The sequence below is a fragment of the Actinomadura rugatobispora genome (assembly GCF_042656285.1).
Taxonomy (GTDB): domain Bacteria; phylum Actinomycetota; class Actinomycetes; order Streptosporangiales; family Streptosporangiaceae; genus Spirillospora; species Spirillospora rugatobispora.
The window spans coordinates 1-56863 of sequence record NZ_JBHSON010000015.1; the positions used below are offsets into that span (position 1 = coordinate 1).

Annotated in this window: 50 protein-coding genes; 14 read left to right on the forward strand and 36 right to left on the reverse strand. The window is 71.2% G+C overall.

Annotation, left to right across the window (positions count from 1 at the left end):
• Window positions 1–420 precede the first annotated feature (420 nt).
• Entirely contained in the window at window positions 421–1188 is a 768-nt protein-coding gene (locus ACFPZN_RS13005; RefSeq protein ID WP_378282156.1) for an IclR family transcriptional regulator, read from the forward strand.
• Window positions 1189–1245: 57 nt separating this feature from the next.
• A complete protein-coding gene (gene glpK / locus ACFPZN_RS13010) occupies window positions 1246–2781 on the forward strand; it encodes a glycerol kinase GlpK (RefSeq protein WP_378282157.1) in 1536 nt (511 codons plus the stop codon).
• A 29-nt stretch (window positions 2782–2810) separates the two neighbouring features.
• Here glpK and ACFPZN_RS13015 read toward each other — a convergent pair whose 3' ends face one another.
• The 4 genes from ACFPZN_RS13015 to ACFPZN_RS13030 form a co-directional block, all read right to left on the reverse strand.
• Window positions 2811–4484 (reverse strand): DUF885 domain-containing protein, encoded by a 1674-nt coding sequence (locus tag ACFPZN_RS13015; RefSeq protein WP_378282158.1) that lies wholly within the window; start codon window positions 4482–4484, stop codon window positions 2811–2813.
• A 23-nt stretch (window positions 4485–4507) separates the two neighbouring features.
• Entirely contained in the window at window positions 4508–5206 is a 699-nt protein-coding gene (locus tag ACFPZN_RS13020; protein ID WP_378282159.1) for a hypothetical protein, read from the reverse strand.
• 252 nt (window positions 5207–5458) lie between these two features.
• Complete coding sequence (locus ACFPZN_RS13025) at window positions 5459–6007, reverse strand: LysE family translocator (RefSeq protein WP_378282160.1); 549 nt, start codon at window positions 6005–6007, stop codon at window positions 5459–5461.
• Window positions 6008–6073: 66 nt separating this feature from the next.
• A complete protein-coding gene (locus ACFPZN_RS13030; protein ID WP_378282161.1) occupies window positions 6074–6853 on the reverse strand; it encodes a hypothetical protein in 780 nt (259 codons plus the stop codon).
• Window positions 6854–7098: 245 nt separating this feature from the next.
• Here ACFPZN_RS13030 and ACFPZN_RS13035 point away from each other — a divergent pair, with 245 nt between their 5' ends.
• The 5 genes from ACFPZN_RS13035 to ACFPZN_RS13055 are packed head-to-tail and all read left to right on the forward strand — an operon-like array spanning window position 7099 to window position 11360.
• Window positions 7099–8109, forward strand: a complete 1011-nt coding sequence (locus ACFPZN_RS13035; RefSeq protein WP_378282162.1) for an AAA family ATPase — start codon at window positions 7099–7101, stop codon at window positions 8107–8109.
• 59 nt (window positions 8110–8168) lie between these two features.
• On the forward strand, window positions 8169–9179 hold the full coding sequence (locus tag ACFPZN_RS13040; protein WP_378282279.1) for a DUF58 domain-containing protein: 1011 nt from the start codon (window positions 8169–8171) through the stop codon (window positions 9177–9179).
• Window positions 9176–10138 carry a VWA domain-containing protein gene (locus ACFPZN_RS13045; RefSeq protein WP_378282163.1) on the forward strand — a complete coding sequence of 321 codons (963 nt, stop codon included), beginning with the start codon at window positions 9176–9178 and terminating at the stop codon, window positions 10136–10138. Before ACFPZN_RS13040 ends, ACFPZN_RS13045 begins: the two co-directional genes overlap by 4 nt.
• A 47-nt stretch (window positions 10139–10185) precedes the next feature.
• On the forward strand, window positions 10186–10815 hold the full coding sequence (locus tag ACFPZN_RS13050) for a class I SAM-dependent methyltransferase (protein WP_378282164.1): 630 nt from the start codon (window positions 10186–10188) through the stop codon (window positions 10813–10815).
• Entirely contained in the window at window positions 10812–11360 is a 549-nt protein-coding gene (locus ACFPZN_RS13055; protein WP_378282165.1) for a TrmH family RNA methyltransferase, read from the forward strand. The genes ACFPZN_RS13050 and ACFPZN_RS13055 overlap by 4 nt, the downstream gene beginning before the upstream one ends.
• 5 nt (window positions 11361–11365) lie before the next feature.
• On the opposite strand, the gene ACFPZN_RS13060 is transcribed toward ACFPZN_RS13055, so the two are convergent.
• The 8 genes from ACFPZN_RS13060 to ACFPZN_RS13095 all read right to left on the reverse strand — a co-directional run bounded on the left by ACFPZN_RS13060 (window position 11366) and on the right by ACFPZN_RS13095 (window position 22261).
• A complete protein-coding gene (locus ACFPZN_RS13060) occupies window positions 11366–11587 on the reverse strand; it encodes an EF-hand domain-containing protein (RefSeq protein WP_378282166.1) in 222 nt (73 codons plus the stop codon).
• Between the two features lie 98 nt (window positions 11588–11685).
• Entirely contained in the window at window positions 11686–14121 is a 2436-nt protein-coding gene (locus tag ACFPZN_RS13065; RefSeq protein ID WP_378282167.1) for a SpoIIE family protein phosphatase, read from the reverse strand.
• A 172-nt stretch (window positions 14122–14293) separates the two neighbouring features.
• Window positions 14294–14992: an ABC transporter ATP-binding protein gene (locus ACFPZN_RS13070; protein WP_378282280.1), complete on the reverse strand. Its 699-nt coding sequence runs from the start codon at window positions 14990–14992 to the stop codon at window positions 14294–14296.
• A gap of 5 nt (window positions 14993–14997) precedes the next feature.
• Window positions 14998–17799 (reverse strand): ABC transporter permease subunit, encoded by a 2802-nt coding sequence (locus ACFPZN_RS13075; protein ID WP_378282168.1) that lies wholly within the window; start codon window positions 17797–17799, stop codon window positions 14998–15000.
• Window positions 17800–17823: 24 nt separating this feature from the next.
• Window positions 17824–19044: an ABC transporter substrate-binding protein gene (locus ACFPZN_RS13080; protein WP_378282169.1), complete on the reverse strand. Its 1221-nt coding sequence runs from the start codon at window positions 19042–19044 to the stop codon at window positions 17824–17826.
• 15 nt (window positions 19045–19059) lie between these two features.
• On the reverse strand, window positions 19060–19332 hold the full coding sequence (locus ACFPZN_RS13085; protein WP_378282170.1) for a DUF427 domain-containing protein: 273 nt from the start codon (window positions 19330–19332) through the stop codon (window positions 19060–19062).
• Window positions 19333–19360: 28 nt separating this feature from the next.
• Window positions 19361–20995 carry an AMP-binding protein gene (locus ACFPZN_RS13090; RefSeq protein WP_378282171.1) on the reverse strand — a complete coding sequence of 545 codons (1635 nt, stop codon included), beginning with the start codon at window positions 20993–20995 and terminating at the stop codon, window positions 19361–19363.
• 630 nt (window positions 20996–21625) lie between these two features.
• Entirely contained in the window at window positions 21626–22261 is a 636-nt protein-coding gene (locus ACFPZN_RS13095) for a TetR/AcrR family transcriptional regulator (RefSeq protein WP_378282172.1), read from the reverse strand.
• Between the two features lie 445 nt (window positions 22262–22706).
• Here ACFPZN_RS13095 and ACFPZN_RS13100 point away from each other — a divergent pair, with 445 nt between their 5' ends.
• The 3 genes from ACFPZN_RS13100 to fabI all read left to right on the forward strand — a co-directional run bounded on the left by ACFPZN_RS13100 (window position 22707) and on the right by fabI (window position 25734).
• The gene (locus ACFPZN_RS13100; protein WP_378282173.1) at window positions 22707–23747 is read left to right on the forward strand and encodes an acyl-CoA dehydrogenase family protein; all 1041 of its coding nucleotides are present in this window, start codon (window positions 22707–22709) and stop codon (window positions 23745–23747) included.
• Between the two features lie 642 nt (window positions 23748–24389).
• Window positions 24390–24557 (forward strand): hypothetical protein, encoded by a 168-nt coding sequence (locus ACFPZN_RS13105; protein WP_378282174.1) that lies wholly within the window; start codon window positions 24390–24392, stop codon window positions 24555–24557.
• 388 nt (window positions 24558–24945) lie between these two features.
• Window positions 24946–25734, forward strand: a complete 789-nt coding sequence (gene fabI, locus ACFPZN_RS13110; protein WP_378282175.1) for an enoyl-ACP reductase FabI — start codon at window positions 24946–24948, stop codon at window positions 25732–25734.
• Window positions 25735–26039: 305 nt separating this feature from the next.
• Here fabI and ACFPZN_RS13115 read toward each other — a convergent pair whose 3' ends face one another.
• Entirely contained in the window at window positions 26040–26531 is a 492-nt protein-coding gene (locus tag ACFPZN_RS13115) for an Lrp/AsnC family transcriptional regulator (RefSeq protein ID WP_378282176.1), read from the reverse strand.
• Window positions 26532–26671: 140 nt separating this feature from the next.
• Here ACFPZN_RS13115 and ACFPZN_RS13120 point away from each other — a divergent pair, with 140 nt between their 5' ends.
• Entirely contained in the window at window positions 26672–28996 is a 2325-nt protein-coding gene (locus ACFPZN_RS13120) for a transketolase-like TK C-terminal-containing protein (protein WP_378282177.1), read from the forward strand.
• A 103-nt stretch (window positions 28997–29099) separates the two neighbouring features.
• Here the strand turns inward: ACFPZN_RS13120 and ACFPZN_RS13125 are convergent, their stop codons facing one another.
• The 13 genes from ACFPZN_RS13125 to ACFPZN_RS13185 all read right to left on the reverse strand — a co-directional run bounded on the left by ACFPZN_RS13125 (window position 29100) and on the right by ACFPZN_RS13185 (window position 41493).
• Window positions 29100–30599, reverse strand: coding sequence for a class I adenylate-forming enzyme family protein (locus ACFPZN_RS13125; protein ID WP_378282178.1), 1500 nt, complete (start codon window positions 30597–30599; stop codon window positions 29100–29102).
• 40 nt (window positions 30600–30639) lie between these two features.
• The gene (locus ACFPZN_RS13130) at window positions 30640–30834 is read right to left on the reverse strand and encodes a ferredoxin (RefSeq protein WP_378282179.1); all 195 of its coding nucleotides are present in this window, start codon (window positions 30832–30834) and stop codon (window positions 30640–30642) included.
• 59 nt (window positions 30835–30893) lie between these two features.
• Complete coding sequence (locus ACFPZN_RS13135) at window positions 30894–31427, reverse strand: VOC family protein (protein ID WP_378282180.1); 534 nt, start codon at window positions 31425–31427, stop codon at window positions 30894–30896.
• A 37-nt stretch (window positions 31428–31464) separates the two neighbouring features.
• Entirely contained in the window at window positions 31465–32700 is a 1236-nt protein-coding gene (locus tag ACFPZN_RS13140) for a cytochrome P450 (RefSeq protein ID WP_378282181.1), read from the reverse strand.
• Window positions 32700–33320, reverse strand: coding sequence for a chromate resistance protein ChrB domain-containing protein (locus ACFPZN_RS13145; RefSeq protein ID WP_378282182.1), 621 nt, complete (start codon window positions 33318–33320; stop codon window positions 32700–32702). Before ACFPZN_RS13145 ends, ACFPZN_RS13140 begins: the two co-directional genes overlap by 1 nt.
• A 36-nt stretch (window positions 33321–33356) precedes the next feature.
• Complete coding sequence (locus tag ACFPZN_RS13150; RefSeq protein WP_378282183.1) at window positions 33357–33845, reverse strand: nuclear transport factor 2 family protein; 489 nt, start codon at window positions 33843–33845, stop codon at window positions 33357–33359.
• On the reverse strand, window positions 33842–36172 hold the full coding sequence (locus tag ACFPZN_RS13155) for a CaiB/BaiF CoA transferase family protein (RefSeq protein WP_378282184.1): 2331 nt from the start codon (window positions 36170–36172) through the stop codon (window positions 33842–33844). The genes ACFPZN_RS13150 and ACFPZN_RS13155 overlap by 4 nt, the downstream gene beginning before the upstream one ends.
• The gene (locus ACFPZN_RS13160; protein WP_378282185.1) at window positions 36169–36798 is read right to left on the reverse strand and encodes a carboxymuconolactone decarboxylase family protein; all 630 of its coding nucleotides are present in this window, start codon (window positions 36796–36798) and stop codon (window positions 36169–36171) included. Before ACFPZN_RS13160 ends, ACFPZN_RS13155 begins: the two co-directional genes overlap by 4 nt.
• Window positions 36799–36803: 5 nt before the next feature.
• On the reverse strand, window positions 36804–37712 hold the full coding sequence (locus tag ACFPZN_RS13165) for a fumarylacetoacetate hydrolase family protein (protein ID WP_378282186.1): 909 nt from the start codon (window positions 37710–37712) through the stop codon (window positions 36804–36806).
• Window positions 37713–37736: 24 nt separating this feature from the next.
• Complete coding sequence (locus ACFPZN_RS13170; protein ID WP_378282187.1) at window positions 37737–38162, reverse strand: carboxymuconolactone decarboxylase family protein; 426 nt, start codon at window positions 38160–38162, stop codon at window positions 37737–37739.
• 166 nt (window positions 38163–38328) lie between these two features.
• Complete coding sequence (locus tag ACFPZN_RS13175) at window positions 38329–39081, reverse strand: SDR family NAD(P)-dependent oxidoreductase (protein WP_378282188.1); 753 nt, start codon at window positions 39079–39081, stop codon at window positions 38329–38331.
• A gap of 175 nt (window positions 39082–39256) precedes the next feature.
• Window positions 39257–40288 (reverse strand): phosphotransferase family protein, encoded by a 1032-nt coding sequence (locus tag ACFPZN_RS13180; protein ID WP_378282189.1) that lies wholly within the window; start codon window positions 40286–40288, stop codon window positions 39257–39259.
• 2 nt (window positions 40289–40290) lie between these two features.
• On the reverse strand, window positions 40291–41493 hold the full coding sequence (locus ACFPZN_RS13185; RefSeq protein WP_378282190.1) for an acyl-CoA dehydrogenase family protein: 1203 nt from the start codon (window positions 41491–41493) through the stop codon (window positions 40291–40293).
• A 93-nt stretch (window positions 41494–41586) separates the two neighbouring features.
• Here ACFPZN_RS13185 and ACFPZN_RS13190 point away from each other — a divergent pair, with 93 nt between their 5' ends.
• Window positions 41587–42330, forward strand: a complete 744-nt coding sequence (locus ACFPZN_RS13190) for an SDR family oxidoreductase (RefSeq protein ID WP_378282191.1) — start codon at window positions 41587–41589, stop codon at window positions 42328–42330.
• An 8-nt stretch (window positions 42331–42338) separates the two neighbouring features.
• On the opposite strand, the gene ACFPZN_RS13195 is transcribed toward ACFPZN_RS13190, so the two are convergent.
• The 5 genes from ACFPZN_RS13195 to ACFPZN_RS13215 all read right to left on the reverse strand — a co-directional run bounded on the left by ACFPZN_RS13195 (window position 42339) and on the right by ACFPZN_RS13215 (window position 46977).
• On the reverse strand, window positions 42339–42980 hold the full coding sequence (locus tag ACFPZN_RS13195) for a TetR/AcrR family transcriptional regulator (protein WP_378282192.1): 642 nt from the start codon (window positions 42978–42980) through the stop codon (window positions 42339–42341).
• A gap of 75 nt (window positions 42981–43055) precedes the next feature.
• Window positions 43056–44606, reverse strand: coding sequence for an aldehyde dehydrogenase family protein (locus tag ACFPZN_RS13200; protein WP_378282193.1), 1551 nt, complete (start codon window positions 44604–44606; stop codon window positions 43056–43058).
• 94 nt (window positions 44607–44700) lie between these two features.
• Entirely contained in the window at window positions 44701–45252 is a 552-nt protein-coding gene (locus tag ACFPZN_RS13205) for a hypothetical protein (protein ID WP_378282194.1), read from the reverse strand.
• A gap of 73 nt (window positions 45253–45325) precedes the next feature.
• Window positions 45326–45637, reverse strand: coding sequence for a hypothetical protein (locus ACFPZN_RS13210; RefSeq protein WP_378282195.1), 312 nt, complete (start codon window positions 45635–45637; stop codon window positions 45326–45328).
• Window positions 45634–46977 (reverse strand): amidohydrolase family protein, encoded by a 1344-nt coding sequence (locus tag ACFPZN_RS13215; RefSeq protein WP_378282196.1) that lies wholly within the window; start codon window positions 46975–46977, stop codon window positions 45634–45636. Before ACFPZN_RS13215 ends, ACFPZN_RS13210 begins: the two co-directional genes overlap by 4 nt.
• Window positions 46978–47151: 174 nt before the next feature.
• On the opposite strand from ACFPZN_RS13215, the gene ACFPZN_RS13220 reads away from it, so the two are divergent.
• A complete protein-coding gene (locus ACFPZN_RS13220; RefSeq protein ID WP_378282197.1) occupies window positions 47152–47754 on the forward strand; it encodes a TetR/AcrR family transcriptional regulator in 603 nt (200 codons plus the stop codon).
• Window positions 47755–47825: 71 nt separating this feature from the next.
• On the opposite strand, the gene ACFPZN_RS13225 is transcribed toward ACFPZN_RS13220, so the two are convergent.
• From ACFPZN_RS13225 to ACFPZN_RS13235, 3 genes are read right to left on the reverse strand one after another with little or no spacing between them, the layout of a single operon-like run.
• A complete protein-coding gene (locus ACFPZN_RS13225; protein ID WP_378282198.1) occupies window positions 47826–48296 on the reverse strand; it encodes a VOC family protein in 471 nt (156 codons plus the stop codon).
• A complete protein-coding gene (locus ACFPZN_RS13230; RefSeq protein WP_378282199.1) occupies window positions 48293–48796 on the reverse strand; it encodes a DoxX family protein in 504 nt (167 codons plus the stop codon). The genes ACFPZN_RS13225 and ACFPZN_RS13230 overlap by 4 nt, the downstream gene beginning before the upstream one ends.
• Window positions 48797–48830: 34 nt before the next feature.
• On the reverse strand, window positions 48831–51254 hold the full coding sequence (locus tag ACFPZN_RS13235) for a CaiB/BaiF CoA transferase family protein (protein WP_378282200.1): 2424 nt from the start codon (window positions 51252–51254) through the stop codon (window positions 48831–48833).
• A gap of 456 nt (window positions 51255–51710) precedes the next feature.
• Between ACFPZN_RS13235 and ACFPZN_RS13240 the strand changes: the two genes are divergently transcribed.
• Window positions 51711–52547, forward strand: coding sequence for a GntR family transcriptional regulator (locus tag ACFPZN_RS13240; protein WP_378282201.1), 837 nt, complete (start codon window positions 51711–51713; stop codon window positions 52545–52547).
• A 519-nt stretch (window positions 52548–53066) separates the two neighbouring features.
• On the opposite strand, the gene ACFPZN_RS13245 is transcribed toward ACFPZN_RS13240, so the two are convergent.
• Both ACFPZN_RS13245 and ACFPZN_RS13250 read right to left on the reverse strand, forming a co-directional pair.
• On the reverse strand, window positions 53067–54566 hold the full coding sequence (locus ACFPZN_RS13245; protein WP_378282202.1) for an aldehyde dehydrogenase: 1500 nt from the start codon (window positions 54564–54566) through the stop codon (window positions 53067–53069).
• Window positions 54567–54743: 177 nt separating this feature from the next.
• Complete coding sequence (locus ACFPZN_RS13250; protein ID WP_378282203.1) at window positions 54744–56492, reverse strand: N-acyl-D-amino-acid deacylase family protein; 1749 nt, start codon at window positions 56490–56492, stop codon at window positions 54744–54746.
• Between the last annotated feature and the right edge of the window lie 371 nt (window positions 56493–56863).

Sequence of the window (56863 nt, forward strand, 5' to 3'; positions counted from 1 at the left end):
GGGACGCGCCGCGCGCGCCGGCGGCATCGGCGGCGGCGCCGGCCGGGCCGGCCGGCGTGGTGTCCTTGTGCGCCCTGTCGCTCTCTGGCATGAGCCTTGCCTCCTTGGCAAGCGGGGGTGGGAGGGCGCCCGCGCCCCCGGACCGGCAGGCGGGCGCCCCGTCGGCGGGCCGCCCATCAGGGAGGAGCGAGCGGGCCGCGCGGTTGCCGAGGACGCTAGGTCGGCTTTTCAGGGCGGTCAACGTACATGTGCCGACAATGTCGAACACTTTCCCTGCCGCCATGGGCCCATTACCCTCGCCGATATGCCGCAGATCACAGCGAACGGGCACCTCGGCACGCGTGATCCAGTGATGTCGGCGGGTGTCGACATTGTCGGCGACGTTTCGGCAGATGACGGTTCGGTTCTAGGATCGGTCCCATGCCGGGACCGGTGCAGTCGATCGAGCGGGCCGCGGCCATCCTCCGGCTGCTGGCCAACAGCTCCGGCCGGCTGGGCGTGGGCGAGCTGGCGAGCTCGCTCGGGCTGGCCCGCGGCACCGTCCACGGCATCCTGCGCACCCTGGTCAGGGTCGGGTTCGTCGAGCAGGACGAGGCCAGCGGCAAGTATCAGCTGGGCGCCGCCCTCCTGCACCTGGGCACCAGCTACCTGGACGTCAACGAGCTGCGCTCGCGCGCGATCAACTGGGCGGACGCGCTGGCCGCGCGCAGCGGCGAGGCTGTGCGCATCGGCAGCCTGCTGGACGGCAAGGTCCTGGTCGTCCACCACGTCTTCCGGCCCGACGACTCCCTGCAGGCCATGGACATCGGGTCGCTGCTGCCGCTGCACGCCAGCGCGCTGGGCAAGGCGCTGCTCGCCCACGACGTCAACGCCGCCGCCTCCATCCGCGGCACCGAGCTGGAGTCGTTCTGCCGCCGCACCATCACCGACCACCGCTCCCTGGCCCGCTCGCTCACCCGCGTCCGCGAGCAGGGCTGGGCGTCGGAGATCGAGGAGTTCGCCCTCGGCGAGGCCGCCATCGCCGCGCCCATCCGCGGGTACGGGGGGCTGGTCGTGGGCTCGATCGGGGTGTCGGGCGCGGTCGAGCGGATCTGCGACGCCCGCCGGCTCCCCGACCCCGCCCTGGTCGGCTACGTCCGGGACGCCTCCCGCGCCGTCTCCCGGGACCTGGGCGCCTCCCGCTGGTAGCCCGGTACCCCCGGTGCCCATCGTCGGGGTGCGGGCGCGGCAGGCGGTGGGGAGGGCATGACCGAGCGCTACGTCATGTCCATCGACCAGGGCACCACCTCCACCCGCTGCATCCTGTTCGACCACCGGGGCCGCCTGGTCTCGGTCGCCCAGCGCGAGCACCGCCAGCACTTCCCCAAGCCCGGCTGGGTCGAGCACGACGCCCTGGAGATCTGGCGGAACCTGGAGCGCATCGCCCCCGAGGCCCTGGCCCAGGCCGGTGCCGCGCCCGCGCAGATCGCCGCCGTCGGCATCGCCAACCAGCGCGAGACCACCGTGCTGTGGGACCGGCTCACCGGCATCCCCATCGGGCGCGCCATCGTCTGGCAGGACACCCGCACCGACGCCCTGGTCGAGGAGATGGCCCGCACCCCCGGCTCCGACCTGGTGCCCGAGCGCACCGGCCTGCCGCTGGCCACCTACTTCTCCGCGCCCCGCGTCCGCTGGCTGCTCGACCACGTCCCCGGCCTCCGCGAACGCGCCGAGCGCGGCGAGGTGCTGTTCGGCACCATGGAGAGCTGGCTGATCTGGAACCTGACCGGCGGCGTCGACGGCGGCGTGCACGTCACCGACGTCACCAACGCCGGCCGCACCCTGCTCATGGACCTCAAGACGCTGGACTGGGACGACGAGCTGCTGGCCTTCTTCGGCGTCCCCCGCGCCATGCTGCCCACCGTCCGCTCCTCCACCGAGATCTACGGCGCCGCCCGCAGGGTGTTCCCCGGCGTGCGGATCGGCGCCGCGCTCGGCGACCAGCAGGCCGCCCTGTTCGGCCAGACCTGCTACGCCCCCGGCGAGACCAAGTGCACCTACGGCACCGGCGGGTTCCTGCTGATGAACACGGGAACCGAGCCGATCCGCTCCGCCAACGGCCTGCTCACCACCGTCGGCTACAAGATCGGCGACGAGCCCGCGGTGTACGCCCTGGAGGGGTCGATCGCGATCACCGGGGCGCTGGTCCAGTGGTTCCGCGACGGACTCGGGCTGATCACCACCGCGCCGGAGATCGAGACGCTGGCCCGCAGCGTCGACGACAACGGCGGCTGCTACATCGTCCCGGCCTTCTCGGGCCTGTTCGCCCCGCACTGGCGGGCCGAGGCCCGCGGCATCATCGTCGGCCTGACCTCCTACATCACCAAGGGGCACCTGGCCCGCGCCGTGCTGGAGGCCACCGCCTGGCAGACCCGCGAGGTCGCCGACGCCATGAACGCCGACTCCGGGCTGCCCCTCAGGGAGCTGAAGTCCGACGGCGGCATGACCGCCGACCACCTGCTGATGCAGTGCGTGGCCGACGTCCTCAACGTGCCCGTGGTCCGGCCCATGGTGGTGGAGACGGTCTCGCTGGGCGCCGCCTACGCCGCCGGGCTGGCCGTCGGATACTGGGCCGACCTGGAGGGGCTGCGCCGCAACTGGCACCGCGCCGCCCGCTGGGTCCCGGCGATGGACCCCGTCCGCCGCGCCGCCGAGTACCACAACTGGAAGCGCGCGGTCGAACGGTCCTTCGACTGGACGAGGCCCGGCCCCGTCCCGGCCGAGGACCACGGCCCCACCTGACGCCGTTCAAAGGGCGGTGCCCTACCGGGTCACGGGGCGGCGGCGAGCTCGGCGCGGAGCCGGTCCAGGCCCATCGGGCCCAGGTCCAGCGCCCGCCGGTGGAAGGCCTTGAGGTCGAACGCGGCGCCCTCCCGGCGGCGCGCGTCCTCGCGCGCCTCCAGCCAGACCTTCTCCCCCAGCTTGTAGGCGATCGCCTGCGCCGGGCGGCCCAGGTACCGGTCGATCTCGAAGGTCACCTGCTCGTCGGCCCACGGCCCGCAGTGCGCCCGCAGGAACTCCCACCCCAGCTCCGGCGTCCACCGCTCGCCCTCGTGGAACCCGGTCCCCGCCGGGATCGGCAGCCGCAGGTGCATCCCGATGTCCAGGACGACCCGCGCCGCCCGGATCTGCTGCCCGCCCGCAAGCATCCCCAGCCGGTGCGCCGGATCGCGGTAGTAGCCCAGCTCGCCCATCAGCCGCTCGGCGTACAGGCCCCAGCCCTCGCCGTGCCCGGGGTACAGCTCCGCCGACACCCGCTGGTAGCGGTTGAGCGTCGCAGTGTTCAGCGTGGCCGACCCCAGCTGGAGGTGGTGGCCGGGCACGCCCTCGTGGAACATCACCGCCGGGACGCTCCAGGTGACGACCTCCTCCTCCGAGGGGTGCAGCGTCCACCACACCGTTCCGGACCGGGACAGGTCCTCGGCCGGGGCCAGGTAGTACACGCCCGAGTCCGCGGGCGCCAGGCGGCACTCGACGCGCCGCAGAGGGGCGGGGATGTCGAAGTGCACGCCATCCAGGTCGGCGATGGCGCGGTCGGCCAGTTCCTGGATGTAGGGCAGGAAATCCTCCGCGCGCACCCGGTGGGCCGAATCGGCGTCCAGGGCCGCGGTCACCTCCGCCAGGGTGCCCCCGGGGCGGATCTCCTGGGCGAGGGAGGCCATCTCCGCCTCGATCCGGGCCAGTTCCTCCCAGCCCCAGGCGTAGGTCTCTTCCAGGTCCAGATCGGTTCCCAGGAAGTCGCGCACGCCCAGCCGGTAGCGGTCGGCCCCCAGCGCGTCCTCCCGGGGGGCGCGCGGCTCCAGATCCTCGCTCAGCCAGCGGGCCAAGCCGCCCAGCGCCTGCCGGGCGGCCCACGCGGGCTCCTCCAGCCCCGCCCGCCGCGCGTCCTCACGCCCGGCCAACCCCGCGAGGTAGCGGCGCAGCTCCAGGCACGCGCGCTCGCTGCGGGCCACCTGCCGTTGCGGCGACAGGCGGCCCTCGTCGTGCGCCCGCACCAGGCCGGCGCGCAGGCTCTCCAGCGCGCCGGGAAGGGCCCGGACCCGCGCGCCCATGGCCTCCCAGTCGGTGGCCGCGCCCTGGTCGAGCAGCTCGAAGGCGTACCGGAGGCGCTGCACCGGACCGTCGGTGGTGTCGAGGCAGCCCTCCCGCACGCCCGCCTCGTCCAGGGCGAGCTCGGTCTCCAGCCGCTCGCGCAGCACCGCCGCCGCCACCCGCGCCGCCTCGGCGCGGGCCGCGTCCCCATCACCGGCGGGGTCGGGGCAGGGCAGGGCGTCGAGCGCGACCAGGGTGCGGCGGGTCAGGTCGGAACGGGCGGCGAACCCCTCCGGGCCGTAGTCGGTGAGGGCCCGGTCATGGCCGGCGATCCCCATGATCGTCGCCGCGCACGGGTCCAGCGCGGCGAACTCCTCCACGTACCGGTCGGCGAGGGCGTCCAGGGCGTCCATCCCGACAGGCTAGAACCGAATGATCAACCAGAACAGACCGGAATGTCCTGCCCCTGGTTGTCCTTGGCCTCGTCGTTGCCCCACCGGCTCAGGTACAGCGCCGGCACCCACCCCCGCGAGCCGCCGCCGTACACCACGTCCAGGTCGGTCAGCAGCCACCAGTGGTTGTAGGCGTCGCCTCCACCGCGGTCCATCTTCTGCCCCCACTTCTTGCAGAAGACGTAGTGGGTGCCCTTGCGCAGCTCACCGACCGCCGCGCCGGAGGCCGACGGCTGGGCGTACCCCTCCGCGGCGGCGAAGGTGTCGACGTAGAACTTCGCGCTCCCCACCGGAATCGAGGTGACCGGCGAGGCGGAACTCTGCGGTGCCTGGGGCGTCCCCGGGCTCCCGGCCCCTCCCGCGCCCTCCTTCGCACGTCCCGACGGCCACAGCACGATCAGCACCGCCACCAGTGCGAGCGCGAACGTGCCGGCCACCGCCCAGCCCGCGTACGGCGGGACGCGCCCGCCCGCGCGGGCCGGCGGCGGCGCGTACGGGGCGTGCGGCGCCTGCGGGGCCGGAGGGATCTCGGCGAACCGGGTCTCCACCAGCGTCGGATCGTCCTGGAACGCGACCGTCTCCGCGCCCGCCTCCGCGGCGGGCGCCCCGGGGACAGGGGCCGCGCACCGCGCGCAGTTCGCCAGATCCGTCCCGGTGTCGCTACCGCACGACGGACATCGCATGCCGTTCCCTCCGCCACTCCCAGCCACGCTCGCGCGCACATTGTCGTGCCGAACCGCCCGGATCCGCGAATCCGCCCGCCCCGCAGGACTTTGCCGCGCCGGGGGGACGCCCAAAGGCGGGGCCGGTCAGCGGGGTCAGCGGGTCTCCGAGGCCAGGCGGACGCCCAGCCCGACCAGGACCACGCCCGACACCTGCTCCAGGCGGCGCCGCACTCCCGGCCGCTCGAAGACCCGCCGGGCGGCGTCCACCGTTCACACCACGACCGTGTACCAGACCAGGTCGATCAGCGCCCACAGCAGCGAGAACCCCACCAGCACCACCGGCACCGGCCAGCCCTCCGGGACGAACTGCGGCAGGAACGACACCGCGAACACCCCCGCCTTCGGATTGGCGAAGTTGGTGATCAGCCCCAGCCGGAAGTACCGCCCCAGCGGCCCGGAACCGCCCTCCACGGCCCCCGCGGCCCCCTCGGGGTCCTCCGGGTCACCAGGAACGCCGGCGGCCGTCACGGCGCCGCGGCGCGCCTGCCACAGCGCCCTGGCCCCGAAGTACACCAGCACCGCCGCGCCCGCGATCCGCAGCCCGTCATAGGCCAGCCGGGACGCCGCCAGGAGCGCCGACAGGCCCAGCGCCGCCGCCAGCCCCCACAGCAGCACGCCCGTCTCGTTCCCCAGGACCGCGGCCAGCCCGGCCCGCCGCCCCGACAGCACCGACGACCGCATGATCACGACCGTGCTCGGCCCCGGGACCATCGCGATGAGGACCGCCGCACCGGTGAAGGCGATCAGGCTCTCCAGCATGCCCCCATGCTCGCCGCGCCGCACCGACGCCGCAACGCAATACCGGCTCGCACGGCCTTGCCAGAGCTAGAGCGGGCCGCCGTCGTCGCCCTCGCCGCCCGAGGGGGACGGCGTCGGCAGGCTCGGGGACGGCGTCGGCGTGGTCGGCACCGGCGACGGGCTCTGCGACGGCCGCGGCTGCTGCGGCGGCGTGGGCGGCGGCCGCAACGGCTGCGAAGGCGGGTCCGGCGGAGGCGGAGGCGGCTCGGTCACCTTCGGCTGGCAGGCGAACAGCAGCAGCATCAGCAGCGCCAGCACCGCCAGGATCCCCGCCAGGGTCAGGATGGCCGCGACCAGGCCCCGCTCGGGACGCTCCTGGACGGGCGGCCCCACCGGCGCGAACGCGGCCGGCGGACGCTCCAGCGCCGGTTCCCCCGACCCCAGCCAGTACGGCTGGAACTGCGGGCCCCTCCGGCGGCCTCTCCACCGCCCCCGGAACGCCCCCTCCAGCACCACCGAGTCGAGGAAGCGCTCCGCGCCCGGCCGCTCCATCCGGTCGGCGTCATAGGACGTCGCCACCCACGGCGCCGGCCCGTCGGGCTGCGCCGCCACCACCGGCGCCGGTTCCTCCGGGCCCAGCCGGGGCGGCCGCCCCGGCCCCGGGATCGCCGAGTTGATCGCGGCGCGGAACCGGTCGCGCGCCGCCGCGTCCTCGGCGGCCCCGCGGTTGAGCACCGCGACGCTGGCGCGACGGCCCGCGTCGTCCTCCCCCAGGTACACGATCCCGGCCGAGGTCTCCGACAGCCTCGCGGACAGCCGGTAGGGGCCGAGCCGTACAGGATCACCGGGTGGCAACGGCCTGGACATGGCCGCCACACTACAACCGCGCCGCCGCCCCCCGGAACGCCCCGTACACCCCCTCCCCCTATCGCCGACGTGCCCTCAGAGCCGTCCCCCAGGCTCTTTACACCGCCCATACGGCCGTGGATGGCAGGCTCTCAGCCGCGCATGTCGGCTTCGCGAGTGCGGTCTTCCCGCACGAACGGGTACATGTGATCCCGTAGGGTCGGAATGCGCCCGCCAGCAGCCGGAGGACAGTGAGGATCTCCCAGATGACCGTCGCAGCGCAGGATCTGGACCAGGCCGCGGCACTGCTGCAGCACACCGTGGCCGAGGTCAAGAAGGTCATCGTCGGCCAGGAGCACATGGTCGAGCGCATGGTCGTCGCGCTGCTGGCCAAGGGCCACTGCCTGATCGAGGGCGTGCCCGGCGTCGCCAAGACCCTGGCCGTGGGCACCCTCGCCCAGGTCGTCGGCGGCACCTTCGCCCGCCTGCAGTTCACCCCGGACCTGGTCCCCTCCGACATCGTCGGCACCCGTATCTACCACCCCTCCACCGAGCAGTTCGACGTCGAGCTCGGCCCCGTCTTCGTCAACTTCGTCCTCGCCGACGAGATCAACCGGGCGCCCGCCAAGGTCCAGTCCGCCCTCCTGGAGGTCATGGCCGAGCGCCAGGTCTCCCTGGGCGGCAACACCTACCCGCTGCCCCGGCCGTTCATCGTGCTGGCCACCCAGAACCCGATCGAGTCCGAGGGCGTCTACCCGCTGCCCGAGGCCCAGCGCGACCGGTTCCTGATGAAGATCGACGTGCGCTACCCCGGCGCCCACGAGGAGCTGCAGATCCTGCAGCGCATGAGCGTCGACCCGCCCGAGGCCGAGCCCGTCCTGGACCCCGACCGCCTCATCGCCCTCCAGCGCGCCGCCGAGGAAGTGTCGGTCCACGAGCTGGTCGCCGACTACATCGTCCGGCTGGTCATGGCCACCCGCGAGCCAGAGCAGTACCGGCTGCCCGACCTGCGCCAGGTCATCGAGATCGGGGCCAGCCCCCGGGCCACCCTCGGCCTGGTTTCCTGCGCCCGCGCGCTGGCGCTGCTGTCGGGCCGCGACTACGTGCTGCCCGACGACGTGCGCGCCGTCGCCCGTGACGTCATGGCGCACCGCGTCGTCCTCACCTTCGACGCCCTCGCCGACGGCGTCGACACCGGCGAGGTCGTCGCGCAGATCCTGGCCGCCGTCCCGCCGCCGCGCGTGGTCTGGAACCACGGCACGGTGACCGCCCAGTGACCACCGACCCGACCGGAGGCCGGCGGCCGTCCCGCGGCGGGCGGGCCGGCGGCGGCAAGGTGGCCGCGCTGGCCCCCGAGCGCACCCTGCGGCGCCTGGAGCTGTCGGTCACCCGCCGCCTGGAGGGCCTGCTGAACGGCGAGCACCTGGGCCTGATCCCCGGCCCCGGCACCGAGCTGGCCGAGGCCCGCGTCTACCAGCCCGGCGAGGACGACGTCCGCCACATGGACTGGGCCGTCACCGCCCGCACCACCACCCCGCACGTGCGCGACCTGGTCGCCGACCACGAGCTGGAGGCGTGGGCCCTCATGGACCTCACCCCCAGCATGGACTTCGGCACCGGCACCATGATCAAACGCGAGCTGGCCGTCGCCGCGCTGGCCGCCGTCGGGTTCCTGACCGTCCGGCTCGGCGACCGCGTCGGCGCCTACCTGCTGCGCCCCGACGGGATGCGCCGCTGGCCCGCCCGCACCGGCAAGGCCGCCATGTACGCCCTCCTGGAGGCCGTGCTGGAGGCCGACACCGGAACCGGGACGGGCACCCTCGGCGGGGGCCCGTTCGGCAGCAGGCCCGCCGGCACCCTGGCCGAGGGCATCACCTCCCTGGACCGCGGCCAGAAGCGCCGCGGCCTCCGCGTGATCATCTCCGACTTCCTCCCGCCCGCCGACGACCCCGCGCCGGCCGCCGCCGACACCGGCCACGACGGCCACCGGCACGAGCCGCCCGCCTGGGAACGCCCGCTGCGCCGCCTGGCCGCCCGCCACCAGGTCCTGGCCATCGAGATCATCGACCCGCGCGAGCTGGACCTGCCCGACGTCGGGCTGGTGGAGATGACCGACCCCGAGACCGGGGCCGTGCACGAGATCGTCCTGAACCGCAAGGTCCGCGAGCGCTACGCCGCCGCGGCCGCCGCCCAGCGCGAGCGCACCCGCGCCGCGCTGCGCCGCTGCGGCAGCCACCACCTGGTCCTGCGCACCGACCGCGACTGGATCGCCGACGTCGCCCGCTTCGCCCTGCGGCAGCGCCGCGCCGCCGGGCGCGCCATCGCCACCGGGGGAGTGCGCCCATGACCTTCCTGTCGCCCGAGCGGCTGTGGCTGCTGGCCCTGCTGCCGGTCCTGGCCACCGCCTACATCGTCCTGCAGATGCGCCGCGGCCGGTACGCGGTGCGCTTCACCAACCTGGCCCTGCTCGCCCAGGTCGCGCCGAAGCGGCCGGGCTGGCGCCGGCACGTGGCCGCCGGGCTGTTCCTGGCCATGCTGCTGGTCATGATGATCGGGTTCGCCCGTCCCGCCACCGGCGTCAAGGTCCCCCGCGACCGCGCCACGATCATGGTCGCGGTGGACGTCTCGCTGTCGATGATGGCCAAGGACGTGGCGCCCAACCGGTTCGAGGCCGCCAAGGACGCCGCCAAGAAGTTCATCCGCGACCTGCCCGGCCGCTTCAACGTCGGCGTGGTCTCCTTCGCCGGCAACGCCAACCTGGTCGCCGCGCCGTCCGCCGACCGGCAGGCCGCGATCGCCTCCATCGACCAGCTGGTCCTGGCCAAGCGCACCGCCATCGGCGAGGCCGTGTTCACCTCCCTGCAGGCCGTGCGGTCCTTCGACGCCCAGAGCCGGGGGCCGGACACACCGCAGGATCCGCCGCCCGCCCACATCGTGCTGCTGTCGGACGGCGACAACACCACCGGCCGCTCGGTCAGCGAGGCCATCGACGCCAGCCGCGGCGCGCACGTCCCGGTCTCCACGATCGCCTTCGGCACCCCCTTCGGCACCGTCGACATCGAGGGCGAGACCACCAGCGTGTCGGTCAACAAGGAGACGCTGCGGACCCTGGCCGAGGGCGCCGGCGGCAAGGCCTACGAGGCTGCCGACGGCGGCCAGCTGTCGGAGGTGTACTCCAGCATCGGCAGCTCGCTCGGCTTCAAGATCGAGCACCGGGACATCGCGGCCCGCTTCACCGGCATCGCGCTGCTGCTGGCGCTGGCCGCGGGCGGGGCCTCGCTGGCCTGGTTCGCCCGGCTGCCCTGACCGGTCCGGAACGCCGATTCGGCCGGACGCTGGTACGGTCTGCCGACGTGGGGGAACACTACTTCGCGTCCCGGCCCGGGGCGGCCAGCCGGCTCCGCACCGTCGACCTGGTGCTGCCGGACCTGCATCTGCGGCTGGAGACCGACCGCGGCGTCTTCTCGCCCGACCGGATCGACCCGGGCACCCGCATCCTGCTGGAGACCGTGCCCGCTCCCCCGCCCGCCGGCGCCCTGCTGGACCTCGGCTGCGGCTACGGCCCCATCGCGCTCACCCTGGCCCGCCGCGCTCCCGAGGCGCAGGTGTACGGGGTGGACGTCAACGAACGCGCGCTGGAGCTGGCCCGGCGCAACGCAACGGCCGCCGGCCTTGACACAGTAAGGTTCGCCCTGGCGGACGAGATCGCCCCCGAGCTCCGCTTCGAGGCGATCTGGTCCAACCCCCCGATCCGCATCGGCAAGGCCGCCCTGCACGACCTGCTCCTGACCTGGCTCCCCCGCCTCACGCCCGGGGGCCGCGCCCACCTCGTCGTGCAGAAGCACCTGGGCTCGGACACCCTGCAGCGCTGGCTGAACGAGCAGGGCTTCCCCACCGACCGTCTCGCCTCCCGCTCGGCCTACCGCGTCCTGGCGGTGGCCGCGCGGCCCGAACCCACCCGTACCGGAGATGACACCGCATGACCGCGCACGACCCGGCCCGCAAGCAGTTGCGCCCGACCGACGTCAAACGGCTCAACCGCGACTGGCGGCGGCGCACCGAGGGGCGGCTCGGGCTGCTGGTGGAGTCGGTCACCCAGCCGTTCAACATGGGCTCGATCATCCGCAGCGCGGCGGTCTTCGGCGTCGAGCACCTCTGGCTGGCCGGGAACGCCATCGACCCGTCCCACCGCAACGTCGCCAAGACCGCCCTGGGCACCGAGCGCCTGGTGTCCTGGGAGCACGCGGGGACGCCGGACGCGGCCGCCGCGGCGGTCCGCAAGCAGGGACTGCGGCTGGTCGCGGTCGAGCTCACCGGCGACGCCGTCCCGCTGCACGAGGCGCCGCTGGACGGCGACGTGTGCCTGGCCGTGGGCGGCGAGGACCACGGCTGCTCCCCCGCGCTGCTGGCCGCCGCGGACGCGGTCGCCTACATCCCGCAGATCGGCAGGGTCGGCTCGCTCAACGTCGCCGTCGCCACCGCCATCGCCCTGGCCGAGGCCCGCCGCCGCGAGTGGGCCGCCGGCTGACGGGATCAGGAGGCGGTGCCGCCCTGCATGAGCGCGGCGAACTCCTCCAGGGAGATCCGGCCGTCGCGGTTGGCGTCGGCGTCCACCATCACCTCGACCGCGCGGGTGTCGGTGATCTCCTTTCCCAGCGCCCGCATCACGTTCTTCAGCTCGGCGGTGGAGATGTAGCCGTCGCCGTCCGCGTCGACCATCTCGAACGTGGCGCGGTAGCTCTCCGCGTCGCCCATCGGCGCACACCCTTCACTCGGTTCACTGCGTTCGCAGCCTTCACCGGATTCCCACCGGTCGCCTGGACGCTAGCACCCGCCCTCGGATACCGACCAGATCACTCGGGGAGTGTCTGCTCGGCCCAGATCGTCTTGCCGGAGGGGCTCTGGCGGCTGCCCCAGCGGTGGGTGAGCTGGGCCACCAGGAAGAGGCCGCGGCCGTGCTCGTCGAACGCGCGCGCACGGCGCAGATGCGGCGAGGTGCTGCTGGCGTCGGAGACCTCGGTGATCAGGCTGGTCTCGCCGTGCAGGCGCAGCCGGATCAGGCGGAGCCGGACCGGCGGTTTCCCGTAGCGGAGGGCGTTGGTGACGAGCTCGCTGACCAGGAGTTCGGTGACGATGGCCGCGTGCTCCAGTCCCCAGGCGGCCAGCCGGGCCGTGGCCCATTCCCGTGCCCGTGACACCATCGCCGGGTCCGCGGGCAGATCCCAGGTCGCGACATGGGAGGCGTCCAGGCCCTGGGTGCGGGCGAGGAGCAGGGCCACGTCGTCCGCAGGGGCACCGGGCAGCAGTTCGGCCAGCGCCTCGTCACAGAGCCGTTCCAGGGACGGGGCGGGCGTGCGCAGCACGTCGCTCAGCCGGTCCAAAGCCACGTCGACGTCATGCCCGGTGGACTCGATGAGGCCGTCGGTGAACAGCGCGATCAGCGTGCCGTCGGGCAGTTCCAGCTCGGCCGACTCGAACGGCAGGCCGCCCAGCCCCAGCGGGGGGCCGGCCGGCAACGCGGGGAAATCGACGGTTCCGCCGGGGGCGACCAGCGCCGGCACCGGATGCCCTGCGCGGGCCATGGCGCAGACCCGCGAGACCGGGTCGTAGACCGCGTACAGGCAGGTCGCGCCGATGTCCCCGGTCTGCCGTCCGTCGCCGTCGGCGCCGCCCGGCCCCTCCTCGCGGTCCAGGCTCAGGACGACGTCGTCGAGGTGGGTGAGCAGCTCGTCCGGAGGCATGTCCACCTCGGCCAGGGTGCGGACCGCCGTGCGGAGGCGCCCCATGGTGGCCGATGCCTGGAGGCCGTGCCCCACCACATCGCCCACCACGAGCGCGACCCTGCCCCCCGACAGCGGGATCACGTCGAACCAGTCGCCGCCCACCCCTGCCCGGGAGCCGGTCGGCAGGTAGCGGGAGGCCACGGTCACCGCCGGATGCGGGGGTGACCGGCCCGGCAGCAGGCTCCGCTGCATGGCCAGCGCGGTCTCGCGCTGCTCGGCGTAGCGCCGGGCGTTGTCGATGCTCAGCGCCGCCCGGGCGGTGATCTCCTCGGCGAGCAGCAGGTCCTCGGTGTCGAACGGATCGGGCGTGCGATGCCGGTAGAACTGCGCCAGGCCGATGATCGTCCCGCGGGCCGGCAACGGCACGACGATGAAGGAGTGGATCCCGAACTCGCGGACGCTGGACGCCCAGGCGGGATCACGCGCCAGCCAGGCCCGGACATCGGAGTCGTCCGTCCGCCGCAGCAGCGAACGCCCGGTGACCAGGGCGCGGGCCGGCGGTGAGTCCTCCGGGTAGCGCCCCGCACCGCCGGTCTCGACCATGGCCTCCGGGCAGCCGGCCAGGAGGGACCGCTGCGCGGCACGATGGAGGACCACCCGGCCCGCGAGCCGACGCGGCTCCGCCTCCTCACCCGTGAGGACGCCGTCGAGCAGATCGACACAGACGAAGTCGGCGAACTGCTCGGCGGCTATGTCCGCGAGCTGCTGGGCGGTGGCCGCCGCGTCGAGAACGGTCCCGATGCGGGCGCTGGCGGCGTTCACGATCGCCAGACGCTGCTTGGCCCGGTCCTCCTCGGTGACGTCGAGCGCCGCCACGGCCGCTCCCAGCACTCTTCCCTCGGGGTCCTGCAGCGCGTACACGATCGACGACCAGGCGTGAGCGCGGTTCTCGCCCGGTGTCCGCACATAGGCGTTCATCCGCTCTTCCCGCCCCGTGCGGAGCACCCGCTCCAGCCGTTCCTTGAAGTCCTTGTACGCCGGGTCGGCGGACAGACGATCGACGGTCAGCCCGACGATCTCCTCGAGGCGCGCGCCCGCCGCGCGCAGCCCACCCCGGCTGGCCCCCCTGACCCGGCCCGCTCGATCGAAGAACATGACACCCATCGGCGACTGGGTCAGCGCCAGCTCCCCGAGCGTCGGCGCGCCGTCACCCGCCCCCGGCCCCGGCCCCGCCGCCCGGACGAGCGTCACGAGCCAGTGGACGTCCGCGCCGGGCCCGTGAACCGGGACCACGCGGACGGCGAGCTCGACCCGGTGGCCGTCCCGGTGCCGCAGCAGCAGCCGGCCGGCCCCCTCCTCGTCCCGCTCGACGCATCCGCGCGCCCATGCCGGAAGCCCGTCGGAGAGCAGGCCGACCGCGCGGCGTCCCACCGCTTCGTCGGGACGGTAGCCGAGCAGGCGCGCGGCCTCCTTCGTCCACCAGATCAGGACTCCTCGGGCGTCCACCATCCCCGCCGCCGTCGAAGGGACCTCGGCCGCGCTGTGTGAGGTGAAGGTCTCATCCATCGAGATCCATCCCGGACCGCCGTCACCCTTCAAGGAGTACCCCGTCACCGCACAGGAATCCGACTCCCTCCGGGTAACCGGCGAGCGAGACATCACCCGCCGAGGACCCCGCCCCTCCCCGGGGCCGTCTCGGCGGACGGCCCCGGGGTTCACCCGGCTGCCGCGGCCGCGATCATTCGGTCCCGTCTTCCGCGCGGGTGCCCAGATAGGCCGACCGCAGCGCGCCGGAGGACGCCAGCAGTTCGGCGCCGGTCCCCGACGCCGACAGCCGCCCCCGGCTCAGCACGTACCCGCGGTCGCTGACCGACAGCACCTGTGAGGCGTGCTGCTCGACGATGAGCACCGCCGTCCCGGCGTCGGCGGCCGCACGGATGCGTTCGAGCAGCCGCCTCACGATGAGGGGCGCGAGGCCCAGCGACAGCTCGTCGACCAGCAGCAGCTCGGGTTTGCCCGCCAGGCTCCGGGCCAGCGCCAGCATCCGCTGCTCCCCTCCCGAGAGAAGGCCCCCGGGGCGTTTGAGCAGCGGCTCCAGTTCGGGGAAGAGCGCCAGCGCGTCCCCGACGCTGCCGGCCCCGAGCCTGAGGTTGGCCAGCGTGGTCAGCCGGCTGAAGACCGAGCCCTGCTCGCTGATGTAGGAGATGCCCCGCCGCGCCCGCTGGTGCAGCGTTCCCCGCAGCGGGAGGTCCCGATAGAGGATCTGCCCGGACGTGGGGGTCAGCACCCCGGCAAGCGCGAGAAGCGTGGTGGTCTTGCCTGCCCCGTTCGGTCCCAGCAGCGCCACGACCTCGCCCTTGCCGATGTGCAGATCGATCTCACGGACGACGTCCACACCGGAATAGCCCGCCGCCAGCCCTTCGACCTTCAGCAGCATGGAACTCACGCCCTCTCCGGTTCGGGCCGCGTCGCGTCGCCCGGCGTTTCCGGGGCGGCCCCCAGGTAGGCCTCGACCACCGCGGGATCCCTCAGGATCTGGCCCGGTTCCCCGTCGGCGATCACTCGCCCGAAGTTCAGGACGACGACACGGTCGGCGCAGGTCTGCACGAATGACATGTCGTGTTCGATGACCAGGACGGCGATGCCGAGGGTGTCGGCCAGCCGCCGGATGAGGCGGGCCAGTTCGCCCGTCTCCTCCTCGCCGAGTCCCGCCGCCGGCTCGTCGAGGAGCAGCACGGCCGGGTCGGAGGCCACCGCCCGCGCGATGGCCAGCAGCCGACGCCGGCCGTGCGGCAGTTCGCCGGGGAACCGCTCCAGGTCGCCGGCCAGCCCGAACTCCTGGACGGCGGCCTCACCGGCGGCCGTCAGCCGCGGCATGCGCGGGCGGGCCAGGTCGGTGACGTACCGCAGCGGCGTGTCCATGGTCGTGACCAGAAGGTTCTCCAGCACCGTCAGGTCCTCGAACAGTTCAAGGGACTGGAAGGAGCGGACCAGCCCCGCGCGGGCCCGCCGCGCGGCGCCCCAGTCCTCCAGGGCCTGGCCGCCGAGCCGGATCCGCCCTCCGCGCTCGGGTTTCACGAAGCCGGTCAGCGCGTCGATCACCGTGGTCTTGCCGGCGCCGTTGGGCCCGATCAGCGCCACCACCTCTCCGGGGTCCACGCGCAGGCTCACCTCGTCGACGGCCCGCACCCGTCCGAAGCGGACGTTGAGCCCGGCGACCTCGAGAGTGCGCGTACCCGGCGTCCCGGCAGGGACGGCCCCGCGGACGGGTGCGGGCTCGGGCGCGGGCTCGGACGGAGGTGCGGGAGCGCGGTGCTTGCCGGAGCCGAGCCGCTCGCGAACCGCCGTCACGGCCCTGACCTGTTCGAAGGCCATCCCGCTGGGGTTCGCCAGAATGATCATCAGGAGCATCGCGCCCGAGACGATCTCCAGCGCGTTGGTGCCGAGCCCGAAGGAGTGCAGGATCTGCCCGCCGAGACCGCCCGGGGCGAACGATCCGCCGCCCAGCGCGCCGATCACGTAGCCGATCCCGCCGATCACGGTGTAGACCACCACCTGCACCGACGAGAACGGCGAGAACTCGGTCAGGACGAGGTTCTGCTGCCGGAACGCCAGGAAGACGCCACCGAGCGCGGCCAGCCCCGCGCCCAGCCCGAACGCGTAGACCTTGATCGCCGCGCTGTTCAGGCCGATCGCCGCGGCCGCCCGCTCGTTGCTGCGCAGCGCGATGAGCCGTAGCCCGGTGCCGCTGCGCCGGACGTTCGCCACCGCGACGCACACCGCGACGAGCACGGCCAGCGTGACGAACGCCAGCCGCCGCGGGTGGTCGAAGCCGTCCATCGCCCAGCCGAACACGTTGAGCCTGCCGATGTCGACGCCTTCGAGCCCGCCGGTGAGCGCGGGGTTCTGCAGGATCAGCTGGGACAGCACGACCGACAGGCCGAAGGTCAGCAGCGCCAGGTTCACGCCCCGGGTGCGCAGCGCGGGCACTGCGACGACCACCCCGATCACGGTGGTGATGACCACGGCGGCGACCAGGGCCGGGATGAACGGCCACGACTGCGCCTGCATCAGCTTGCCGGCGATCCACGCGCCGGTCCCGGCCAGTCCCATCTGCGCCAGCGAGATCTGCCCGGTCAGGCCCGTGACCACCACCAGCGACAGGCAGATCATCGCGGCGGCCAGGCTGACCTGGATCGAGGCCGCCCAGGCCGCGGGCACGACCGAGATCACCACGATCGTCACCGCGGCCGCGGCGAGCAGGCCGGGCCGGGAGATCCGGCCCGAGCCCAGCACCGGCAGCCGGTCCAGCAGCTCACCGCGGACCGGCAGGTTCCGGCCCGCGACGAACAGCACCACGACGATCATGAGGAAGGCCGCCGAATGGGACACCGACTGTGCCGTGAAGGTCCCGAACAGCAGCCGGTCGTCGGAGACGAAGGGCCCCAGCGGCCCCTCGTCCACGATGTAGCGTCCCAGCAGCGTCTCGACCACGCCGATGACCAGCGCGGCCGCCAGGGTCCGCCAGAACGAGACGAACCGGCCGACCAGCGCCGCCGCCAGCGAGCGCAGCACGATCAGTGCGAGCGCCTCGACGCTGAGGAACAGGATCGGCGCGACCAGGATGCCCGCCAGCGAGGCCAGAACGGCGCCCAGCACCCAGTTGGCCGTGGCGACCACGTCCGGTGATTTGCCGAGCGCGGCCGCGGCCACCGGGTTCTCCGCGATGGCCTCGGTCGTCCGCCCGAACGGTGTCCAGCGGAACAGCGCGGCCAGGCCGAGCGTGAGCACGGCGGCGATGGCGATGACCCAGAAGCGGTCCTGCCCGATCCCCGCCTGCGCGCCGAACAGGTGGTGCGCGTCGTGCGGGAGCGGGGAGACCACCAGATCCTGACCGCGTCCCCACAGCTGGTAGCCGATCCCCACCAGCAGCGCGAACACGCCGAGGGTCGCGACCAGTCGCACCAGCGCCGACGCCCGGCGCAGATGCCTCATCAGCAGCAGGTGCGTGGCGGCCCCCAGCAGCGCGGGGACGCCCAGGGCCAGCGGCCACGCCGCGGCCGGCGGCAGGCCCAGGTCGGGGGCGACACGGTAGAAGAGGAAGGCGCCGATCATGCTGTAGGCGCCCTGTGCGAAGTTGACCACCCCGCTACCGCGGTAGATCAGCACCAGGCCCTGGGCGGTGAGGGCATAGACCGCCCCGACCGACAGTCCCAGGATGAGGAAGGTGAGCAGGTCGTTCATGGGCAGGACTCCCGACCGATCCGACTACTGCTTCGCGAGCTGACCGAGGTCGACGAACCTGCCGCCGGGCTGGAGCATGATCTTGCCGCCCCGCACCGTCTGGAACTGGACGGTGGTCCTCGGGATCCGCGGCAGCTTGAGGAAGTTCGGCGTGCCGTAGGTGAAGTCGGGCGCGATGCCGAGGGAGACCTTGCTGCCCTCCAGCGACTTGGTCAGCGCGGCACCGTTGATCTCGGAGAGCCCGTTGAGCCTGTCGGCCACCAGGTGGACCGACGCCCAGGCGTTCAGAGCGAACTCGGTGCCCTCGATCCTGCCGTCGCCGTACTTGGCCGTCTCGTCCAGGAACTGCTTGATCTTCGGGTTGCCGGTGCTGGTCACGGCGTCGTAGTCGCTGACGACGACGGTGCCCTCGCCGGCGCCGCCCGTCTTCGCCAGGGACGCCTCCGACACCGCCGTCGCCACCACCGCGATCTTGCCCTGGTAGCCGGCCTGCCGCAGGCCGACGATCGTCTTGCTGGTGACATCGGTCGAGGCCAGCAGGGCCACCCCGTCGGGGCGTGCGGCGGCGATCTGGCCGAAGTGCGAGGTCAGGTCGGCCGAGGCGTCGAAGGGCAGGTAGTAGGCCCCCTTCAGGTCGCCCGGCGCCGCGAGCAGGGCCTTGACGTACTGGGGCACCAGCCGCCCGGAGGGGCTGTCACCGGTCACGACGGCCACCGTCTTGGCGCCCGCCTGCTGCAGCGCGACCCCGGTGCCCGCGGCCAGCACGGGGGAACCGCCCACGATCGGGAAGGACGCGGGGTTGGTGAAGTCCTGCCCGGTCATGACCATCGTGCCGACCAGGGGGATCCTCGCGCCCTGGAAGGCCTGGACGACCGCGTCCGACGACACGTACTTGCCGATGCCGGCGACCACCTTCTCGGCGATGGCCTCGCGGGCGCACTTGGTCGCCGCGTTGGGGTCGGTGACGGTGGACGCCTCGCACTCGACCAGCTTGAGCGGCCGGGCACTGCCCCCTCCCCCGGGCTTCACCCCGCCGGCATCGTTGACCGCGTTGACCGCGGCCCTGGCCGCCTTCACCAGTTCGGGCTGGTAGATGGGGCCGGGGCCGGAGGCGATCAGCGACAGGCCGATGGGCTCGCCGGTGAGGTTCTTGCCGTACTCGGTCTCCGAACCGGAGCCGGAGCAGGCGGTGACGGTGGCCGCCGCCAGCGCCGCGAGAGCGGCGATGTTGAGGACTCGACGCAAGGGGCTCTCCCTCTATCAGGGGCGGGGGGCGGGGGCGGAGGTGACCGGGTCGGCGGCCCGGCCCTGGTGGAAAACGATGCGGTCGCGGAGCATCGCGACCTCGTGCAGGCGCCCGTACCTCGCCCGCCCCTTGGAGGGGCGGCGTGAGGTCTGGTCGGAAGGTCGGAGCGGGAGTGCGAGCCCGTGGTCCTGCTCATCGACCACGAGGGCGGCCCTGGTCTCGTGAATCACGCGGTGGTCCGGCCGGTCGAGGCAGCCCGACGGTTCCACGACCACTCCCAACCTCACGGGGCTCCCATCGGCGTCTGGGCCGACGTCAGCGCGGGCGCCCCAGCGAGCCGTCGCGTACCCGCTCACGCAGGCGGAACTTCTGGATCTTCCCGGTCGCCGTGCGCGGGAAGTCCGCGACCAGGTGGATCGACTCCGGCCACTTCTGCCGGGCGAGCCCGGCCGCGGCCAGATGAGAGCGCACGTCGTCCAGCGAGACCGGGCTCGCCGCATCATGCGGGCGGATCACCGCGGTGGCGTGCTCACCCAACCGCGGGTCGGGCTCGGCCACCACGCTCACCTCGGCGATCTGCTCCATCCTGAGCAGCAGCGACTCGACCTCCTGGGCGCTGATGTTCTCACCGCCGCGGATGATGACATCGGTTACGCGGTCGGTGATGGTGAGGCAGCCGTCGCCGTCGACCGTGCCCATGTCGCCGGTGCGGTACCAGCCGTCGGCGTCGAAGGCGCGGGCGGTCAGTTCAGGATCGGTGTAGCCGATGAAGCAGTCGGCACCGCGCGAGAGGATCTCACCGCCCCGGTCCAGGCGGATCTCGGCACCGGGCAGCACGCGGCCGTCGGTGCGCAGTCGCTTGTCCGCCGCGTCGCCCACCAGGCTCGCCGTGATCGAGGGGTGCTCGGTACTCCCGTAGGAGCGGTACACCGTGATGCCCTCCCTGGTCGCCCGCTCGGTGAACGCCTCCGGCACCATCGCGCCGCCCAGTCCCATGTAGGGGATCAGGGCCAGGTGCTCGGGCGTGAAGTCGGCGTGGTCGAGCAGGCTGGTCAGGAAGTAGGGCGGACCGCCGGCGATGCCGAGCCCCCGCTCGCCCATCGCCCGCAGCACCTCGGCCGGGTCCCACACGTCGATCAGGTGCACCGGCTCGGACCGCACCAGCGGCAGCAGGAAGGCATTGATCATGCCCATGAAGTGGCCGACCGGAGTGCCCACGATCTGCGGCGGCCCGCCCTTGCCGTAGAAGCCGTCGCACTGGCGCACCTCCCAGCCGATCGTCTGGTGGCTGTGCACGACGCCCTTGGGGTTGAGCGTCGTACCGGAGGTGAAGCCCACGATCGCCGGGGCCGCGGGGTCGACCGCCTCCGGCGCGCCGAGCGGGTCGCTCTCCAGCATCTGGTGGAAGGGCGTGGCACCGCGCGGCAGATCCTGCCGCCGGCGGTCGCCGACCACCAGCCACAGCGGCGTGTCGTCTCGTTCCGCCAGCAGCTGCTCGTACTGCTGGAGGTGGTCGGTGCGCCCGAAGCGGTCAGGTGTGACGATCACCGCGGGGCGCGTGTCGTCCAGGATGTAGCCGACCTCTTTGGGCCCGTAGAAGTGGACCACCGGGACGACGACCGCGCCGATGTAGGTCGCCGCCCAGAACGTGATGGCGGCCTCGACCCAGTTCGGCAGCTGGAGCACGACGACCGACCCCGGACCGATCCCCTGAGCCCGCAGGCCCTGGGCGAGCGAGCGCGCCGCCCGGTCCACGTCGCCGAGGGTGCCGGTGTAGGGACGCACCGTGGAGCGCACGTGGAATGACAGGTGCGGGGCACGGCTCAGCCCCGCGGCCACCGTCGAGCCGAGGGAGTCCGCGGTCCACCGCCCTTCGTCGCGGTAGCGCTGGGCCAGCCAGCCGGGAACCGTTCGGATCCCCCAGTCTTGGAGAGCAGAGCTTCGGGTCACCGTGTCTCCTTCGGGGTGGATTCGGAGCCGACGGTTTCGCCATCCGGCACTGGCCGCAATCAAAGTATGTTTCGACATCGAGGTCAATAGTGGAAATCCTGCCTCGCACGCCCATCGGATCCCGACGCCGGCACCGCCCACCCTCCGAGTCGGCGCTCGAGCAACCCACCACGGCCACGGGCGATCGCACCAGGCTGAAGGCTCTCAAAGCCCACACGGCACGACCGGGCAGCCACCCCCTCCGGGCGGCAACGACGAGTCAGGGAGTCGCGGGGCGACGAGCAGGACCACGCGGTCTACTACCTGGAGATATCGATCCTGACGTCGGAGTCGATTTATGTCGCTTACGGCGGTGAAGGCTCTGGGGCTGAATCAACCCCGGCGAGTCCGGCATGGAGTAGAGGCAGATCCCGGTCGCCGATGGGACTCCGGCGACGCCGCCTCGTCGTTCAGCACGGTCCAGAGACTGACGACGGCACGGGGATCGGTGAGATCGCGACCGTCGCGATCGCATCGGCCGAATACGCGCGTTCCCGCGGACGCCCAGGTGACGAGATGGCGCGCCAAGCCTCACTGGTGACGCGCGAGCCGACGACACCAACGAACGGGTGGAGGAGAAAGGGACGAGGGTCAGCCGGCCGCAAGCTCCCGGTCGGGGGTGGGGCTCAGGCCCAGCGCATTGGCCCACAGGAGCGTGAGTTGCTCAACCGCCGCGTTCATGTCGTAACGCGCGTCGCCGACGAACACCATCTCCGCGAACTTCGCGACCATGCCGCCGAGGGCCATGGCGGCGCACCTCTCGTCGATGCGTTCGTCGGCCAGCCCCGCCGCCTGCAGCCGCTTGATCGCCGACTCGAGCCGGGCCGCCAGGTAGTCGTCGCGTTTGGACCGCACCCTGCGGACCTCGTCGTTGTACCGGCTGACCTCCTCGATCACCCGCATGATGCGGGCCTCCTTCCGGTACGCCGTCAGGTAGGCCCTGTTGGCTGCGCGGATGCGGTCGATGGGCCCGGCGTTCTCGGGCAGGTCCTCTGGGATGTCGTCCATGGACACCAGGCGCACTTCGACTTCCTCGGCGATCTCGCGAAAGAGCGATTCTTTGGAATCGAAGTAGTGGTAGAAGGACCCGTGCGCCACCTTGGCCTCGGCGGTGATATCGGTGATCCGCGCCTGCCGGAAGCCCTCACGCTCGAACACGGCCTTGCCGGCCGCGACGAGGCGCGCGCGAGTGCGGCGGCCTTTCGCCGAGCGAGGCTCTGGGTCCATCGTGCCCTCCAACCGATGAATCCGACGTCCGGAACATAATGCCGCACCAGCATGCGTGCCACGCCACCCGAAGCGCGCCGAGGGGCCCTGGGCCCTCTATGGCCTACGCGTCACATTCCCCGATATATCGGGGTGCCGGATTGCCGCGGGCCGACGATCCGAGGCCGCAGCCGCGTATCCGTCGCCAGGATCAGCCCCGCAATATCGCAGGCCGAAGGCAGGGCGGTGTCGCCATCGGGAGCAAAGCTCAAGGCTGAGGACTCCCTACAGGTGGACCGGGCATCGCAGACCGAGAGCGCGCCTTCGCGCCGTTGCATGGGTGGACCACATGATCAGCGCCGTTGGCCCGGCATCGTTCGAGACGGCGTCGCGTGATGACGGCCGAGCGCCGGAGAAACATGTTCTTCACGCCGACTCGGCGTAGTAATTAGGTTAGCCTAACCTTATGACTGAGACGCGGAAAGGCGTGCACCCGATCGTCCGGCGAGCCCGCGAGATCGCCGACGAGGTGCTCTTCCCCGCCGCCAACACGGTGGACGAGACCGGGAAGGTGCCCGACGGGCACTGGGATCTGCTCGCCCGCGAGGGCTTCTACGGGCTCGCCGTCGCCGTCGGCGCGCAGGAACTGGGCTTCGGGGAGGTCGTGGAGATCCTGGAGGCGCTGTCCGGCGGCTGCCTGTCGACCACGTTCACCTGGATGCAGCACAACGGCGCCGTGCTCAACCTGAGCGGAACCGGCAACACGGCGCTGCGCGATCGCTTCTTCGAGGACATGGTGGCCGGTCGCGTCCGCAGCGGGGTCGCCTTCGCCGGCGTTCTGCCGAACCCGCCGAAACTGCGGGCACGCGCCGTCGACGGCGGCTATGTGCTGGACGGGGAGGCTCCGTTCGTCAGCGGCTGGGGTGTGATCGACCTGCTCCAGGTGTCCGGCCGCGACCTCGATTCCGGTGAGCCCGGCACCGTCGTCTCCGGTCTGATCGACGCCGCCCCGGGCCACGGGCTCACGGCCGAACCGACCCGGCTTGTCGCCGGCCAGGCCACCAACACCGTCCGACTTTCCTTCGACGGCTATCCGCTGCCCTCGGATCGGGTGACCGGAAGCAGCCCGTACGCAGAATTCCTGTCCTTCCAAGCCTTCGGGTCGCGCCTCAACGGCTGCGTGGCCTGCGGCATCGCAGACAGGGCGATTCGCCTGCTCGGTGAGACCGGGCACACCGAAGCCGCCACGGCGCTGTCCGCCCGCCTCGACGAGGCGCGCTCGGCACTCGACGCCGGGATGGGCGACCCCTCACTTCTGACGTCGGCCAGAGCCGCCGCCGCGGAACTCGCCCTGCGAGCCACGGGGGCGCTGGTGGCCGGTGTCGGCAGTTCCGCCATCCTGATCGGCCAGCACGCACAGCGTCTGGTCCGGGAAGCCGCCTTCACCCTGGTAGCGGCCAGTCGCCCGGACATGCGCACCAACCTCGTCCAGCGCCTGACCGCCTGACATCACTCCCAGCAGTGACGGCGCCCGCGCAGGTCCTGGGCCAGAACGTCGACCACCGCACCCGCCTGTACGCACTCGGTACGACGCTTTTCCAGTTGTTCCGGCTTGCGCGTCGTGGAGCGTTGCGCGTGGTGATACCGCAGCGACGGCTAGCAGCGACCTGATCTGCGCCACGGCACGGGGGCTAGCGATAGCGAGCATGGGCGGGATGGAGTGCACTGATGGGAACGAGCACGGCTCGACGTGGAAGAAATACGGACTGGGAGCGGGTCGCTGAACTGGCCCGAGGCCAACGCGCCTGCCCCTGATGGACTCGCCGACTTTACAGTCGAGTTCGCCGTTGACGGTAAACACTTCTTCCGCGCTCAAATCGATGGCTATCGGTCGCCCACTACAAACCGTTGTTACACCAATCTTCGACGCAACCGGCCGCGTTTGCTGTCACTCCTGCATCGCCCCGGGCACCCGTACAGGTCGACCAGGTCTTCAAACTCGGCCGCCGGCAGTCGACTGATCCAGTTACCAGCGGCGATCGCGGCCTGCCAGGGACCGGGTCACCTCGCCACCGGCGGCATGTCAGGCCGCTGAGATGCGTTTCGCCCCGGCTGGCTCGGAGCAGCCTGAGCACATACTCTCCGCGAGTTGCTGGCGGCCGTCCACTACTTCAAGTGGCGGCCCGACATGCTGGACGGCGCGGTCGATAAGGCAGGGGCAGCGGACCTCCGATGCGGCGCCGAGCCGCAGGACCAGGTCATGGGCTCACGCCGCTCGCGCAGCGCATCGGCGGCGGCGAAGGCGATGGGCACCTAGGGCCTCCGCGAAAGCTGATGTGACACATCACGGGGCCGAGTCGTCCGGTGCGGCGAACCAGGGCTCGATGGCAGCGCATGGGCCAGTGCGGCAGGCAATTCGAATACCGGGTCACAAACCCTCGCCAGGGAGCCACTCCACCTCTCGCCCCGGCCGGACCGCAATAGCGCCCCAGAGGCGGATACTTCAGAATGCCCGAGCACAAAGATCGATCCGCAATCTTGTTTTTCCCCGCACATGACAGCCTCGATACGCATCGATAGCCTCGCGACACGCGAAGCCTCGGCAGGGTCGCCGTGGAGGTGACCACCTTCCCGGCGCGACGAGGCGGCGTATCCCTGGCCGGGACCGTGGTTCCCCTCAACGCTGGACTTGGAGTAGGACGTTCATGGGCATTCTCGAAGGCAAGAACATTCTGGTGACGGGCGTCCTCACCGAAGCCTCGATCGCCTTCCACACCGCGAAGTACGCGCAGGAACAGGGCGCGAACCTCATCCTCACCGCGTTTCCCCGTCCGACCCTCACCGAGCGCATCGCCAAACGACTGCCGTCCGGTCCCGACGACGTGCCGCCGGTCATCAAGCTCGACGTGACCGATGACGAGCACCTGAGCGGCCTGGAAGCACAACTGCGCGCCCATGGCTGGGACCGGATCGACGGCGTCGTCCACTCCATCAGCTTCGCCCCGCAGGACGCGCTCGGTGGCAACTTCCTCAACACCACGTGGGAGGACGTGGCCACCGCCGTGCATATCTCCGCCTACTCCCTCAAGTCACTGGCCATGGCGTGCCTGCCGTTGATGAAGGAGGGCGGTTCGATCGTCGGTCTCACCTTCGACGCCCGCGCGGCCTGGCCCGTCTACGACTGGATGGGCGTCGCCAAAGCCGGTCTGGAGTCCTGCAACCGCTACCTGGCCCGCTACCTGGGCCGGCAGAAGATCCGGTGCAACCTGGTCGCCGCCGGCCCGATCCGCACCATGGCCGCAACGTCCATCCCGGGCTTCGATGGCATCACCGACGGTTGGGACCAGTCGGCACCGCTCGGCTGGGATATCACCGACGTCGTCCCCACCGCGAAGGCCATGGTCGCTCTGCTGTCCGACTGGTTCCCCGCCACGACGGCCGAGATCATCCACGTCGACGGCGGTGTCCACGCCATGGGCGGCCAGCTCGGATAGAGCGCGATCGAAGGACCCGACAGGCTTCTCGCCGGCTACATCACCCTGACAGGGCATTGATCGCGTCGGCTCGCACGAGGCCATTGTGGTCGGCCGCCGGCTCGCGGGTCCGCGTGTCCTGCCGGTCTCGTCGGCCGGCCGGGACCGCTTCATACGAACGCCGCCTTCGCCCGGGCACGGCCCGCAGGAACTCCACCGCGTCAACGACGCTGCGGTCAGCGGTTCCCCGGGATGGACGGCCAGGCGCGGATCATGAGGTCGCGCTCCTCGGAGTGCCTGGTCAGACGCTCGACCGGAGGTCGGGTTCATTCGGGCTCGGTGATTCGGGCGAGCAGGGGGGTGATGCGATATCCGACGAGTTCGCGCATGACCAGGGAGGTGTTGGTGCGCTCGACCCCGGGGATGGCCAGGATCTGGCCGGCGATGCGATAGAGATCGTCGGCGTCCGCGGCGACGACGTGCACGAGCAGATCGATCGGCCCGCTGACTCCCTGCACCTGGAGCACCTCCGGGATCGCGGCCAGGGCCGCGGCGACCTTGTCCAGCCTGTGCTGGGTGACCTGGGTGGTGACGTAGGCGGTCAGCGGATAACCGAGGGCCTTGGGATCGATCCGGCGATCGAAGGAGGCGAGTCCGCGGTCCTGTTCGAGCCTGGCCAGCCTGGTCTGCACGGTGTTGCGGGACAGCCCGGCGTGCTCCGCCAGCGCGATGGTGGTGGCCCGGGGACGGTCGATCAGGGCGAGGAGCAGGCGGGCGTCGGTCGGGCTGATCCGCTCATGGTTTTGCACAATGCTCACTTCCGAAGGAATGCGATGATGCCAGACGTGCATTCTGCTGAACTTTGACGATGATTATTGTGCATTCGATTCCTCTGTGATGCCATCGGTCGCGACTAGTGCACATATGGAGCGTCGTCACCTCGCCGAAGGATTCACCGATGACCGGTACCGCACCCGCCCCGCCGCAACCTGAAGCCGCCCCTCTGGATGTCCTGCGGGACATCGAGCGTCGCGTGCTGTGGTTGTCGACGGCGACCATCCATCACGCGAACCGGGTGCGGCCGAATCCGTCCGGTCTGAAGGTGGGGGGTCACCAGGCCTCGTCCGCGTCGATGGTGTCGATCATGACCTCGTTGTGGTTCCGGCATCTCAAGCCCGAGGACCGGGTCTCGGTGAAGCCGCACGCCTCACCGGTGCTGCACGCGATCAACTACCTGCTGGGCGAACTGGACGAGTCGTACCTGACGACGTTGCGGGCGTTCGGCGGGCTGCAGAGCTACCCCAGCCGGTCCAAAGACCCCGATCCGGTGGACTACTCGACCGGGTCGGTGGGGATCGGTGCCACCGCCCCGATCTGGGGTGCGCTGGCCCGCCGCTACGTCGAGCACACCACCGGCGGCGCCGGCACCGGCCGGCAGTACTCGCTGCTCGGTGACGCCGAGTTGGACGAGGGCGCGGTTTGGGAGGCGGTCCTCGACCCCGGCACCGCCGAACTCGGCGAGATCGTGTGGATCGTCGATCTCAACCGCCAATCGCTGGACCGGGTGGTGCCCGACATCGCCGCCGATCGCCTGCAGGGGATGTTCGCCGCGGCCGGCTGGCAGGTGCTCACCCTGAAGTACGGCCGGCTGCTGGAGGAGCTGTTCGGCCGCCCCGGCGGGGACGCTCTGCGCACCCGCATCGATCGGATGCCCAACCCCGAATACCAGCGCCTGCTGCGCTGCACCGCCGACCAGTTGCGGCAGCGGCTGCCCGGGCAGGGGGCGGGGCGCGAGCCGATCAGCGCACTGGTGGCCGGCCTGGACGACGCGACCCTGATGGCGGCCATCGGCGACCTCGGCGGCCACGACCTGAGCGCGCTCGATCAGGCGTACGCCTCGATCGACGACACCCGGCCAACAGTGATCTTCGCGTACACGGTGAAGGGCCACGGCCTCCCCTCCCGCGGCCATCCGCAGAACCACTCCTCGCTGCTGACCACCGAGCAGATGCGGGAGCTGGCGGGCAGGCTCGGCACGGACCTCGAACACCCGTGGAAGCAGTTCGCCGCCGGCAGCGCCGCCGAACGAGCATGTGCGGCCAGGTCCCGGTGGCTGCGCCGCCCGGACGTGTCGCCGCAGCCGCCGCCTGAGCTGCCGACGGACATCGGCCGTACCCCGGCCGGAACCGCGACGACCCAGGCGGCCCTGGGCCGGGTGTTGATGGACCTGAGCCGCCAGGCGCCGCAGGCGGCCCGGCGGGTGGTGACGGTCAGCCCGGACGTCAGCTCCAGCACCAACCTGGGCGGCTGGGTCAACAAGGTCGGGGTCTGGTCGGCCCGCGAGCGGGTGGACTGGTTCGCCGACGACGCCGAGACGATCCTGCATTGGCGGGAGAAGCCCTCCGGCCAGCACATCGAGCTCGGCATCGCCGAGACCAACCTGGTCGGCCTGCTCGGCGAGCTCGGGGCGACGTGGAGCCGGTGGGGGCAGCCGCTGCTGCCGATCGGCGTGATGTACGACCCGTTCGTCGGACGCGCCCTGGAACCGTGGTCGTTCGGCATCTACGCCGGCGGCCAGTCGATCCTGGTCGGCACCCCCTCCGGAGTGACCCTCGCACCCGAGGGCGGCGCACATCAATCGATCACCACTCCCTCCATCGGCATCGAACAACCCGGTTGCATCAGCTACGAACCCGCCTTCGCGATCGACCTCGAATGGACGCTGCTGGCCAGCCTCGCCCGCCTCGGCAGACCCGGCGGAAGCTCGGCCTACCTGAGGTTGTCCACCCGGCCGGTCGACCAGACCCTGGCCGCCGTACCGGCCGACCCGGCGGCCAGGGAACGCCGCCGGCGGCAGGTCGTCGCCGGGGCTTACCCGCTGCGGCGCGCCGAGCACCCCAAGGTCACCATCGCCGTGATGGGCGCGCTGATACCCGAGGCGCTCGCCGCGGCCGAACGGCTGGCGCAGGCGGACGTCGAGACCGACGTCGTATGCGTGACCAGCCCCGGCCTGCTCTTCACGGCACTGCAGGCGCGGCAAGGCCGGCAGGAGGGCCCGAGCTGGATCCTCGACCAGGCCTTCCCTGCGTCGCGGGCCACGCCGCTGGTCACCGTCCTGGACGGCCACCCGCACACCCTGGCTTTTCTGGCCACCGTCAACCAGACGCCCACCACCTCGCTCGGCGTCACCCGGTTCGGCCAATCCGGAACCATCGACGACGTCTACCGCCACCACGGGATCGACACCGACAGCATCGTCCGCGCCGGCCTCGACCTCCTGTAAGGGCTTTTCCATCCGAATTCGCCTGAGTGCCCGGGTCAACGCCTGGGCGCTTGGGCGGCGTCCGGGCCCAGACCATCTCCGCCGGCACGCGGCGGTCGCGCGCTCACCCTGCAGCGGGCCGGGCGAAGTCCGCGACGAGGTGGCGGCGCAAGAGTTTGCCAGTGGCGCTGTACGGCAGTGCGTCGACGATGAAGACATCGTCTGGGGTCCGCGAGCCACGCAGCCGAGCACGCAGGTAGGACCTCACCTCGTCCGTCGTGGGCGCCTGCCCGGGTTCGGCGACGACGGCCGCTGCCAGCCGCTCACCCCACTCGTCGTCGGGCAGGCCGAACACGGCGCAGTCCCGCACGCCCGGCATCCGCGCCAAGGCGTCCTCTACCTCGGCGGGCGCGATGTTCTCGCCGCCGCGGATGATGACATCGTCGCTCCGCCCGTCGACGTAGAGATAGCCGTCCTCGTCGAGCCGTCCCCGATCGCGGGTGGCGAACCAGCCGTCGGAATCGAGGACGCTCCCGATCCCGACGTAGGCTCCCGACACCTGCGGGCCGCGAACCACGATCTCCCCCACCGCCCCGGGCGCCAGCAGGTTTCCGCCGGCATCGCGGACGCCGATCTCCACGCCCGCCACCGCGCGGCCCGCACTGCCCAGTCGTGCGCGCGTCCGGGGCTCGGTCGCCGCGATCGCCCGGCGATGATCCTCGGGGCCGAGCACGGCGATCGTCGACGATGTCTCGGTCAGTCCGTACGCGTTCGTGAAATCCACCTCGGGAAAGGCATGGAGTGCGCGTTCCAGAACGGGAGTGGGCATCCGCGCCCCGCCGTAGGCGAGGGCCCGCAGGCTGGGCGCGTCGGCGAGCCCGCCGTCCAGGTGGTCCACGATCCGGGCGAGCATCGTCGGGACGACCATGGCGGAGGTGACGGACTCGCGCCGGACGGTGGTCAGCCAGCCGACCGGCGAGAACCGCGGGAGATGGACGACCCGGCGGCCGCTGTAGGTACTGGTGAGCGCCGACGCGACACCCGCGATGTGGTACGGCGGCACGGTCACCAGTTGGCTCTCGTCGATGCCCGCGCCGGCGAATTCCACCGTGCCCAGAACATAGGAGACGAGATTGGCATGCGTCAGGACGACGCACTTCGGCCTGCTCGTCGTACCGCTGGTGAACAGCAGAACGGCCGGATCGTCGTCGGCCGGGCAAGCCGGGCCGGCCGGTTCAGCAGCCAGTGCCTCCGCCAGGAACTCCTCGGTGGTGAGCACGACGCGCCCGGGTCGTCGCAGCGCCTCGGCGAAGTCCGCGTCGGCGATGACGAGCGGCCGCTCGAGCGTGGCGAGCAGTTCGTCCAGCGCCGGAGTCGAGAGCCGGTAGTTCAGTGGTACGGCCGGCACGCCGGCGTACGAACCGCCGAACAGGACGATCGGCAGGAGCGGCCCCATGACGGCGACGGTCGCCACGTGGGTGGCGCCGTGCTCGGCTGCGACGGTCGCCGCGCCTCGGCTCAGCGCCCCGAGGTCGACGTAGCTCGAGCCGTCGTCGTGCGATCCGATCGCGACGCGCTCCCCGTATCCGTCCACGGCCATGTCCAGCAGCAGTTCGATACCCATGACAACCCTTCGTGGCCTTCCGGTGATCCGCCGCGCCGGATTATGAAATGGTCCGCAGTGCCCGAACGGGACAGGCACTCACACCCCGGCCCGCGACCTCCTCCTTGCCCGCCGGCACCGCTCTCCCGTCGCCGACGGCGCTGTAGCCCTCGTCATCGAGCGGGAACAGCTCCGCATCGACGCCGGCGCACAGGCCGTGCGCCTCGCACCACGCGTCCGTCATCTCGATCTTCATTTCCCTCCTTCTGCCAGAGCCCTTCGCGGCTGTGCCGGCGGCTGTCGTGTCCGGCCGTCCTACTCGGCCGCGGCCGCCACGTCGGCGCGCAACAGGAGCGACTCGATCGGCTCGCCGCCGTCGAGCCGGACACGCAGGTCGTCGACGTCGACGTCGACGCCGATCGGGTTGTCCTCGAAGTACCGCGAGCGGAAGAACCGGTGCAGCTCCTCCCTCCGCGCGTAGTTGTCGACCTGGAACTCCACGCCGTTCCCGTCCGGGTCCCGGTAGTAGAAGGACGTCGTGGGTCCGTGGTTGACCGTCCAGTACGGCTCGATGCCCACCGCCTTCAGCCGGTCGTGCGTGTCGAGCAGATCGCGCAGGTCGCGGCGGGTGTACGCGACGTGGTCGACGGCGCGCGGCCGGCCCGGTGGCACGAACCTCCGGTCGTTGACGATGGCGACGCGGTGATGCTCGTCGTCATAGGTCAGGAAGCAGATGAAGTCGTTCTCGAAGGCGACGGACGCGTCCAGCGTCGTCAGGTACCAGTGCCGCAGCCGCGGCAGGTCGTTGGTGCGGTAGACGACGTGCGCGAATTTCAGCGGAGGAGCCATGGCGTCCTTCCTTCCTTGGCCGGCGGGCCGAGCGGGTTCATCGGTGTCCGCCGGGCGTGAACCGCAGGTCCAGGCGCTCGAGGCGATGGCCCAGCGGACCGCCGATGTAGTTGGGTTCGAACCCGGGCGCCAGGCTGAACGGGCCGAGCCGGGACAGCAGCTGCTCGAACCCGATGCGCAGCTCGGCGCGTGCCAGCGGGGCGCCCACGCAGAAGTGGCTCCCGTTGCCGAAGGCGAGATGCGAGCGGGCGTTCTCCCGCTCCGGCTCGACGTCGTCGGGACGGGGAAAGACCGAGTCGTCGCGATTGGCGGAACCGAACAGCACGAGCAGGCGTGATCCTGCCGGGATGTCGACCTCGCCGATGCGGGTGTCCGCGGTGGCGATCCGCGGGATGCCCAGCACCGGCGAGTCCCGGCGCAGCACCTCCTCGACGAAATTCGGGATCAGCGCGGGGTCGTCGCGAAGCCGCTCCTGTGCCCCGGCGTCGCGGGCCAGGGTGAGCATCCCCGAGTTGAAGGTGCTGGCGGCCGTCTCGTTCCCGCCCAGGATCAGCTGGGCGAAGATGTTCATCAGCTCGCCCGACTCGAGCGGGGTCTCACCGGCGTTGCCCGCCTGCAGGATCGCTGAGGCGAGGTCGTCGCGGGGGTCGGCGAGGCGGTCTTCGACGACCGCGCCGAAGTAGCGCTGAAACGCGACCCACTTGTGCGCACGTTCGACGAACTCGGCCTCGGGCACCACGCGCGCCCTGATGCCTTGGAGCGCCTCGGTCCATTCCCTGAACAACGGGAGGTCTTCGCGGGGCAGGCCCAGCGCGTCGCTGATCATGGTGAGCGGAAGCGGGCCGCTGAACTCGCTCAGCAACTCCACCCTTCCGCGGTCGACGAAGTGATCGATGCAGTCGTTCGCGACCGCACGGATCACCGGCTCGATCTTGGCCACCTGGCGGGGCGTGAACGCGCGGTTGACGAAGCCGCGGTGACGTTTGTGGGTCTCGCCGTCGGTGTGCGCGAGAGCCGGGCACTCCGGATAGCCCTCCGCCATGATCGTGTCGACCGACCGCGGCCGCTCGTTCAGCGTCAGCCGGGACGAGGCGAACCCGGGGTTGAACGCGGCCGAGAACGTGTCCGAGTTCCGCAACACCATCAGGACGTCCTCGTAGCGCGAGACCACGTAGCCGATGCCCGGCTGCTCACGGACGGGCTCGGAACGCAGCCGCTCGTAGTACGGGTACGGACAGGCGTCGTACAGACCCTGATCGATCGAGTTTGTCATCAAGGCTCCTTGCCAAGCCGGCGCCCGCCCGCGGCATCGGCCGGCGGACTCATACTGTCTTCGCTGGTCATCTCGGTCGGAACGGCCGCCGCGGCGGGATCCATCAGACGGGCGCGCCAGTACGCCCGGCCGCCGGCCGGATCGCGCGGAGCGGCCTTCTGGTCCGCGCGGCTCAGTACCCTCAGCTGGCACAGGACGTAGAGCGAGTCGTACAGCGGCGTCGAGATGCGGATGATGTCCTCGTCGCTGTTGAACACGCCCAGACCGGTACCGAGCCCGTCCAGGGCCCTGCCCAACGCGGCATGAGCGGGCTGCTGACCGTCCGGAGGATCGATCCGCAACGCCCGGCGCACCCCCGCCGCCACGATCGCCGCCGTTTCGCACAGCGCGCGGTCGTCGAGTTCGAACGCGCGCATCACCTTCTCGAACGTCGTGCCGTGTTCGTCGTGCGCGCCCAGCTCCACGCCGGGCACTCCGAACGGGACCGCCCCTTCGGGCAGCTCGGTCTCCGGAGCCCATCCCACGAACTCGAACGACGCGTCGGGATCGATGAACCGGCGGATGAGCCACGACGTCGCGACACGGTCGAGGTGCAGGTGCGATCGCGTCACCCACCTCATCCCGGCCTCCCCGGAATCACGCCCGGCATCGGGTGGTCAGTGGCTCGGCGGTTCACGCAGCGCGCCCTCGGGGAGCGGGCCGCCGGTCTCCACGCAGGTTCGCACGCGGAATCGCCAGTGGCCGTCGCCGCCCCGGACCAGCTCGGTGTGGTAGCGGCCGGTCGCCGCGACGTTGATCGAATCGGCCGTGGTCGCCACGACCATGTAGGTCCACCATGCGCGGGCGCCGTCCCCGTCCAGCTCGATGACCGGCTTGCCCGGCACGTGCATCAGGTGGACTCCCTTCTCGCGCATCGGTTCGACGTTGCCGCGCACGAAGTCCACGATGGCCTGGCGTCCGCGGGGAGTCGGCAGGGGCGACCCGTCGCCCCACACCTGGACGCCACCGACCGTCGCGGCTTCGGCGTCCTCGGTGAACAGGTCGCCCCACTCGTCGTAGCGTCCGAAGTCCACGAGGTGGCTGTACAGGGTGATCGTGCGTTCGATCGCCTCGCGATCGTCGTGGGCCGAAGGGCCGCTGGTCATGCCGTTCCTCCATCTGGTCCGGTCCGCGGCGGCTCGTCCGCGGTGGTCTCCTCCATCGCCGTCCCGGGCCATCGGTGTACGAGGCCCGCGACCGCCAGTTCCTCGATCTCCTCGTGCGAGTAGCCGAGTTCACCGAGGATCTCGTCCGTGTGCTGCCCGACGACGGCCGGCGGGACGTCGAGCCGAAGGTCGAGGTCGCGGAACTCCCACAGCGCCCCAGGTTGCTCGAGCCGGCCGTACTCCGCGTGCCGGTAGCTGGTCGCGAGCCCGCCCGCGCGGGCCTCGGCGTCGAAGAACTCCTGCTCGTGATCGCGCACGACGTGTTCGGCCGGGACGCCGGCGTCGTCCAGTTTCTTGACGAACCACTCGGCGTCCCGATCGGCGAGCGCGGCCGCCAGCTGCTCGTCGGTGTCCACCCGCGCGATGCGGCGCAGGGCGGCACGGTCGCCGTCCCGGAACGCGCACACCGCGACCCAGTCGTCGCCCGCCAACCGGTAGATGCGGTAGCCGGGACCGAGACCGGTCTGCTCGTCGTCGACCCTCGGGTACGCGGCGAGCCGCCCGTCCTCCAGGAGCATGGTCGAGCTGTTGGTGAGCGCCGCGATGCCGAGCATCGACACCGAGACGAACGCCCCCTCCCCCGTGACGTTGCGGCGCAGCAGAGCCATCAAGGCGGGCATCACCGATGCCATCCCGGACTGCACGTCCCACACTCCGAAGCGGTACCAGACCGGCCGGCCGGTCCGGGAGCCCGATTCGAGGGCCCATCCCGACGCGGCCGAGGCCGTGGGGTCGTAGCCGGGCCAGTCCTTCTTCTCACCGGTGTGCCCGTACGCGCTCACGTGGCAGAGCACCGCGCGCGGGTTCACCGCGCGCACGGTCTCGTGGTCGAGACCGAGCCTGGTCGCCGCACGCAGCCGAAGGTTGTGGTGCACGATGTCCGCGGACTTGATGAGCCGCTCCAGCACCGGCTGGCTGCGCTCGTCCGTCAGGTCGATGGCGAGCGAGCGCTTCCCGCGGTTCACACCGACGTACAGGGTCTCGAAGTTCCGGACCCGGTCGCCGCCGCGGGCGGGCTCGACCTTGATGACGTCGGCGCCGAGATCGGCGAGCAGCAGCGGCCCGCTCGGACCCGCGACGTACATCCCGAGGTCAAGGACGCGGACTCCCTCGAGCGGCCGGCGGACGGGCCTCCCGCCCGGCGCCCGCGGCCTCCGGGGCGGCGGCTCGCCCAGAGCGACTCCGTCGTGCTCACCGAGTCGCGGAGCGGGACCGTGCACCGTCGCCGGCGGATCCACGCCGAAGGGCGCGGCGGCCTGCCTGACCCGGCCCCACACCGGATCGGTGACATCGGCGACGTATCCGTTCGCGATCGCCTGCGGATCCGAGAACACCGAGCCGAGCGGCTCGACCGCCCCGACCGGCACGTCCCCCTCGTCGAAGGCCCGGATCCACTCGGCACGCGGCCGGCGGCGGAAGACGTCCCGGTACACCGCCAGTTGATCATCGGTCGGTGCCCAGCCCTCCACGGCGATGAAGTCGTGACCCGCTTCGAGCATCGTCTCGATGACGAGCGGGTGCTCGGTGTATCCCGTCAGTGTCGCGATCTGCATCCACTCGCCGTCGGCGCACTGGAACATGCAGCGGAGCATCCCCTCGCCGCCTCGGGTCAGCGGGATCTTCTCGGCGAGAGCGGCGCTCGGCCGCTCGGCGCGGTTCCACACCGGCATGAGAGCCGCCAGCATGCCCTGGAGCAGGCTCGTGTGGGCACACCCGCCGCGGCCGTTGGCGTCGCGCGCGATGAGCCGGGCCAGCACTCCGGCGGTGACCAGGTGCGTGGTCATCCAACTGGGAAGCGGCAGGCGCATGAAGATCGGGCCGGCGCGGTCTCCGGTGAGCTCGTCCATCGCGCCCGACCGCGCCTGGACGAGGATGTCGTAGCCCGGCCGGTCGGCGTCGGGGTGCAGAGCCGGGTAACCGAGCACGGCGGAGACGACGAGGCGCGGGAAGCGGGTCGTGAGCGTCTCGTCGTCCAGACCGAGCTCGGCCGCCTTGGCCGGACGCAGTCCGTGCACCAGGACGTCCGTGGTCGCGAGGAGGCCGGCCAGGCGGGCCCGGTCCGGCACGGAGCGCAGGTCGAGGGTGATCCCGCGCTTGCCGCGATTGGCGGTGGCGAACAGGGAGGCGTCTCGGAACGGGTCCCCGCCCGGGGGCTCGACCTTGATCACGTCCGCGCCGTACTCGGCCATCAGGCGGGTCGCCATCGGTCCGGCGATTCCCGTGGTCATGTCGATGACGCGCAGCCCGGCCAGCATCGCGCCGCTCATGATCGCGGCCTCCGACCCGGACGGCCGTCATCGGGATGGACGAGCCCCAGGGCGTCGAGCATGGTCCTGACGAACCCGCCCCACCAGCCGACGATGGCGACCAGTTCGAGAGCGCCGGCCTCCCCCCACTCCCCGCTGACGCGCTGCCAGGTGTCGGCGGCGACTCCCGTGCCGCGCGACAGTTCCTCCGTGAGGGCGAGCGCAGCCAGTTGCGCGGCGCTGAACAGGTCCGGCGGCGTGGGCGAGGCGCACGCCAGGGCGGCGATCTGGGAGTCGGTGAGGCCGGCCTCCCTGGCCATCGGCACGTGTTCGGCCCATTCGTACTGCACCTCGTCTCGCGCGGCCAGCAGGAGGATCACCGCCTCCCGGACGTCCGGTGGGATCACCGAATGGTTGTTCAGCGCGTCCGAGAGGAGAACGAAGGGCCGGAACAGGACGGACGCGTTGGCGAGCACCTGGAGGACCGTGTAATTCTGGCCGGTCGCTTCCAGCTTTCCGAGGACGCGGCTGACGTCGCCGTCAGTGTCGCGGCTCGTGCGGCGTGCGAACGCGCGGTGGTTGGGAGCGCGCATCGGCCCGGAACGCGGCAGCCTGGTGAGGGCCTGGCCGGCTGTGTCGTCGGGCATGGCCGTCACTCCCGCCCCGCGCCGGCGGCGGAGGCTTCCCCGGCGACCCGTCGCTCGCCCGGACCGGCGTCGGAGTCCTCGACGAACGTGGTGACGATCGCGCCGACGCCCTCGACGGTGGAGGTCAGCACGTCGCCCGGCCGCAGCCACCGGGGCGGCGTGCGGAACGCGCCCACCCCGGAAGGCGTGCCGGTGAAGATGAGGTCCCCGCCGAACAGCGTCAGCGTCCGCGAGAGCCGGGCGATCAGCTCGGGCACCGGGAACAGCAACGTGCTCGTCCGGCTCGCCTGGACCCGCTCCTCGCCGAGCAGGCACTCGATGGCGAGATCGTCAGGGTCGGCGAGTTCGTCGGGCGTCACGACGTACGGGCCGATCGGACCGAATCCGGGCCACGACTTGCCGAGCGAGTACTGGGGCGGTGCCGGCTTGCGCATCTGCAACCTGCGGTCCGACAGGTCCTGTCCCACCGTGACCCCGGCGACGTGCTCCCACGCCGACCGGACGGGGATGTCGCGGCCGCCGGTGCCGATCACCACGACGAGTTCGACCTCCCAGTCGGGCAGCATGCCGGAGGACAGGGCGACGGTCGCGTACGGCCCGGTGAGGGACGACGAGAACTTCGTGAACACCGTCGGATGCCGCGGCACCTCGGTGCCGGCCTCGTCCGAGTGGTCCAGGTAGTTGAAGCCGATGGCGAAGATCTGCCGCGGTCGCGGCACCGGAGGGCCGAGGCGTCCGGGGTCGACGGGCGTCGGGGTCCCCTTCGCCCGTGGGGCCCACCGGCGGAACTCCGGCCAGCTTTCGTAGATCTGCTGCGGGTCGGGCCCGAACGCCCCGTTCGAGCTCGTCGCGATGTCGATCGCCCCGTCCTCCCGAACGAGAACGGCGCGGCCGCCAAGGTTTCCGATTCGCATGTGGCTCCACCTGCGCTAGCTCGGTCAGGTCGGCTTCTTGTACTCGATGTCGAGGTCGGTCACCGGGCAGTCGACGACCGTTCCCCGCCGGCGCTCCGAGCGCACGACGTCGCCCCAGACCTGCAGCGCGTCCATCGCCGTGGAGAATCCGGCGTAGGGCGTGAGCATCACGAGCGCCTCGTGGATCCGCTTCGGGTCGATGCCGGCCTGGATCGCCCCGTGCAGGTAGTTGCGGATGGGGCCGTTCTGCACGGCGAGCGCCGTGATGGCGATCAGGATCCGGGTGTCGAAGTCCAGGCCGGGGCGCGTCCATACCGCCCCGAAGTTAAACTCCTCGGTCCATTCGAACATCTCCGGATCGAGGGCCCGCTGGATCGTCTCGAACGTGTCGGCCTTCTTGCCCTGCATCAGCAGCCGGATCTGCCGGCCGCCGTCCTTGTCCGTCCTCATGTGCTGGGTCTCCTCGCGCTCGGCGGCCCATGACGCGGCCGGTCGCCACCGCGGTCCGCGCGGTCCGCCGCTCACCGCCGACCAATAATGAACAGTGATAGTTAATCTTAGCGGGGCCACCGGCGCAAGGCTCAACGGGTTCCGAGCCGATCCCTGTTCACGGCCGTCAGGCGAACATCGCGCCGCGGTCGACGACCAGCGCGACGCCCGACACCGAACGCGCCGCATCCGAGCACAGCCACAGGGCGGCGGCGGCCACGTCGTCCGCGGTCGACATCGGTCGCGACGCCCACCGCGCGCCCACGTCGGCGTCGCGACCGATCGACGCCCGCAGCAGCGGCGTATCGGTGCCGCCCGGGCAGATCGCGTTGACGCGCACCGGGCCTCCCGCGTGCTCCCCGGCCGCGGTCTTGGTGAGACCGACGACGCCGTGCTTGGACGCCGCGTATGCGCCGACTCCCGGTGGCGGCCGCAGGCCGGCCGTCGATGCCGTGTTGACGATGGCGCCCCCGCCGTGCGCGGTCATGTGCCGCAGCTCGGCCCGCATGCACAGGAAGACGCTGGTGAGGTTGACGCGGATCAGCCGGTCCCACTCCGACACGCTCATCTCCGCGAGGGGCGTACGGGGCGCGCTGACACCGGCGTTGTTGAACGCGCAGTCCAGGCCGCCGAACCGGTCGACCGCTCGGGCCACCAGCGCCTCCACCTGCGCTTCGTCCGAGACATCGGCGCACTGGTGGTCAGCGGATCCACCGGCGGAGCGGATGCTCTCGACGGTGGATCTCGCACCGGCGTCGTCCACGTCCGCGACGAGCACGTCGGCACCCGCGGCGGCGAACTGCCGGGCGGCGGCCTGGCCGATGCCGCTACCGCCACCTGTGACGAGCACCGCCTTGCCCTCGAAGGAACCGGTGCTCACGGCGATGCGCTTTCGTGCCTCTTCTCCACACCATGCCCTTCTGGTCCGGTCGGCGGACCTGCCGTCGACCACCGGACGACGCCCTGGAGCCATCCGCCCAGGGCGATCGAGAAACTCAACTTGTACGTACCAGTTGGAATCCTGGAGTACATGATGCCCCCATCCGGCGCCGCTGTCACGGGGCAGCGTCGAGAGCGCGGTCGAGCAGCTCCTCGGCTATCGCATGCAGGCGCCGCCCGGTGCGCGGATCACCGGTTCCCTCGAGACTGCGGGCCAAGCTGCCTTCCAGGAGCACCGCCATCCGGTAGGCGGCCAGGCAGCGAAACCACGGGAAGTCCTCGAGCCCCTGCGGGGCCAGCTCAGCGTAGCGATCGACGGCGTCGGTGCTGTCCGTACAAGTCCAGCCGGCTGCCGGCGGCCAGGAGGTCAGCGTCCCGGGCCAGCTGACGACGAGATGCGCGAGGTCGAGCCGCACGTCGCCGAGCGTGGCGAGTTCCCAGTCGACGATCGCGGCGATGCGGCGCCCATCGGCCGCGACGAGCATGTTGCCGAAGTGCAGGTCGCCGTGCAGCAGCCCGAACCGCTGCTCGCGCGGGTAGCGGCGCGTGAGCCTCGCGTGGACGGCGGACGCGGCGGCCAGCGAATCCGCCCGGTATCCGCCGATTCCGCGGTAGCCGTCCAGCGTGCGCGTCCAGCGAGCGACCTGTCGCTGCGCCCAATCGGCACTTCTGCCGAGATCAGACAGCCCCACGGCGGCCGGATCCACCATCGCGAGCCCCGCCACGGCCTCCCCGGCCGCGAGCGCGATTCCGCGCTGCGCGGCCGGGCTGTCACGAACAGGCCCCGGAAGTTCGGCGACGGCGTTGAAGCCCGCGACGAAGGCCGTCACCAGGAACGGCCCGCCGAGCACGCGGGATTCGGTCTCGGCTCCCACCAGCCTCGCGTGCGGCACCTCCGTCCGGGCCAGCGCGCCGAGGACCCGGGCTTCCCGCCCGATCATTCCCGGCCCGCCGGCGACCGGCCGCGGCGGCTGGCGCAGGACGTACTCGGACTCGCCGAACAGGAACCTGATCAGGAGGTTCTGCGTGCCTCCGTCGATCCGCCGGAGGCCGGTGGGGGTCGAGCCGGCGCACCCCTGTCGACTCATCCAGGCCGCCAGGCGCCGGCTCCATTCCGGCGAGCCGACCCGCGGGCCGGGCGCAGCCACGATCAGCTCACCGTCGCGTACTTGCGCAGTTCGCCGCGCGCCAGCGCCATCTTGTGCACCTCGTCCGGCCCGTCCGCGAACCGCAGCGCCCGCTGCACCGCATAGTGCCGGGCGAGCGGGTAGTCATCGCTCATTCCGGCGGCCCCGTGCACCTGCATGGCCCGGTCGATGATCCGGCCGGCGATCGACGGCGCAGCGATCTTGATCTCGGAGATCTCCACGGCCGCGGCCTGGTTCCCGACCGTGTCCATCAGCCAGGCGGCGCGCAGGGCCAGGAGCCGCAGCATGTCGATCTCCAGCCTGGCCTCGGCGATCCAGTCCCCGATGTTCGCGCGCGTGGCGAGCGGGCTGCCGAACGTCTCCCGGGCGAGCGCGCGGCGGCACATCAGTTCCAGAGCGCGCTCCGCCGCGCCGACGGATCGCATGCAGTGGTGGATCCGCCCCGGCCCGAGCCGCGCCTGGCCGATGGCGAAGCCGTCACCCGGCGCCCCGATCAGGTTCGCGGCCGGTACCCGGACGTCGTCGAACTCGACCTCGCAGTGGGTCTCCGGGTCCCAGTACCCCAGGAGTGGCAGCGGCCGGACGATCCGCACGCCCTCGGCGTCGACCGGCACGATGATCTGCGACTGCTGCCGGTGCCGCCCGGCGCCCGGATCGGTCTTGCCCATGACGATGAAGAACGCGCAGGCGGGGTGACCGGCGCCGGTCACCCACCACTTCCGGCCCCGCACGACGTATTCGTCGCCGGCGCGCACGATGCGGGTGGCGATGTTCGTCGCATCGCTCGATGCGACGTCGGGCTCGGTCATGGCGAACGCCGAGCGGACCGTCCCGTCGAGAAGCGGGCGCAGCCAGCGGTCCTTCTGCTCCGGCGTGCCGAACATGGACAGCAGTTCCATGTTCCCGGTGTCCGGCGCGCTGCAGTTGAACGCCTCGGAGGCGATCAGCGACCGGCCCATGATCTCGGCCAGGGGCGCGTAGTCGAGGTTGGTCAGCCCCGCCCCCTCGTCCGGATGCGGGTGGAACAGGTTCCAGAGGCCGGCGGACCGCGCCCGCGTCTTCAGCTCCTCCATGACCGGCGGGTAGGCGCCGGTCCCCCTCCACTGGTCGTCGAAGGCGGCCTCCGCCGGGTACACCCATCGGTCCATGAACTCGATCAACCGGCCGCGCAGTTCCGCGCTGCGGGCCGACGGTGTCAGATCCATTCCGTCCTCGCGCTGTATAGCGGGCTACTAACCTAACGGCGGTTAGGTTATGCTTCGGGCGCCGGGCTGTCCAGGCATCTCGAAGGAGAAGCTGTGATCGAGTCACTCGAAGGTCGTACCGCCGTCGTGACCGGCGGTTCCCGGGGCATCGGCAAGGCGATCGCGGCTCGCTACGCGGCCGCCGGAGCCAACGTCGTGATCGTTTCCCGGCGCGAGGAGTCGTTGCGGGCGGCGGCGGCCGAGCTGGGCGAGCGGGCCGCCTGGTACGCGGCCAGTGTCCGGGACCCCGATGCTCCGGAGCGCACCATGCGGCTCGCGGTGGAGCGATTCGGGGGGATCGACATCCTCGTCAACAACGCGGCCGTGAACCCGTTCTTCGGATCCCTGCTCGAGATCTCGGCCGAACAGCTCGCGGTGACCGCGGAGGCGAACCAGGCCGCTCCGCTGCTCTGGACCCAGGCGGCCGTGGCGGCCGGGCTCGGGCGTACGGGCGGGGGCGCCGTCGTGAACGTCGCGTCGATCGGCGGCCTGGTCACCGAGCCCGGCCTGGGCTACTACAACGCCACCAAGGCCGCGCTTCTGCATCTCACCCGGCAACTTGCCGTCGAGCTGGCGCCGCGCGTCCGCGTCAACAGCATCGCCCCGGGAATCGTCCGCACGGACATGGCGCGCGTTCTCTGGGAGGAACACGAGGCCGAGGTCCGCTCGAAGACCCCGCTCGGCCGGATCGGGGAGCCCGCGGACGTGGCGGCCGCAGCCCTGTTCCTCTCCGCCCCGAGCAGCTCATGGATCACCGGCAGCATGCTGGTGATCGACGGCGGCATGTCGCTCCTCTGACCGGGCCGTCATCCCCCCGGCTCGAGCCGGCCGCCGAGCAGGTCCTTGATGATCAAGGCGACGTAGCCGTCGGCCACGTTCTCCAGGGAGCGGCCGCGCTCCGGCCGATACCACCGGCTCAGGCCGTTCACCATGTCCAGCGCCGCGAACGCGACGAGGTCCGGCGCACTGGACCGCAGTTCGCCCGTGCGCACGCCGTCGGCGATCAGTGCGGCGATCGTTCGCTGGTAGCGACGCCGCGAGCGCTGGACCTTCGCGATGACCTCGGACGGCAGCGAGTTGATCTCCCGATCGGCCACCCAGAGGGCGTCGGCGTGCTCACAGAGGTAGACGATCTGCCTGCGCAGGAGGGCCGCCAGGAGCTCGCCGCCGGATCGCCCCTCGTCGCGAGCCGCTCGCGCGAACGGCTCCTGCGACGCGATCAGGTCCTCGGAGACCGACTCGACGATGGCCTGGAGCAGATCGGTCTTCGACCGGAAATGGTGGTAGAGGGAAGCGGATTTGATGTCCGCGGCGTCCGCGATGTCCCGCATGCCGACATGGTGGTAGCCGCGCTCACGGAACAGGCGGCTGGCGATGTCCACGAGCTGGGCGCGGCGCTCGCCGGTGGGCAGCCGCCGCCGGCCGGTCGGCTGTCTGGGCGACGTCATCGCCGGAAGTCTCCCATACACCGGCGCGGGCGATCCGGCACCGCGTGGTCCGCCGCAGGACGCGGCCGATACTCGTCAGGGCCGGCCGTCGATGAACACGGACTTCGTGTTCAGGTAGCCCTCGAGCGCCGCCATGCCGTTCTCCCGGCCCCAGCCGCTCATCTTGTACCCGCCGAACGGCACCGCCGGGTCGCCGAGCAGGTACGTGTTCACCCACACCGTGCCCGCCTGCAGGCGGGCGATGACCCGGTGCGCTCTGCCGAGGTCCCGGGTCCACACCCCGCTCCCGAGCCCGAACTCGGTGTCGTTCGCGCGGGCGAGCACCTCGTCGACGTCGTCGAACGGCAGCACGCACATCACCGGGCCGAAGATCTCCTCACGGGCCACGCGCATGTGGTCGGCCGTGTCGGACAGCACGGTCGGGGCCACGAAGTAGCCGCTCCCGAGCGTGCCCGCGGTCAACCGACGCCCGCCCACGGCCACGTGCGCGCCCTCCTCCTGACCGATACGGATGTAGCCGGTCACCCTCTCGAGTTGCTCGGCCGACACGACCGGGCCGATCTGGGTCGCCGGGTCGAGGCTGTCGCCGACCCTGAGCTCCGCGGCGAAGCGGCTGATCGTCTCAACGGCCTGCTCGTAGATCGGCCGCTCGACGTACACGCGGCTGCCGGCGACGCAGGCCTGGCCGGAGTTCCAGAAGACGCCCATGGCGGCGGCGGGGAAGGCCCGGTCGAGGTCGGCGTCGGCGAAGACGATGTCGGGGGACTTTCCGCCGAGTTCCAGCGTGACCCGCTTGAGGTTGCCGGCGGAGGCCCGCACGATCGACTGCCCGGTCGCCGTCGACCCGGTGAAGCAGACCTTGTCCACGCCGGGGTGGTTCACCAGTGCGGCGCCGGCCGACTCGCCGAAGCCGTTGACGACGTTCACCACGCCGTCCGGCAGGCCGGCCTCCTGCATGATCTCGGCGAGCTTCACGGCGACGAGCGGCGCCTGCTCGGCCGGCTTCAGCACCATCGTGCAGCCGGTGGCGAGAACCGGCGCGATCTTCCAGAGCGCGTTGGAGATCGGACCGTTCCACGGTACGACCGCGGCCACGACGCCGACCGGTTCGCGCACCGTGTACGAGAAGACGTCCGGCCCGATCGAGTTCGGGATCGTCTCGCCATGGATCTTCGTCGCCGCGCCGGCGAAGTACCGCAGCACCTCGGCACAGGTCTCGACCCGGGTGCGCGGATCCGGCCCGATCGGCGAGCCCATGTCGAGCACCTCGAGGAACCGCAGCTCTTCGGCGTGGTCGACCAGCGCGTCGGCGAGCCGCCACATCAGAGCCTGGCGCTGCGCCGGCGTCGTCCGGCTCCACGGACCCTCCAGCGCCCGCCGCGCCGCGGCGACCGCACGGTCCACGTCCGCGGCGCCGCCGGCCGCGACCCGGGCGAGGACCTCACCGGTCGAGGGGTTGACCGACTCGAACGTCTCGCCCGAGGCCGCCTCGGCCCATTCGCCGTCGATGAAGAGGGGCTTGACGCCGTCGGACAGAAAGGCCAGCACCCGTTCCGGGATCGGTGCCAACTGCTCGATCGGCGCGCCCGCGTCGGACGCCGTACCGGTTCGGGTGGTGCTGCTCATGACCCTGTCCTAACTCGGAGCGGGACGGATCGCTTCACCGGTCCCACCTGGCTTGCGAAGCTGGTTCTTGTGCCGCCGGACCTCAAGGACGCCGTCACCGCGGAACGAAGGTGGCGCCGAACGCGCGCGCCTTCTGCGGATGGTTGAGAAAGGCACCGAGCTGCGGCTTGTCGAGCTGCCCGGACACTCGCTTGGTCATCGCCTTCGATCCGTCGTCCGGATCGCAGTCGAACTCCAGGAGGTGCAGGTACAGGGGCCCCTCCCCGACGACGTCGTACGGGCTGATCAGTGTCAGACCCGGCGTCCCGCTCGTGGCGAGCGGCGGGATGTGGACGAAGTCCGCCCAGTCGCGCAGGGACTGCACGGCGTCGGCGTCGTGGCGATCCCTGGCATCGAGCAGCGTGATCATCAGTCCCGCCGTCGGGCGGTTCGAGAGCCGGCCCTGAGTCGGGCGCACCGTCCGCCGGTAGCGCAGCCCCGGCGAGTCAGGGCTCGGCTGGCCGGGCTCGAGCGCGGTGAGGCCGAGCAGTTCGATGTCGTAGGCGTTGGACTCGCCGGGCAGCGGCTTGCTGATCCGCCACGAGGTGTCGCCTCGCCCGTCGAAGCTCAGGTACAGCTCTTGCGCCGCGACCGAGTACGTGTCCACTGTGCAGCCTCCACTATTGCCAGGGCGGGAAAGGGGTGTGGCGTTCGACGACGCCGTTGCGGATGGGCCGCGCTCAGTCCGAGCTCGGCAGCCGTTTGGGACCTTGAACCGACAGGGGTTCGGAACCGATCGACAGCGTGCCCTGACCGGCCTTGGTCACGAGTACCTCGAGGTCTCCCCCGTCGGTGTAGCGCTTGCCGAGCTCGGCACCGCCGGCGAACGCGGGAACGATCGGCCGCGGATCGCGGCCGTCCAGGTCGCGTGTCATGGGCACCCCGCCGCAACGCAGGTCCTGCGCGGTCGATGGGGCGCGGACGACGATCACCTGGGTGTCGCAGGTGGTGCTGCGAAGCCGGATGCCGGGCTTCAGGAGCTCACCGGTCATGCCCAATGCCCCTTCGTGCGGAACGCCATGCTCGTCTTCCTGTTGTGGAACTCGGTCTTGGGCTCCAGCCCGGCCCTGAGGACCTCGCTGGGCCGCGGCGCCCCGATCCGGTCGGCCACCCCGGCGAGATGGACGCGGTCCAGGCGCGTGTAGCACTGGAGGGCGTTGTCGCCGAGCATGCCCCGCACCTCACGGAGCGGCAGGTCGTGGTAGGTGTTGGCGATGGCGACGTGCGTCATGGGCACATCGTTCCGGTCCTCCTGGTAGCACCAGGTGCCTTCGGCGTGCGGGTAGTCCGAGCCCCACATCAGGCGCTCGCTGTAACCGTCCCTGACCGCGGCTTCGGCCTCGGGCCTCGATTGGAAACTCGCGCCGATCCAGACGTGCTCGCCGATGTACTCGCTCGGCCGCCTCGGCAGAGAGGCGCGAAGCGGACCGCTCTGCATGTAGTCGTAGATGGAGTCCAGCTCTTCCATCGCGTCGACGAGCCAGGCCCCCGGATGTTCGGTCAGGACCAGGCGCAGGCCCGGATGCCGCTCGAACACGCCCATCAGCGTCAGGATCGTCAGCGAGCGGCGGCACCACCAACCGGAATCCATCAGGCCGATCGCACCGCCGTACGGACTCTTCCAGTACCGATGGGTCGGGGGTGCGGCGCTGATGTGGGTCGTGAGCGGCAGCTCGTGTTCGGCGCACGTCGCATAGAAGGTCTCGAAGAGCTCATCGTCGAGCGGCGGCATGCCCGGCGCGTCGGCGGCCGGGAAGTTGATCCCGCCCAGGCCCGCGGAGGCCGCCCATTCGACCTCTCGGATGCTGGCTTCGAGGTCCCATATCGGCAGCTGCGCCAGTCCGACGAACCGCCCGGGGGCGCTCGCGCAGAAGTCCGCCAGCCACCGGTTGTAGATGCGCCGGCCCGCCGCGAGCAGTTCGAGCTCCCCGGTGTTGACGCTCTGGATGTTGCCGAACAGGTTGTTCGCGTCGAACGGGAGCGGGACGAAGTTCTGACTTCCGTGGAACAGCACCTCTGCCGCGATGCCGTCATCGTCCATGTCGCGCAGTCGAGCGACCGGGTCGTAGTGGCCCTCGCTCCGCTGGTTCCAGGCCATCGCCGCGGTCAGTTCCCGGCCGATACCGCGCGCGCGCATCGCGGCGACGATGTCGTCGGGTTCGACGGGAATGGGACCGATCTTCGCCGCGAAGGCGTCGAACTCCTCGAGATGGCGCCGTTCGCAGTACGGGCGGAGGTCCTCGACCAGGCGCGGCCCGACGTGAGCGTCCGCCGAGATGATCAGGAGACGCCGGTCGGCCGCCGGCGACGCCACTTCCTCAACGACCGTCATCTCTGGTTCCTCCATGCTCGCCCGCGGCGACACTGCCGAGTCATTACTATCACTGTTAGTTTAACACCCGCGGCGCGCGCTGCGAAGCCCCCGGCGCCGGGCCGCCGGAGACCGGGACGAACGGGCGGCGCTGCTAAACTCGCCTGCGTGACGCGAGGCCGACCGAAGATCCCGGTGCTCTCCCGCGAGCGCATCATCAAAGCGGCCCTGAGGATCGTCGACGAGGAGGGTCTCGACGCGCTGACCACGCGTCGCCTCGCCGCCGATCTCGGCGTCAAGGGCGCGTCGCTCTACAACCACTTCCGCGACAAGGACGACATCCTCGTCGCGGTGGCCGAGTACGCCCTGACACGGGTGCCCGAGCGCATGCTCAAGGAGGATGTCGCCCCCCAGCAGTTGCTCCTGTGGGGGGTCGTCGCGCTGCGCGACGCACTCCTCGCCAACCCGAATCTGATTCCGATCTTGATCCGGCACCCTTCGCTCGGCCGGGCCAACCGGGAGGCGGTCACGGCCCGTCTCATCGAGGGCGGCATTCCGGTGGAGGACGTCCTCCTGCTGCACGAGTCGCTCGAGCGATGGGCCATCGGCAACGCGGTGAGCGAGACGGCCGATCCGACCGCGTCCGCGATCGACCCGGAGACGGCGAAGCACTACCCCGCGCTGTCGAAGGCCGCCGAGCGCCGGCAGAAGACCTCGCACGAGATGTTCGAGACGGTGGCCGCCAGCATCATCCGGACGGTGCTCGAGGCCGCCGAACCGGCGAGCCGGCCCGGCTAGTCCCCTGCCGGGTCCGCGCGACACCGACCGGCGTCGGCTCACCACAGCAGTCATCTGCGCCATCCCGCCCACTACGCCTGCTTTCGCAGCTCTTCGGGGAGCAGATCACCGAGCAGCCGTCCCGCCCATCTCGGGTCCACCACCTCCAGATAGAAGCCGAACGGTGTCCGGTGCAACGCGAACCGGCTCGGCCGGCCTTGGTCGTCCGCGACGGTCGCCGCGAGCTCCCATCCGCGTGCCTGCAGGTCGGCGACGTCGGCGGAGAAGGCGTCCGTCCACACACCGATGTGGTGGAACCGCGAGCCCTCCACCAGAGGATCGAAGGGCGTCCCCTCCTCCACGGTGAACAGTTCGATGGCCGGCGAAGGCCCGGACGAGTACACCGAACGGATACGGACATCGGTTCTCCGACCGCCGTGGAAGACGCACAGCGGATAGTCGAGGACGTCCCGCCACCGCACTCCCGTCGACGCGAGGTCGGCCATCGCCTCCTCGATGCTCGCCACAGAGAGCGCCAGGTGGAAATAGGGCTGGATGATCATCGCGCGGGCCGCCAGAACGTGGCCAGCAGCGCGGCCGCACCGCCGAATCCGAGAACCGTCGCCGTCAAGAAGCCCGGCCAGCCGGGGGGATCGAACCAGCCGAGCCCGCGGTCGACGGACCACCGTCCCGCGCCGACGCCGGCGAGCCCGACCGCGACGAACGTCAGGACCATCACGTACTCGTAGCCCTCACCGGGCCGGAAGACGAAGAAGCCGTTCCGGCGGTGGTTCGTGGCCCAGGCGACGACCATCGTGCCGATGATCCCGGCACAGGCCACCGGTGTGAGGGCGCCGAGGGCGAGCAGCGTCCCGGCACTGATCTCGGTCAGGCCGGCCGACCAGGCGTGCAGGATGCCCGGCCGCATCCCGAGGCCCTCGAACCAGCGGGCCGTCCCGGCGATCTTCCCGCCGAGGGCGATGTGGTGGTAGCCGTGGGCGACGAACACGATCGCGACCGAGACACGGACGATGAGCAGCGACAGGTCAGCCGCCGAGTTCACAGGCACACTCTCTCCTTGGTCACTGCGGTACGCGTCAGCGGCACGCCGTCCCCTCCTCCGCGGCACCTTCGTCGATGAGCCGCTGGACCTCGCCGGGAGCGAGGCCGAGCACCTCGGTCAGGACTTCGCGGGTGTGCTCGCCGAATTCGGGCGCCGGCACCTGCGGCGGCGGGTCGATACGTTCGGAGAAGAACGGCGCGTTCTCCACGATGAGCGGTCCGAGCCCTGGCTGCCGGAGCTGCTTCAGGTACTGGCGCGCGGAGAGATGGGGGTCGTCCCCCAGCTCCGTCGCCCTCACCATGGCTCCGGCAGGGATGCCGGCCGCCTGCAGGAGGTGCTGGACGGCTCGGGGCTCAAGGTTCGACGTCCAGAGGCCGACACGGGCGTCGATCCGCTCCCGGTTCCGCAGGCGCCCCGCGGTCGTGCGCAATGCCGGTTCATCAGCCAGGTCGGCCAGCCCCGCCACCTGGCAGAAGCGTGCCCACTCCTCGTCGCCGCGCACGGTGATGACACACCACTCGTCGCTGCCCGCGCACGGGTAGACGCCCCAGGGGGCACCCTCGTCGCTGCGGTTCCCCTTCGCGCTGACAGCGCCGGGCCGCAGGCTCTCGAGGGCGACGAACTCGGACAGCTGCATGAGGATCGCCTCGACCTGCGCCCCTTCTACGTGAGCCCCCCGGCCTGTACGGCGCCGCGCGATGAGCGCGGCCAGCCCGGCCGCCGCCATGACGCGGGCGGCGTAGTGATCCGGATACACGGTGTTGCCGTCGGCGAACGCCGAGGGACCGTCGGGGTACCGCCACAGGCTGGACAGCCCGGACGCGCATCGGACCAGCGGGCCGTAGCCCATCCAGCGCGCCCAGGGGCCCGTGCTTCCCATCGCGCTGCTCGTGACCATCACGATGCCGGGATTGACCTGGGCCAAGGTGTCATAGCCGAGCCCGAGCGACTCGAGCGTGCCCGGCTTGAAGTTGGACAGGACGAGGTCCGACTCGGCGGCGAGTGCCGTGAACAGCGTCCTTCCACGGTCGCTGCGCAGGTTGAGCCCGATGCTGCGCTTACCGCGATGCCCCGAGGCGAAGTTCGCGTTCATCATCCCGCCCCGGGCCACCCGTGCCCCGTCCGGGTAGGCGCGATTCTCGACCTTGATGACGTCGGCACCGAGGTCCGCGAAGAGCCGTCCGGTCTCGGCTCCGTAGACGATGACGCCGAGGTCGAGCACCCGGATTCCACCGAGTGGCCGGCGGCGCGGGGCGCCGGCGGTGGCGACGGGCGCGCCTGTCGCTCGGGCATCGGTCAGTTCCGTCAGGAGCGGTGCGTTGTGCTCGCCGGGGTCGGGCGCGCGCGTCCGGATTCCGAGGCGGCAGCCGTTGAACTCGACGAACCCGGTGGGGACGCTCGCCTCCACTCCCGTGGCTATCTCGTGCCGCGCGATCGCCCGCCTTTCGAGGTAATGCCCGGTCGAGACGACCTCCTCCGGACCGAGCACCGGAGCGCAGGGCACGCCGCGAGCCTGGCCCTCCTGAACGAGTTCGGCCATCGACCTGCCCTTGAACAGCAGGCTGACGTGCCGGCGGATCTCGCCGGCCCGCGCGAAACGTGTGAAGATCGCGTCCAGGGCGTCGTCCATCAGGTCTTCCGGATCGCCGAGCCACGAGCGCATCGCCCGCCACTGCCGCGGGCTGAGCAGCACCACCCGCACGAACCCGTCAGCGCACTCGAAGATCGGATACATGTCCGGCGCAGGGCGTCGGCGGGCCGGTGTCGTCGCGGCGACACCCACATCGGCTCCGGCCGATGCGGTGCCGACCATGCCCATGGCGGGATCGAGGATCTGCCCGGTCGCTTCCAGGAGCGAGAAGTCGATGTGGTCGCCCGTTCCCGTCTCCATCGCGTTCCACAGCCCGACGAGCGCCGCGAACGAGGCCTGGACGGCCGCCGCCTCCGCCGGCAGGGCGGCGGGTGGCATGAGGGGGTACCGGTCGCCGATCCTCGACCGGCTCAGGTATCCGGACATCGCCGTGTGCACCCATGGGCTCCCGGCCCAGTCGCGATAGGGACCGGTCTGGCCGAAGTCGGTGACCGAGAGCACCACGAGCCGCGGGTGGCGCGCGCGCAGCTCGGCGATGGAGAGGCCCGCCGCGGCCGGCGAGCCCGGCGCGGTCGATTCGATCCAGAGGTCGACCGTGGCCAGCATCGCCTCGAATCGGCCGCGGTCGCCGGCGTCCGCCAGGTCGAGCGTCAGACTCTGTTTGTTGGCATTCCGGACCGCGAACGAGATGCTCATCCCGTCGTGGAACGGCCCCCTGCGGCGAGACGACGAGCCCCCCGGCGGTTCGAGCTTGATGACCGTCGCACCGAGGTCGGCAAGGTACCGGCCGCACATCTCCGCCTTGTCCGCCATCTCCAGCACGCGTACACCGTGGAGCGGCAGGGCTCCGACAGACGGCACGCTCATCAGACCACCTCGCAAGGAGAGGATTCGTCACGTGACTTGTCACTACCGGTCAGACGCCTGCGTTGCCCGCTCCAGTGTCGGCGCGGACCCTGGAGGCCGCCCGAAACAACGAGTCAGTGCGCCGCTCTCGACGGGGGACGCCCCGGCCGCCAACTCATACATGTAATGACAAGTGCTAAAGTTGCATGGTTCCCCGGTCAGGTCAAGGCTTGACCGAAGTCCCGCTACGCGCGATTCAGACACCGGAGGTCGACGCATGCACCCCAGACACGACCCGCCGGGCGCCTCCGCTGCTCGGCGCGGGTTCTTCGCGGTGGCCCCGGCACCTCTGCCGTGAGCCGGAATGGTCTTGCGGCGCGGCATACTGAAGCGGTGCCCTCATCGCCTGGTGACCGTGCCCGAGCAGAGAACGATCCCGCCGAGGCGCGCCCGAAAGGCCGAAAGGCCGGCCGCCCCTTGTCCTCGGACGACTGGCAGTCGCCCTGGAACGCGAAGATCCCGCGGTACCGGCAGCTCGCCGCGGATCTGATCAGCGCGATCGAGGGCGGCCGGCTCCGCGTCGGGGACGAACTGCCGTCCGAGAACGAGCTGTGCGAGCTGTACGGCGTCAGCCGCACGACCGTGCGCGAGGCGTTCCGGCTCGTCGAACTCGAAGGTCTCGTCTCACGGCAGCAGGGTGCGGTCCGCAAGGTGATCGCGGCGGGACTGCGCGGGTACACCCTCTCGCTCGGGTCGGAGGAGGAGACACGGCAGTACGCCGCCGAGAACATCGTCGACTACCGCCCGAACAAGCGGGGCATGTCGGCGAAGAAGGCCGCCGAGCTGGACATCCCCGATCCGGAGATGTACCGCTCCGCGTCCGGCCTGCACTGGGAGCGGGCCGAAGGCGGCCACCTGGCCGGGTTCGCGCCGCGGCAGGTCCAGACCCGCCTGCCCATCGCGTTCACCACCGTGTACATCAGGCATCCGTACAGCGAGATCGTCGACTCGCTGCACGGCCCGTCGTCGATCGTCTTGTTCGCTCCGATCTGCGCCGGCTACGGCCTGGCGCTGTCCCACATCGATCAGACCTCGTCGGCGATGCTCATCCCGCCGGCGATCGCCCGGCGGCTGGGGTGCGAACCCGGCGAACCCGGCCTGCGGGTGATCCACCGCTTCTACGCCGAGAAGATCGGGTTGATGGAGCTCACCGACGAGATCTATCCGGCGGATCGGTTCAGCCTCTTCCATCGCTTCAACGTCGTCTCACCCCCCAAGGGCCGTGAACGCGGGCGCAAACGGGCGACCGACTGAAACCGGCCCGCCCGGATCCACCGTCGGCGCCGTCGGTCCCCACAGGTCCATGGCCGTCGCCGACTCAGTCGGCACGCGCGGTGTCCGCCGCTTACTGCTTCCTCACGTTGTCCGCGCGAAGTCGATACACAGTGCGCGGCACCATCACCAGCTCGCGCCCATGGACCGCGAGAGCACCCGCTCCTGACCGCGTGCACAACACCGTCAGGCCGGTAGCGGGATCCTCGTACACCGACCCGGACACCGTGTCGACCGGCTCGGTTCTTCGCGTGGCCGGCAGACTGCACGGGAGATAGCGCCCCGGACGCATCGGGGATCCGCCGGAACTCGGCGGTTCGGTCGCCGAGCCGGGATCGAGCACCACGATGTTCGTGTCGCTCACGCTGCTCGCCAGGCGCTGCCCGCTGTACGGGCGCCCCATCGGTACCGCGTTCATCCCACTACCGCCTTGCTCCGTGTACCCCGGGAGGGCGGCGCGCCCGGGCGTTCCCAGAGCGCGCCGGTCCTCCGTTCCGGTGGTCAGACGACCGATTCCTCGAATCCCTTCGGACGGCCCTCGAGCACGATGTACTTGGTCTCGAGGAAGGGCAGCAGCCCCTCCTTGCCGCCCTCGCGCCCGATGCCCGACTGTTTGAACCCGCCGAACGACACTCCGAAGTCCGAGCGCCAGGCGTTGTGGCCCACCGTCCCGGACCGGATCTGACGGGCGACCCCCCGGGCACGATCGACGTCGTCGGTGAAGACCGACGCGTTGAGCCCGTAGATCGTGTCGTTGGCGACCGCGACCGCCTCCGCTTCGTCCTCGACCGGGATGACGCTCAGCACCGGGCCGAAGATCTCCTCCTGCGCGATCGTGGACCGGTTGTCGACCTGCCCGAAGATCGTGGGCTCGATGTACCAGCCGCGGTCGAGATGCCGCGGGCGCCGACCGCCCGTGACGAGCTTCGCGCCTTCATCGACGCCCTTGGCGATGTAGCCCTCGACCCGATCGCGCTGGCGCCGGAGCGCGAGCGGCCCCATCTGCGTCGCCTGGTCGAACGGGTCGCCGACCTGGATGCCGGAGAAGATCGAGGCCAGCGCCTCGACCAGAGCGTTGTGCTTCCTCCTGGTGACGACGACCCGCGTCAGCGATGAGCACACCTGCCCGGAGAGGAAGCACTCCTGGCCGGCGATCACGGCGGCCGCCGCCGCCACGTCGTAGTCGTCGAGCACCACGGCCGCCGACTTGCCGCCGAGTTCGAGGGTGACGCGGGCGACGCGCTCGCCGCACAGCGACGCGATGCGGCGTCCCGCCACCGTCGAGCCGGTGAAAGTGATCTTGTCGACGCGCGGGTCGCGGACGAGCAGCTCGGAGACCTCCCGATCGGCCGTCACCACGTTGAGCACCCCCGGCGGCAACCCCACGGCCTCGGCGATCTCGGCGACGACGTACCCTTCGCCGGGCGCCTCCGGCGAGGACTTCAGCACGATCGTGCAGCCCGCCAGGAGCGCCGGCGCGATCTTGGCCGCGATCAGTCCGAGCGGACCGTTCCATGGAATGATCGCCCCGACGACTCCCACCGGCTCGCGTACCAGCAGGCCGAACTCGCCGCCGGCCGTCGGCATCACGGGTTCCTCGAACGGGTAGGTGCCGCTGAGTTCCGCGTAGTACTCGAACATGCCCGCGGCCGCTTCACCCACATGCAGCGCCGCCGTGTGGACGACACCAGACTCCCGCGGCCAGATCTGGGCGAAGTCCTCGATGCGCTCCCTGAACTGGGCCGCCATGGCGCGGAGGTACTCAGCCCGCTCGGCATGGGTCAGGCGCGGCCACGGCCCCTCGTCGAACGCCCGGCGGGCGGCGTCGACGGCCCGCGCGATGTCGGGCGCCTGCGCTTCGGCCACGCGGAAGTACAGCTGCTCCGTGCTCGAGTCGATCACGTCGAACGCCGAATCGGACGAGGGAGCGACCCACTCTCCCCCGATGTAGAAGCGGTTTGCGTTACGAACCGGTGCAGCCGCGTCGTTCGTCAGCGTCATGCCTGTTCTCCTCTGGATACGGCCGATTCAGCCACGGTGTCCCCCCGCGCGCCCGGCTCCGGACGTGAGCGGAGCGCGCGGGGTGGACGACCCGGCACCGATGTGGATCCGGCTTCGGGTTCGCACTGCCGACGTGGCGCGGGGGCACCGCGCCCGCCGTCGGGGTCCGGACGCCGGTCAGGCGCGGCCATGGCGAAGGAGCTTGCCCGGGTGCGCGTCGGTGGCGACGCCGTCCTTGAAGGTGATCTGGCCGTTGACGATCGTGTAGTGATACCCCTCCGCCCAGCGCACCCGGCGCCAGTCGCCGCCCGGCAGGTCGTTGCGGGTCTCGAACAGACCCTCCGGAACCTGCTTCAGGCCGGCGAGGTCGTACACGATGATGTCCGCGGCCTGGCCCTCGATCAGCGTCCCGCGGTCCTTGAAACCGTTCACGCGAGCCGGCAGCGCCGAGAGGTAGTGGTGCGCCTCCTCAAGGCTGAGCAGCCCCGTGTCCCGGACCATCCAGGTCAGAAGGTCGGTGCTGTACCCGCCGCCCACGAAGAACTTCATGTGCGCGCCGCCGTCCGAGATGCCGGGTAGCGCGTAGCCGCAGCGGAGCAGTTCCGCGATGTACGCGGCGTTCGGCGTGTGGACGATGGGGGTGCGCAGGGTCACCTTCAGCTCGGATTCGACGGCGAGATCGAGCATCACCTCGAGCGGATCGCGGCCCTGCTCCGCCCCGATCTGACCCAGGTTCTTCCCCACGTACTCGTCGAGGGCGGGGTACCCGCCGGTGGCGAGCACCTCGATCCGCTCGATCTTGAGCCCGATGCCCTCGATGCTCGCGAGCCACGGCTTGTCCGCCAGCATCTTCGCGCGGATCTCGGGGTTGCGGAGATTCGCCAGGCGCTCGGCCGGGCTGCCCATCAGCCCGGCCTTCCACGCCGGCGCGATATCGAACCCGTTCCAGGTCTCGAAGTTGAACTGCTGGAAGTTCCGGTTCGTGTCCGCGTGGCCGAAGACGTTCAGCCCGTTCTTGTGGCACTGCTCGAGCCATTCGATCGCGTGCCGGTGGACATCCGGCTTGCCGTCGATCGCGAGGAGCGTGTTGTGAAGCACCGGGCGGCCGGAGTACTCGGCGAGCTTCTCCACCCAGTACTCCACGGCCGGCAGGTCGAAGAAGTCCTCGGCGTTCTTGTCACCGGAGGGCGCGTAGGTCAGCTGGATCGTCCCCTCGCCGCGCTCCTTCAGCACCCGCGCGAACGCGTACCCCTCCTCGTCGGTCATGATGTCGGTGACCATCGGAGTGCCGTCGAAGTCCGGCTGGATCGAGTGCTCGCCCATGCGCTGCACCGACCAGCCGCACGCCCCGGCCTCCATCGCCTCGTCCAGCAGCCGGCAGATCTCCTTCAGCTCTTTCTCGTTCGGGCGGCGCTTCTTCGCCTCGGCGTACGACCCCATCGCGTAGATGATGAAGGGCGAGAGCGGGGCGAAGCTCAGCACGTTCACGCCCTTGGGCGTACGGTTCACGGAGTCGAGGAACTCTCCGAACGTCGTCCAGTCCCAGGGCATCCCCTGCTGCATCGCCTCGAGCCCGATCTGCTCGTTGCGGGTCATCGACAGCATCGACCGGTCGCGGTCCTCGGGGCGGCACGGCGCGAAGCCGAATCCGCAGTTGCCGATGACGACGCTCGTGACGCCGTGCCAGCCGGAGATCGTGCAGTACGGGTCCCAGAACAGCTGGGCGTCGTAGTGGGTGTGGGCGTCGATGACGCCCGGTGCGACGATCAGGCCCTCCGCGTCGATCACCTTCTCCGCGGTCGACGAGCGCAGCCCGTCGATCGCGGCGATCTTCCCGTCCCTGATGCCGATGTCGCCCTCGAACTTCGGCAGCCCGGTGCCGTCGACGACGGTGCCGCCGCGAATGATCGTGTCGAATTTCGCCATGTGATCCTCACACTCCAGGGGGTGGCGCTGGTGACCAAAGGCTAAAACTTGTACGTACAAGGCGCAAGAGGATGTCCGCAGATTTGCAGTGATCACGCCGCTAGCAGCAGTTACTTGTCCGTACAGGTACGCCGACACACGAGCCGCCGGCCAGGGGGCTTATACCGGTCTCGAAGCATTCCGAGGAGATCGGTCGGCACCGGACCGGCGTGGCCGGTCCCGGTCGCGACTCGACCGACCTGTAGTGGTCAACCGTCCCTTGCGGGCGGAAGTCACCGAGAACTCCGGCCTGCCCGAGGGACCGTCCCGACATCGAGGTGCTCCATCCCGACGAGGTGCGCCGGATCGGCGGCACGGCCGCCGCCGCCCGG

Bases quoted from the DNA above. Each gene is read 5' to 3' on its own strand.
- ACFPZN_RS13160 (WP_378282185.1), bottom strand. From the start codon at position 36,798: ATGCCCGACGACACAGCCGGCCAGGCCCTCACCAGGCTGCCGCGTTCC.
- ACFPZN_RS13065 (WP_378282167.1), bottom strand. From the start codon at position 14,121: ATGGATGAGACCTTCACCTCACACAGCGCGGCCGAGGTCCCTTCGACG.
- ACFPZN_RS13170 (WP_378282187.1), bottom strand. From the start codon at position 38,162: ATGAGGACGGACAAGGACGGCGGCCGGCAGATCCGGCTGCTGATGCAG.
- ACFPZN_RS13120 (WP_378282177.1), top strand. From the start codon at position 26,672: ATGACCGGTACCGCACCCGCCCCGCCGCAACCTGAAGCCGCCCCTCTG.
- ACFPZN_RS13020 (WP_378282159.1), bottom strand. From the start codon at position 5,206: ATGCGATGTCCGTCGTGCGGTAGCGACACCGGGACGGATCTGGCGAAC.
- ACFPZN_RS13130 (WP_378282179.1), bottom strand. From the start codon at position 30,834: ATGAAGATCGAGATGACGGACGCGTGGTGCGAGGCGCACGGCCTGTGC.
- ACFPZN_RS13095 (WP_378282172.1), bottom strand. From the start codon at position 22,261: ATGGACCCAGAGCCTCGCTCGGCGAAAGGCCGCCGCACTCGCGCGCGC.
- ACFPZN_RS13210 (WP_378282195.1), bottom strand. From the start codon at position 45,637: ATGACCGGTGAGCTCCTGAAGCCCGGCATCCGGCTTCGCAGCACCACC.
- glpK (WP_378282157.1), top strand. From the start codon at position 1,246: ATGACCGAGCGCTACGTCATGTCCATCGACCAGGGCACCACCTCCACC.
- ACFPZN_RS13225 (WP_378282198.1), bottom strand. From the start codon at position 48,296: ATGATCATCCAGCCCTATTTCCACCTGGCGCTCTCTGTGGCGAGCATC.
- ACFPZN_RS13070 (WP_378282280.1), bottom strand. From the start codon at position 14,992: ATGCTGCTGAAGGTCGAAGGGCTGGCGGCGGGCTATTCCGGTGTGGAC.
- ACFPZN_RS13185 (WP_378282190.1), bottom strand. From the start codon at position 41,493: ATGGATCTGACACCGTCGGCCCGCAGCGCGGAACTGCGCGGCCGGTTG.
- ACFPZN_RS13035 (WP_378282162.1), top strand. From the start codon at position 7,099: ATGACCGTCGCAGCGCAGGATCTGGACCAGGCCGCGGCACTGCTGCAG.
- ACFPZN_RS13030 (WP_378282161.1), bottom strand. From the start codon at position 6,853: ATGTCCAGGCCGTTGCCACCCGGTGATCCTGTACGGCTCGGCCCCTAC.
- ACFPZN_RS13155 (WP_378282184.1), bottom strand. From the start codon at position 36,172: ATGAGCGGCGCGATGCTGGCCGGGCTGCGCGTCATCGACATGACCACG.
- ACFPZN_RS13150 (WP_378282183.1), bottom strand. From the start codon at position 33,845: ATGACCAGCGGCCCTTCGGCCCACGACGATCGCGAGGCGATCGAACGC.
- ACFPZN_RS13235 (WP_378282200.1), bottom strand. From the start codon at position 51,254: ATGAGCGTGCCGTCTGTCGGAGCCCTGCCGCTCCACGGTGTACGCGTG.
- ACFPZN_RS13045 (WP_378282163.1), top strand. From the start codon at position 9,176: ATGACCTTCCTGTCGCCCGAGCGGCTGTGGCTGCTGGCCCTGCTGCCG.
- ACFPZN_RS13100 (WP_378282173.1), top strand. From the start codon at position 22,707: ATGACTGAGACGCGGAAAGGCGTGCACCCGATCGTCCGGCGAGCCCGC.
- ACFPZN_RS13015 (WP_378282158.1), bottom strand. From the start codon at position 4,484: ATGGACGCCCTGGACGCCCTCGCCGACCGGTACGTGGAGGAGTTCGCC.
- ACFPZN_RS13060 (WP_378282166.1), bottom strand. From the start codon at position 11,587: ATGGGCGACGCGGAGAGCTACCGCGCCACGTTCGAGATGGTCGACGCG.
- ACFPZN_RS13195 (WP_378282192.1), bottom strand. From the start codon at position 42,980: ATGACGTCGCCCAGACAGCCGACCGGCCGGCGGCGGCTGCCCACCGGC.
- ACFPZN_RS13165 (WP_378282186.1), bottom strand. From the start codon at position 37,712: ATGCGAATCGGAAACCTTGGCGGCCGCGCCGTTCTCGTTCGGGAGGAC.
- fabI (WP_378282175.1), top strand. From the start codon at position 24,946: ATGGGCATTCTCGAAGGCAAGAACATTCTGGTGACGGGCGTCCTCACC.
- ACFPZN_RS13245 (WP_378282202.1), bottom strand. From the start codon at position 54,566: ATGACGCTGACGAACGACGCGGCTGCACCGGTTCGTAACGCAAACCGC.
- ACFPZN_RS13145 (WP_378282182.1), bottom strand. From the start codon at position 33,320: ATGAGGTGGGTGACGCGATCGCACCTGCACCTCGACCGTGTCGCGACG.
- ACFPZN_RS13135 (WP_378282180.1), bottom strand. From the start codon at position 31,427: ATGGCTCCTCCGCTGAAATTCGCGCACGTCGTCTACCGCACCAACGAC.
- ACFPZN_RS13250 (WP_378282203.1), bottom strand. From the start codon at position 56,492: ATGGCGAAATTCGACACGATCATTCGCGGCGGCACCGTCGTCGACGGC.
- ACFPZN_RS13075 (WP_378282168.1), bottom strand. From the start codon at position 17,799: ATGAACGACCTGCTCACCTTCCTCATCCTGGGACTGTCGGTCGGGGCG.
- ACFPZN_RS13215 (WP_378282196.1), bottom strand. From the start codon at position 46,977: ATGACGGTCGTTGAGGAAGTGGCGTCGCCGGCGGCCGACCGGCGTCTC.
- ACFPZN_RS13055 (WP_378282165.1), top strand. From the start codon at position 10,812: ATGACCGCGCACGACCCGGCCCGCAAGCAGTTGCGCCCGACCGACGTC.
- ACFPZN_RS13200 (WP_378282193.1), bottom strand. From the start codon at position 44,606: ATGAGCAGCACCACCCGAACCGGTACGGCGTCCGACGCGGGCGCGCCG.
- ACFPZN_RS13025 (WP_378282160.1), bottom strand. From the start codon at position 6,007: ATGCTGGAGAGCCTGATCGCCTTCACCGGTGCGGCGGTCCTCATCGCG.
- ACFPZN_RS13125 (WP_378282178.1), bottom strand. From the start codon at position 30,599: ATGGGTATCGAACTGCTGCTGGACATGGCCGTGGACGGATACGGGGAG.
- ACFPZN_RS13005 (WP_378282156.1), top strand. From the start codon at position 421: ATGCCGGGACCGGTGCAGTCGATCGAGCGGGCCGCGGCCATCCTCCGG.
- ACFPZN_RS13140 (WP_378282181.1), bottom strand. From the start codon at position 32,700: ATGACAAACTCGATCGATCAGGGTCTGTACGACGCCTGTCCGTACCCG.